Consider the following 57208-nt stretch of genomic DNA (forward strand, 5'->3'; position numbering starts at 1 on the left):
CGCATCCAGCGCCCCGCGAAGCAGATATTCCGCCACGCCGCGCGCCGTCGGCTGCTCCAGCGCGTCGCGGATATAGGCCAGCTTCTCGGCCTCATAGAGGTCCAGCGCTTTGTGAAAAAGGGATTCCTTGTTGCCGAACGCCGCATAAAGGCTGGGCTTGGTGATCCCCATCGCCTCGGTCAGGTCCGCCATTGAGGCGCCCTCATAGCCCTTGCTCCAGAATACACGGAGCGCTGCGGCCAAGGCCTGATCGGTGCAAAATTCGCGGGGGCGCCCTTTGCACGCGGGCGGGTGATTTTCCATAACGCTCAGTATAGAATTCGTCGGGCCGTTTGAAAACCCCTGCTGAAGCCGTCGCCGCGGCGCGGTCCGCCCGCGCCGATCGTAGATCGCGCCGTTTCCGATGGATTTGGCCGAGGGGGCTTAAGATCGGGTTGATCATGTCGTCCTATTCTTCGCAGATCGCGGGAAAATAGGCCGATCCATGTTCGATATCATCGGATGCATCACCAACGATCATGATCCATGGATGGTGGGCCTGGCGGCGACCATCTGCCTCCTCGGGCTGACCGCTTTGTATCTCCTGCTGGTCCGCGCCGAGGAATGCATCGAAAATCGGCGACGTAGCTGGACGGCGATCGCCGCGCTGACGGCGGGCCTCAGCATCTGGTCCACCCATTTCCTGGCAATGCTGGCCTATCGAGGACGCTTCCCTATCGATTTCGATCTTTGGCTGACCATGGTGTCGGCGGCGGTGCCGGTCGCCGGGATATGGGCGGCGCTCACCTTCGACCGACATCGGCAGACGCGGCCGGTCGTCATCGTCACCGGCCTGATCCTGTCATTCAGTGTCGCGGCGATGCATTTCGTCGGCATGAACGCACTGATCGTGCAGGCGCGCATCCACTATGACGGGATCGCCATCGCGCAGGCGCTGGCGATCGGTACGCTATTCCTGACCCTCTCCATCTGTACGCACCGGCGGCTGGGCGGCTGGGCCCGGATCATCGTGCCGGTGGCCCTGGGTGCGCTGGGCATCGTGACGCTGCATTTCGGAGCGATGGGCTCGACGACGTTGATCCCCGGCGGAGTCGAGGTCGGGGCGTCATCGCATCTGATCGAGCGCCACATCGTCTCACGCGCGGTGATCATCGCCATGGCGCTGATCGTCCTGACCATGATCGCCGCCGCCGTGATCGACCGGCTGCTGACCGACCTGCGTGGCCTCACCGGGGCGACACGCGAGGGCATCGCGATTCTGAAGAACGGCCGTATCATCGAGGCCAATCCGCGACTGGCCACGCTCTTGGGCACGACCACCGCGCAACTGATCCGAAGCCGCCCGGAGGATTGGCTCGAAGCTTCGGACGGCGCGCCATTGATGCTGATCCCCGACCGCCCGGCCGAGGCGCGCCCGCATGGCGTCACCGATTGCTGTCTGGAGATCGCCACCCATGAGATCGAATATCGCGGCCGCCGCGCCATCGTTCTGGCAATCCGCGACCTGACCGAGGAACGACGTGCCCAGAGACAGATCGCGTTCATGGCGGTCCATGACCCGCTGACCCGCCTGCCCAATCGCGCCTATTTCAGCCAGGCACTAGAAACCGCCATCACCCAGGCCGATCAAAAGGGTCCGTTCGCGCTGCTCGCGCTCGACCTGGACCGGTTCAAGGCGGTCAACGACCTGTTCGGCCATGCCGCCGGCGATTCGATCCTCTGCCGGGTCGCCAGCATTCTGACCGATGCCGTCGACGAGGCGAGCGTGGTCGCCCGGGTCGGCGGCGACGAATTCCTGATCCTTCAGCGCGGTATCGACGGGGCCGAAAAGGTCCAGCGATTGACCGAGACGATCCTGAGCAGTTTCGCCGCCGAGATGGACCTCAGCCGCGATCCCATGGCGGTTGGGGTCAGCATCGGCGTGTCGCTGTTTCCCAAGGATGCGGCCGACGCCGATACGCTACGCCAGAATGCCGATGTTGCGCTGTATCGAGCCAAGATGAGCGGACGGGGCACCGCGTCCTTCTTCGACCATGAACTGGATCAGACGGTGCGCAACCGCCGCGCGCTGGAGCATGATCTGCGCCATGCGCTGCTGCGCGATCAGATGCGGTTGGTCTATCAGCCTCTGGTCGCCACGGGGGGCGCCGCGATCATCGGCTATGAGGCGCTGCTGCGCTGGGAGCATCCCGAACGGGGTGAGGTTGTCCCCGACGATTTCGTCCCGATCGCCGAGGATACCGGCATCATCCTGCAACTGGGCGAATGGGTACTACGCGAGGCGTGCCGCACCGCCGCCTCATGGCCGGCGCCGATGACGCTGGCGGTCAATGTCTCGCCCATTCAGTTCCAGATCCCGAACCTCCCCGAAATCGTGTCCCGTGCACTGATCGATAGTGGGCTGGCGGCGGGTAGGCTGGAACTGGAGATCACCGAGAATGTCCTGCTCCATAACCGCGAATCGACGCTGAAGACGTTGCACGCGCTGAAGGCGATCGGCGTCGGCATCGTCATGGACGATTTCGGCACGGGCTATTCGTCGCTCAGCAACCTGCGCTGCTTTCCGTTCGACAAGATCAAGATCGATCGCAGCTTCATCTCCGGCGTGACCGATGACGAGGCCGCCCGGTCGATCGTCCGGGCGATCGTGGGCCTGGGCCGCAGCCTCAACCTGCCGGTCGTGGCCGAGGGGGTCGAGACAGTCGAACAGCATCGCATGGTGCTGGAGGAAGGATGCCCCCAGGCTCAAGGCTTTCTGTTCGGCTGTCCTGGCGAAGGCCCCGTTTATGCCGCGCCGAGCGCGCTGCGCCGACGCCCATAGACGAAGTAGAAGGCCAGCCCCGCCAGGTTCCAGATCACGAAGCGGACAATCGTCGTGCTGGGCAGGCTGAACAGCAGATAGAGACAGCCCAGAATGGCGAGCGTGCCGACCAGATAGGGCAACGGGCAGCGGAAAAGCCGCTTGGCATCGGGCGCCTTGCGCCGCAGCACCATCAGACACGCCCCCACCGCGATAAAGGCGAGCAGCGTGCCGGCATTGGCCAGCTCGGCGATCTCGTCCAGCCGGAAGATACCCGCAACGATCGCGATCGAAATGCCGGTGACCAGCGTGATCCGCGTCGGCGCACCGCTCCGCTTGCTGACGACGGCCAGCGACTGGGGCAACAGGCCGTCACGCGCCATGGTGAAGAAGATGCGGCTCTGGCCGTACATCATCACCAATATGACCGAAGGCAGCGCGACCACGGCGGCAAGCGCAATCAGATGCGCGGCGGTCGGCTGGCCCAGCGAGCGCAGGACCAGCGCAAGCGGCTCGGGCGAATTGGCCAGTTGCAGGAAGGGCAGCGCGCCGATCGCGGCCACGGCGACCGCCATGTAGATCAGCGTGCAGACCAGCATCGAACCGACGATGCCGATCGTCAGGTCGCGGCCTGGATTCTTGGCCTCCTCGGCCGAAGTCGCGACGGCATCGAACCCGTAAAAGGCGAAGAAGACGATGGCAGCGGCCGCCATCACCCCGCGTTTGGCCCCGTCGATCTCGGTCGCGACGAAGCCGTAGGGCATGAAGGGATGGAGATTGTCCGAATTGAAGGCCGGTAGAGCGAAGGCGACAAAAACGCCCAGCGCCACCAGCTTGACGATGACGAGAATGATGTTGAGCGTCGCGCTTTCGCGCGTGCCGGCAATCAGCATACCCATCACCGACAGTGCGACGACCACCGCCGGCAGGTTGATGATGCCACCACCATGCGGACCCGACAGCAGCGCCGGCGGCAAATGCACGCCCGCCGCCTGTATCCAGCCGACCAGATAGCCCGACCAGCCGACCGCCACGGTCGAGCAGGCCAGCGAATATTCGAGGATCAGGCTCCACCCCACGACCCAGGCGATGGTCTCACCCAGTGCGGTATAGCTGAAGGTATAGGCGCTGCCCGCAGCAGGGATCAGCGTGGCGAGTTCCGCATAAGCGAGCGCGGCACAGGCGCAGACCGCGCCGGCGATGGCAAAGGCCAGGATGACGGCCGGCCCGGCCCGCTCCGCGCCGACGCCGGTCAGCGTATAGATGCCCGTGCCGACGATCGCGCCGACACCCAGTGCGATCAGATGGGGCCAACTGAGCGTCTTGGCCAGCGTCTGCCCCTCGCCATGCTGGGCAGCGCTGCCCAGCGGTTTGAATGGTCCGAACATGAAAGGATAATCCCCCGCCCTAACGGTTATGATCTCTAGCTGACGGGCCCAAACCCGCCTTTCAGGTCCGACAGCGTGGACCGGATATGCCCATCAAGCAATGCCTGAAGCCGATCGGCGTCGCGCGCCAGAAAGGCATCGAGCTGTTCGCGATGCTCTAGATGCGCGCGCGCGTCACGTCCCGCCGGTTGCAGATGCGCGACCACGTAGCGCTCGGCCAGCACCGCCAGTTGTCGAATGATCTGGACCGTCAGGGGGCGACCGATCGGCCGGACCATCGCCATATGGAATTGGCGATTGCACAGCGCGACGCGCGGCAGATCGCTGGTCGCCGCCTGATCCAGCGCCTCGAATTTGGCGATCAGCGTGGCGCGGTCTTCCTCGCTGGCGACCACCGCCGCGCGCGCCGCCGCCCCCGGCTCGAGACGCAGGCGCAGTTCGTAGATTTCCTCGGCCTGTGCGGCGGTCATCGCGCCGACCATATAGCCGCGATTGGCCGCGCTCTGGAGCAGCCCCTCCTGCTCCAGCCGCGCCAGGGCCTCACGCAGCGGTATCTTGCTGACGCCGAGTTCGGCGGCCAGCGCATCCTGGCGAATTGGCCGGTCTCCGGGCAGCGTCCCCGCGACGATCCGTTCGCGGACGATGCCGAAGATGCGATCCGCCAGCGTCTGTACCACGATGACGCCCTCGCCCCGCCGCCGGCCATCGGCCGACGGAATGGCAGCGGGCGAGAGCGTCGTCGCCATTAGGCGGCCTTGCTGAGGCCCAGGGTCGGGCGGGTCGCGGCGGCCTTTTCGACCATCGCGATCACCTCGGCGCGGCGCGCGCCTTCCAAAACGTAACGCGGCGGCAGCACGCGCTCCGAACCACGACCCATGACCTGCTCGGCCAGCTTGATCGACTGGACTAGGTCATGCTCGGCATCGAGGTGAAGCAGCGGCATGAACCAGCGATAGATCTCCATCGCCTTGGCATGATCGCCGCGCTCGAACGCCGCGACCAGCTCGACCGACTCCTTGGGGAAGGCGTTGGTCAGGCCCGAGACCCAGCCCTGTGCGCCCAGATACAGACCTTCGAGCGCGACGTCGTCCAGACCGGCGAACAGGACATAGCGGTCGCCGAACGCGTTGCGGAAGTCGGTGAAGCGGCGGGTATCGGGGGCCGATTCCTTGACCGCGACGATGTTCTTCACGTCGATCAGCGCTTCCAGCACGGTCTGGTCGATGACCGTGCGGTACGCGGGCGGGTTATTGTAGAGCATGATCGGCAGGCCGGTCTGATCCGCCACGCCCTTGAAGTGGTTCACCAGCTCATGCGCCTTGGGCACATAGACCATCGGGGGCAGCAGCATCAGGCCGTCCGCACCGGCCTTTTCGGCCGCCTGCGCATAACGGACGGCGCGGCGGGTGTCATATTCCGAGCAGCCAGTGATGACCGGCACGCGGCCCGCCACCGCCTCGACGATCGCGGTCAGCACCGTGACCTTCTCGTCATAGTCGAGCGAGTTGTTCTCGCCCACCGTGCCCAGCGCGATGACGCCGGTCACGCCGTCCTTGACCAGATCGTCCACGACCCGCTGCGTATCGGCGAGATCGATCGACAGATCCTCCCGCACCTGGGTCGTCACCGCGGGAAATACGCCACGCCAGCCGATGCTCACAGTCTGTCTTCCTAGTCAGTTTTAGATACTGTATACTTTTTAGCGATGTTCTTACGCTAGGTCAATCGCGATCATTCTTCGTCGGGATAGGGGCCCTTGCCCCCTTCGGCGATGAAGCGATCGGTCCGCGCCTCGATCACCGGCAGCGGGACATAACCGAGTTGCAGCATCGCGTCGTGCCAAGCGCGGATGTTGAATTTTGGGCCCAAGGCCTTCTCCGCCTTGGCGCGTGCCCGCTGGAAGGCGAGCTGCCCCATATAATAGGACAGCGCTTGGCCGGGCCATGCGATGTAGCGATCGACCTCCGTCTCGATCTCGTGATCCGACAAAGCCGTGTTGTCGTGCAGATAGGCCTGAGCCTGTTCACGGGTCCATCCCAGCGCATGGATGCCGGTATCCACGACTAGCCGCGCTGCGCGCCAGGCCTGATAGGACAACATGCCGAACCGGTCATAGGGCGTCTTGTAGAAGCCCATATCCTCGCCCAGCGCCTCGCAATACAGCGCCCAGCCCTCGCCATAGGCCGACAGATAGCTGTCGCGACGGAAAGCCGGCAGATCCTTGTTCTCGGCAGCCAGCGGCATTTGGAAGGCATGACCCGGCGCGCTTTCATGCAGGGTCAGCGCCGGTAGCGCATAGAGCGAGCGCGACGGCAGGTCATAGGTATTGACCAGATAGATGCCCGTCCCCCCGCGTCCCGCCGTGTAGAAAGGCGCCAGGTCGGCCGGCACCGGCTTGATCGCGAAGCGGCTGCGCGGCAGGCGGCCAAACCAGTCCGAGGCAATCCCGTCAAAGCTCTTGGCAAACCATGCGGCACGGTCGAGCAGTTCCTGCGGTGTCTTGGCATAAAATTGCGGATCGGTGCGCAGGAAGGTCAGGAAGGCCGGAAAGTCGCCTTTGAACTTCACCTCCTTCATCACGCCGTCCATGCGCGCGCGGATACGCTTCATCTCGGACAGGCCGATCGCATGAACCTGCTCGGGCGTCATGTCGGCGGTGACATATTCGCGAATTTTGGAGCGGTAATAGGCCTTGCCGTCGGGCAGATCATAGGCGGCCGTGCTGAGTTGCGCATGCGGGATATAGTCAGTGCGCAGGAAGGTGAGCAGCTTGCGGTGCGCGGGCAGCACATTGTCGCGGATCGCCGCCTTTGCTTCGGCTCGCAGGGCAGCAGCGGTGGCGGCCGGGATGGTCGCAGGCATGGTGCGGAAGGGCGCATAGAAGGGCTGGTCCTCGCCCGTTCCGGCATCGACCACCTGCGCGACGCCAATATCGCGCCCCTTCAGCGTGATCGCGGGCGGGGTAAAGCCGCGCGCCACCCCGGCGCGCATGTTCGCGATCTGCTGATCATAATAGCGGGGCATCGCACGCAGCATCGCGAGATAGTCGCGATACTGGCTTTCGCGCGTGAAGCTGCCGCGTGCCCAACCTGCCAGATTGCCCCAGAAGCTGGTGTCGGCGTTCAGCGGCTTTTCATAGTCGCGAAACCGCTGCGCGGCGAGCAGCGCGTCGATCTGCCCCTTATAGACCATATAGTCGATACGGGCGTCGGGCGAGAGCGTGGCGGGATCGGTCGCGTCCAGCGCCTTGGCCGTCGCTTCCCACCGAGCGAGACGCGCGGCCTGCGCCGGCGGACCGACATCGGGCAATTGCCGCGAGCCGGCGCTGCCACTGTCCTCATCGGCCGCATTCTGGTTGATCCGCCACTTATATTCCGCCTCCGACAGGGCACGGAAACGCGCATCGGCCCCTTGCCCGGCCTTTGCCTTCGCCGGGGTGGCGCGCTTTTGCGCCGGATGGGGAACCGCGCCGACCAGGGCGGGCACCAAGAGCAACGATGCGCCAGCGAGCAGGCGCGTCATAATATTGGTCATGCTCATACCCCTTTGCTCAACCTTCCAGTGCTATGACGTCGCGGTGCAGATCGGCCGGGATCACCACCCCGTCCGCCAGCGATTGCGCACGCGCGGCGTAGCGGCGCGATGAGGGCAAACGTGCCCCCTGCCCCGTGATCGCACCGAACATCGCCTCCGCCCGCGCCTGATGCTCGGGCAGAAGATCGCCCAGGAACCCCTTGGGATCAATTGCGATGATGAGCTCGCCGCCCAGCGGCGAACCGCCTCGACCTTCATCCCAGTCGATCGATTCGCGGCTGGTCATATCGCCGATCAGCGGCCCTGCGAGCAGTTCGACCATCGCAGCGAGTGCCGATCCCTTATGCCCGCCAAAGGTCCGCATCGCGCCCGACAGGATCGCAGCCGGATCGGTGGTCGGATTACCTTGCGCATCGACGCCCCAATCGTCAGGGACCGTCTTGCCGGCGCGGCGATGCAGCTCGATCTCGCCGCGGGCGACCATGCTGGTGGCAAAGTCGAACACAAAGGGCGGCCCGTCCGGGCGCGGCCAGCCAAAGGCGATGGGATTGGTGCCGAACACCGGCTCCGCTCCGCCCGACGGCGCGACCCAGGCATGGCTTGGCGTGAACGCCAGGGCGACGAGCCCGGCCTCCGCCAGTTCTTCGACCTCGGGCCAGAGCGCCGCGAAATGAACGACATTGTTTAGCGCCAGCGCGGCGATGCCATGGGAACGCGCCTTTTCGATGAGCGCGGGCTTGCCGGTCTGAAAGGCAAGCTGCGCGAACCCGCCACCGCCCTCCACGCGAACCAGCGCCTTTGCGGGATGCGAGAGGACCGGCTCAGCGTCCGGCACGACCACACCCTTGCGGATACTGGCGACCGCGACGAGCAGCCGATAGATGCCGTGCGAGGCACATCCGTCGCGCTCGCCGGCCACCATCGTCTCCGCCACCGCCTCGGCATGTGCCGGCGCCAGCCCGGCGCCTAGCAGCTTGGCACGGGCGAGCGTTCGCAATTCATCCAACGTCATGGGAACACCGCTCATGCCGTCACACCCTTCTTGGCGGTGAACAGCCGCATGCCGAAGATCGGCCCCGCGCTGCTGCGATCATGCGGGACGACACGAACACGGACCGTCTGCTTACCCTGCGTCAGGGCCGCAGGAAGCGGATATTCGACGTCGAAAAACTCGCCTGGCTTATCGTTTTCAAGATGTTGGGTCGCGATCTTCACATTGTCGACTAGGATGTCGAAGTCGCGCTTGCGCTCATCGCCCCAATAGGTCGCCTGGAGCACCAGCGGGCCCGGCTTCACCGCCATAGTGAACTCGAAATAGCCGCCCGATCGGGCATCGCGCCCCTGCCGCCCACGATAGGATACCGGGTAGGAGATTTCCGAGGTAAGCTTATGATCGCGCTCGGGTTGCATCTCTCCCAGATGCATGACGTCGACCGACCGCGCGGCAATGTCGCGGGCGCGAGCTTGCTGTGCCAGGAACGCCGCCTCCTCGGCCTTCCAGCCGCCTTCGGTGAAACGCTTGAAATAGACGGCGCTGCGGCGATCATATTGGCTGAAGAAGGGCACGAAGGTCAGATCGGCTGGACGGAACACCCCGCTGGCCAGATAGCGTGCCGCCGCCGGATCCGTGGCACGGAACGCGGTCAGTGGATTGGCGCCGACCATCGCCGGATCGGGAGAGTCCCAGGGCGTGGTGGTCGGGCCCAGATCGGCGGCCATCACCATCGGCCCGCGCACCACCGCGACCACGCTGTCATCGCCCGGCGTCGGTTCGACCCGCAGGTCGAGTGGCAGGCGGATCGCCACCGTGTCACCCGTCTTCCACCGCCGATCGACGACCGCATAGCCGCGCTCGAACACCGGCGTCACCGGCTGGCCATTGACCTCGACCGCCGCCTGGCCATTCGCCCAGCCTGGGACGCGCAACGCAACCGGGAAGCGACCCGCGCGGTCCAGGCGGCTGAAGGCCAGCTTGGCGGCCCCGTCCATCGGATAGGCGGTGTCGAGGGTCACGACCGCCCCGCGCTTGTCCCAACGCGCCTCGGCGGGAATGTAGAGATTGACGAACAGCGTATCGCCACCCTGCCAGAAGATGGATTCGCCATGCTTGGCATGGCTCTCCATCCCCGATCCGACGCAGCACCAGAAGGCATCGTCCTTGTCGGTCGAAAACTCGCGCGCCATGCCGGTCATCAGCGGCGTCATGTACGTAAAGCCGGCATGCACCGGATGCTGCGCGGCCATGACGTGGTTCAGATGCGCGCGTTCATAATAGTCGAACAGTCGGCCATCCGGCTGCCAGCCATAAAGATGCCGGGTCAGCTTGAGCATGTTGTAGCTGTTGCAATGCTCGCAGGTCTGTTCGGTGATATGGCGCGCGATGGTATCGGGTTCGGAGAAATATTCGCGATCGGCATTGCCACCGATGACATAGCTGTGATGGCCGGTCACGTTTTCCCAGAAGAAGCGTGCCCCCGCCGCCGGGGCCGGCGCGGCGGTGATCTCATGGATCCGCGCCAGCCCGATCAGCTTGGGCACTTGGGTATTGGCATGGAGATTGGCGAGCTGGTCCTTGCCCGCGACGAGCGGATCGAGAACCTTGTTGTCATAGATGCGCTCGGCCAGCGCCAACCATTGGCGATCCCCGGTACGCTGATAGAGTTCGGCGAAACTCTCGTTCAGCCCGCCATATTCGCAGCCAAGCACGTCCTGCAGCCGGGCATCATCCAGCGCGGCGAAGACCCGCGCGAAATAGCCGCCGAGCTTGACCGCCACGTCCAGCGCCTGGGCATTGCCCCAACCGCCATGAATGTCGAGCAGCCCGGCGAACAGCTTGTGCACCGTATAGAGCGGCGACCAGCTACCGTTGAGATCGAAGCCCCCCGACTTGATCTTGCCGGCCATGATCTCGTGGAAGATTTCCTCGCCATCGACGATCGTGCCATCGGCCCGCTTGCGGCCCAGTGCGCCGACATAGCCGGTGCCGCGCTTGGCTTGGGCCTCGGCCAGTTCGGAGACGATATAGTCGGCCCGGCGGCGCATTTCCGTATCGCCGGTCTGCTGCCAGGTCAGCACCAGCGCCGACATGTAATGGCCCAGCGTATGCCCCGCGATCGTGTCGCTCTCCCACCCGCCATAGATGGGCGCCTTGGGCTTCAACCCGGCATAGAGACGGAAATTGTGGAGCAGCCGATCGGGGTCGAGACGGTAGAGATAACGCCGGTTGGTCTCCACCGCCGTCGCGTAGATGGAGGGACGCAACCGGACCGCCGAGAGCGGAAATGGTTCGGCCTTGTCGGGCAGGATCGCCCCCGCCGCCATCGCCTTTGCCGGTACCGCCCCCACCATCGCCATCGTCGCCGCACCGCGCATCCATTCGCGCCTGTTTGCCTGCCGCATCTTGATCTCCCCGAAATACTGTATACCGTATCGGCTCATTGGGAGGGGGTCAATCGTCAGCGCGTGACATGTCAATACCCCGAAAGATGAAGGACTTATCCATGCGCCGCCTGCCGTTTCGCTATGTGCCCCTGAGTCTCGCAACACTCGCGATCGGTGCGATCGGCCCCGGCGGCAATTCCTCGGCGGTCCCCAAGAAAGCAGCGGCGGCACGTTCGCCGTGGAAGACCATTCGGGTCGGCGGTTTCAACCTCAAACTCGATCCGGTCAGCCAGACGGCGCGTGGCCTGTCGCCGGCGACGGGCGCCGATTTCGATTTCCTGCCGATCGGCCGGGCACGCGAGCGGGCCGGCAATGGCTACAATCATCTGGGCGATATCCATGTGCGCCTGCGCAGCGGCGATGGGCCATGGCAGGATTTCTCCTCATCGCGTCAGCGCCGCCCCGTTCATATCCTGCCGGCGCGTGGCGACGTTATGGCCGCCGCCAACATCACCGCATCGATGGGAAGCGGCCTTCCGCTGCGTATCGTTCGCGAATGGGTGAAGGAGGGAAATGGCCCTGCCCTGCGCTTCACCCTGACCAATACCTCATCGCAAGCGGTGGAGATCGGTGCCCTCGGCATGCCGATGACGTTCGACAACATCATCACCGATCGCAATCTGGAACAGGCGCACGCCCAGGCGAGCTTCGCCGATCCCTATATCGGCCGCGATGCGGGCTATGTTCAGGTCACGCGGCTGAACGGCGCCGGCCCTGCCCTGCTGGTCCTGCCTGGGCGCGCCACGCCGCTAGAGGCCTATGTCCCCATCCCCACGCTTCGCGAGACCGGCGGCAAGGCGGTGATCGTCGAGGCCAGTCCCCGCGCCCAGACCTCGGAAGGCTTTTACGATTGGACGGTGGCCAGCGCCGCTTATGCCCAGACCGACTGGGCCAAGGCGGGCAAGCCCTGGAACGATCCGACCAGCATCCGCCTGGCACCGGGCGAGAGCCGTCAGATCGGCCTGCGCTTCGTCACCTCGCCCAGCATCCGGGCGATCGAACCCACTTTGATGGCCGAACAGCGTCCCGTGGTCGTCGGCGTGCCCGGCTATGTCGTGCCGACCGATATCGACGCCTCGCTGTTCGTGCGCGCGCCCTCGGCCATCACCGGCATCGAGAGCTATCCGGTTGGCGCGCTGGCCGTCGAAAAGCAGGAGGGCAAACCCGGCTGGACCCGCCTGGCGGTGCGCGGGCAGCAATGGGGCCGGGCGCGGCTGACCCTACGCTACGCGGATGGCACCGCGCAGACGGTGCATTATTTCGTCACCAAACCGCTCGAACAGACCATGGCCGATCTCGGCCGCTTTTCGACCACGCGACAGTGGTTCGAGAAGAAGGGCGATCCCTTTGGGCGTTCACCCGGCATCCTGACCTATGATCGCGAGGCGAATCGGATCGTCACCGCCGATCCTCGTGTGTGGATTTCGGGGATGAGTGACGAGGGCGGCGCCGGCAGTTGGCTCGCCCCGATCATGAAGCAGCTCGACAATCCCGATGCGGGCGAGATCGCCAGGATCGAGCATATGGTCGACGAAACCATCGTCGGCCGCCTTCAGGTCGCCGACGGCCCTCATGCCGGCGGCGTCAAGAAGAGCCTGTTCTACTACGACCCTGCCGCCTTCCCGAACCTGTATCAGCCGGCCAAGGACTGGCAGAGCTGGACCTCCTGGAAAAAGGATCAGGCCGACGATCTGGGTCGCGCCTATAACTACCCCCATGTCGCGGCCGCGCACTGGGCGCTGTATCGCATTGCGCGCAATCATCCCGGCCTGACGCGGGTGCATGACTGGCAATGGTATCTGGACCATGCCTATCAGACGATCGTCGCGATGATGCGCGACGCACCGCATTATGCGCAATTCGGTCTGATGGAGGGCGATGTCTTCGTCGACATCCTGACCGACCTGAAGCGCGAAGGCTGGACGCAGCAGGCCGCGACGGTCGAAGGATTGATGAAGGGCCGCGCCGATCATTGGCGCACGCTGCGCTATCCCTTTGGCAGCGAGATGGCGTGGGACTCGACCGGTCAGGCGGAGGTCTATGCCTGGATGCGCTATTTCGGCTATGGCCCGCAGGCCGACGTCACCCGCGAAGTGATCCTGGGCTATGATCCGTCGATCCCGCATTGGGGCTATAACGGCAATGCGCGCCGTTACTGGGATTTCCTGTACGGCGGCAAATATCCGCGGCTGGAACGACAGATCCATCATTACGGATCGACCCTGAACGCCGTGCCTTTGTTCGATTCCTTCCGGCGCAATCCCGGCGACATGCATCTTCTGCGCGTCGCCTATGGCGGCCTGATGGGCGGCATTACCAATATCGACCAGGACGGTGCGTCGTCGGCCGCCTTCCATAGCTGGCCAGACCGGATGCAGTGGGACCCGTATAGCGGCGATTATGGCATGGGCTTTTTCGGCCATGCCTATGCGGCGGCGACCTATCTGGTGAATGATCCGGCCCTGAGCTGGCTGGCCTATGGCGGCAACCTGCTCGGCACGGGCGACACGATCCGGATCGCGCCCAAGGACGGCGCCCGCAGCCGGCTGTTCATCGCACCCGCCGGACTCTGGCTGACGCTGGAGGCCGGCAAGATCGCCGAGGCGCGCTATACCCCGGCGACCGGAGAAGTGCGGCTGGTCTTCGATCCCGCCAATCCGCAAACGCCGACCGCGCGCCTGTTCGTCGAAACCACGACGCCGGGCGGCCGGACCTATCGCCCGGACGGGGGCACGTTCGAACGGGGCGGTTACAGCATTCCGCTTTCGCCCGGCGCGTCGGTCATCGCGCTGAAGCCGAGATAAGCGCGCAACTGACGGACGAGCGGACCATCGGCCGGGGGCATGGGCCATGCCTCCATCTCCTCCGGCCGACACCAGATCAGGCCGTCCGCCTCCAGGGCGCGCGGCGTTCCCGACCAGCCGCGAATGACATAGAGCAGCAGGAGCAGATGGCGGTCGGCCAGCGGCTCGCTGGCAAAGCCGGCGGCCTCCAGCGCGGCCGGCGGCACGGTGATATCCAGCTCCTCTTGCAGTTCGCGGATTAGCGCGCCCTCGGGTGTCTCGCCGGGCTCCAACTTGCCGCCGGGGAACTCCCACAAGCCGGCCAGCGCCTTGCCCTGGGGGCGCTGCTGTAACAGCACGCGGCCCGCATCATCCACCAGCGCGGCGGCCACGACGGGGAATAGCGGGTGTCCCTCCGCCCGCATTCGATCCTCGACAGTCATTATTAACCTTTATCTATTAGCATTCGCACCGATGAAGATGCCCTGGCCTCTGTTCAAGCTGGTTCGCGCTATCGGGACCGACCGTCGAGGCGCCACGGCCGTCGAATATGCCCTGATCATCGCGTGCATCATGCTGGTCATTTTCGCCACGCTGTCGCAAGTCGGCGTCAATGTGGCGGGCGTCCTCAGCCATCTGGGCGATCAGCTAAAGTCCGCGACGAATTAGGCTATTTGTTCCGGACCGGCCGAAAATTAAATATTCCTCAACCAGTGCGCGGCTACATCCATCGCTGCTGACCGGCGCTCCGGTTCAGCCGGGTGATCTGCAGATAGAGACGAACGGAGACCGGAATGAATACCCTTCGCAAGATGGTGAAGAACAACAAGGGCGCGACGGCCATCGAATACGGCCTGATCGCGGCTCTGGTCGCCGTTGCGGCCATCGCTGGGATGAGCAAGCTGGGCGGCAGCCTTGGCACCGCCTTCAATACCATCGGCGGCAAGCTCGACACCAACGTCAAGTAATGATGTCGGCCATGGGGGATCGATGACATGACACCGGCATCAGCCTCCATCGCCTGAATAAAAGGCGGATGCGTCTCCCGCGCATCCGCCTTTTTCACGTGTGCGTCACCCGCAAAGCGTTTCCGCCGCGGCCCTGCGGCCGGATCACCGTTTCAACAGGGGAGTGAAGAATATGGCTTCAATTCGGAAGATCATTCACAACCGTAAAGGTGCGACCGCCATCGAATATGGTCTGATCGCAGCCTTGATCGCCGTCGCGGCGATCGCCGGCATGAGCTCGCTCGGCGGCAGCCTCGGCACCGCTTTCAATACGATCGGTGGCAAGCTCGACACTCACGTCCAGTGAGCAGCTAATATCGAATGACGGGTGGCGGGCAACGCCACCCGTCATCAGACCTTACAAGCGGCCCATCGCCAGGAATTTGGCGGCGCGCCCACGCTTCAGTTCGTCGCGGCCAAGCCCCTTCAGCTCGCCCAGCGCCTTCTGGATCGCATCGCCCAGATTGGCGATCGCTCCCGCCGGATCGCGGTGCGCACCACCGACCGGCTCGGTCACGATCGTGTCGATCACACCGAAATGTTTCAGGTCCTGCGCCGTGACGCGCATCGCCTCGGCCGCGTCGGCCGCCTTGTCGGCGGTACGCCACAGGATCGAGGCGCAGCCTTCGGGGCTGATCACCGAATAGACGGCATGCTCGAACATCAGCACGCGGTTGCCCGCCGCCAGCGCCACCGCACCGCCCGATCCGCCCTCGCCGACGATCGCCGAGACGACCGGCACGCCGGCCGCCAGACACGCCTCGGTCGAGCGCGCGATCGCCTCGGCCTGGCCACGTTCTTCGGCCTGGATACCGGGGAAGGCGCCCGACGTATCGACGAGCGTCACGATCGGCAGGCCGAAGCGATCGGCCAGCTCGACCAGGCGAATCGCCTTGCGATAGCCCTCGGGCTTGCCCATGCCGAAATTGTGGCGGAGCCGGCTGGCGGTATCCTCGCCCTTTTCATGACCCAGCACCATGACGCGCTGCCCGCGAAACTGCGCGAAGCCGCCCATGATCGCCTGGTCGTCGCCAAAGGCGCGATCACCAGCCAGCGGCACGAACTCGTCGAACAGCCCGGCGACATAATGTTTGAAGTGCGGACGCTGCGGATGGCGGGCGACCTGCGTCTTCTGCCACGGGGTCAGCTTGGCGAAGGTATCGCGCAGCAGCTTGTCCGACTTGGCCTGAAGTTTGGCGATCTCCGCGCCGATATCCACCGCGCTGTCGGCGGTCGTGTCGCGCAGTTCGTCGATCCGGCTCTGCAGCTCGGCGATCGGTTTCTCGAAATCGAGGAAGCTCGTTGACATAATAGCGTAGCGCCTAGGGGTGCTTTGCCGGAAAATCAACGAGCGGGTGGCGGGCATTGACCAGTTCGACCAGTTGCGTCGCCTCGACATGGGTGTAGATTTCGGTCGTGGCGATGTCGGCATGGCCCAGCATCGCCTGCACCGCGCGTAGATCGGCGCCGCCGCCGAGCAGGTGCGTGGCAAAGGCATGGCGCAACACGTGTGGGCTCACCCGGTCGGGCGGAATGCCCGCTTCCGCCGCTAGCGCTTTCACCAGTTGATAGAGGCGGATGCGCGACAAATGCCGCTTGCCGCCGGGGAAAAGCCAAGCTTTGTCGGTAGGCACATGAACCCGCCACGCTGCAACGGCCGCACGCGCGCGGTCCGAGATCGGCACCATCCGCTCCGCTCCGCCCTTGCCCCGCAGGATCAGGAAAGGGCGATCGGGATGGATCGCGTTGCGCGGCAGGGCGACCAGTTCGCTGGCGCGCAACCCCGATCCGTAGAGAAGCTCTATGAGCGCCGCGAGCCGCAGGTCGTTGGGCGCCGGATGCGCCACCCCGATACGCTCGCCGATCGCGGCGAACAGGCGATCGATATCCGCATGGCTCAGCACCTTGGGCAGCGAACGGCGTTGGCCCGGACGCGGCAGGGCGCTGGCCGGGTCGTCGACGCGCAGCCCCTCTTCATGCAGAAAGGCATAGAAGCGCCGCAGCGCCGCCGCCTTGCGCGCCACGGTCGTGGTCGCCAGGCACGCCCAGCCCTCTGCCAGCCGACGCAGCGCCGCTTCGTCCGCCTCGGCCAACCCGCCCATCGCCTCGCCCGCCAGCGTCAGGTCGGAGCGATAGGCGGCGATGGTATTGGCCGCCGCACCCGCTTCCGCCGCCATCATCTCGAGGAAACGGTCGACGAGCGCGCGGTCGTCGCCGGTCATGCTCGCGCGATCGCCTCCGCCGCGATCATCCGGGCCTCCGCATCCAGTCCGACCGAGCGTAGCGCCTCGACGATGCGATAGAGCGCCTGGGGCGGCACGCCGCGCCACGCGCTGGTCTGCATCCCCACCGCGCTGAGCAGGACGACCATGCCGGTCCGGCCATCGGCCACCGCCTCGTCCATGGCCTCGGTCCAGGCGTTGCGCTGGCCTATCCGCACATCGAGTGCCTCGGCCCCGCGTTCGATATCAGTACGCGACAGCCGGCCGAGCCCCGCCATGCCGGCGAAGAACAGCCGCTGCTTCAGCTTCACATCACCCGACCCGGCATAGTTGGTGATCACATCATAGCCGACGCTGTCCTGATGATCGGGATCGGCCAGCGTGATCATGGCCCAGCCGTCGCTCGCCGGCTTGACCGCACCGGCCCACCGCGCCGCGCTGCGGTCCAGGCCGGCGGAGAGCATTGAGGCGACCAGTTGGTCCGCCTCGTCACGGTCCCATATCACCGGCAACCGCGCCGCCACGCGGGCGGTTAGGATCAGGCGGCCATAAGGCGTACGCTCGCCGCTGCCCCACAAAGACCGGATCGCGCTGAGCCGCGCGCTTTCGTCATTGCCGGCATAGGCATTGGCCAGATCATTGGCGATCGCGGACTGGGCGCGACTGGCCTGGTCATTGTCGGCCAGCCCCGCATAGAAATCGACCAATGCGGCATTGGAAAGAACGCCCAGGCTGGCCGCTTGGTCGACCATGGCCGCCCGGTCCGTTGCGGCAACCGCGGGCGAGGTCGACAGCCAGCCGCGCACCTGTGGCCCGGCATAGGAGATGTAATCCTCAGGGATCGTCACCCCGGTCGCGGTCGACAGGCCGAAACGCCAGGTCGTCAACCGATCGGCCCCGGCCCATTCGACCGTCACCGCACGCCGCCCATTGGCGCCCGAGCCCATCAGCTTCTCGGCGAGCTTCAGATCGAAATCGTCGGTGATCCGCTGGCGGCGCACTTGCCGCAGCAGCGTGCTCCCCCGCGACGCATCGCCGACCAGCGCGGCACACATCGCCTGCGCGACGCGGTAGCCGCCCAGCCCCGTCACCGCCGTGCCGCGATCGGCGAGCGGGCACAGCCCGGCCGGGTCGCTCGACGCGAGCAGCGCGTTTATCGCCACCTGATAGAGTTTGGGCGTGTAATTGCCGGCATCGACCGACTGGACCACGGCGCGCGCCACCTGTGCCTCGCCCATGCGCAGCAGCAGCCAGGCACGCTCGGCAGCGAAATCGGCCCCGTTCACGCCGCGCGGCGTCTCCATATGCGCGGCCAGCGTGCGGCGGAGCAGGATCGACATCCAGCGCGACGGCAAGGGCGCCGACAATCGGCGCATCAGGACTTCGGCGACGCGCCCGTCGGCGCCGGCGAAGACATCCGCCCCCAACGCCCCTTCACGCGGCCCCGCCGGCCCCACCACCGCCAGCGAACGGCGGGCCGAGGCGGGCAGTTCATATTCGGCCAGCGTCGCCGGATCGATCACCGGGGTGGGCGTCGGCGATGGCGTCGGCACCGGGCCCGGCACCGGCGTGGCGAGCGAATCCAGCAACGCCCCCACCGCATTGGCAGGGGTGGGACGCGGCGTGGGCGAAGTCGCGGGCACAGGCGCCGCCGCTCCGCTCGGTGCCGGCCGGGGCGTGGCACGCGGATTCGCAGGGGCCGGCGACTGGCCGAACCCGGGTGGTAATAGTGATTCGGGGCGGTCCTGCGCCGCGGCCAGTGCGGCCGCGCCCGCCATCAGGAGTGCGACGGCCCTGGGCAGATGGCGAAAAGCGCGACCGCGCTTATTGCAGGTTGCCAAGCGAGACCGCCTTTTCGACCTGGGTCGTCGGCCGCTCGCTCGCCCGGCCGGACAGGAAGAAAAGCCCTCCGACGATGATGACAAGCAGGATGATAAGCGAAACGACCGTACGGGACATGGAACGCAAAACCTTATAATGGACCCGTGAAAGCCCGGTCGGTGTTGCCGGGCGCGCGCCTGCTGTATAGCGCAGACGGCAATGTTGCAAAGCCACAACCCTGTTGATTCAAGCTGGACCGGTTCGCCGATCGTGCTTGTCGGCCTGATGGGCGTGGGCAAGTCGACCGTAGGGCGCCGACTGGCGAACCGGTTGCGCGTGCCCTTCGTCGATGCCGACCATGCGATCGAGGAAGCCGCCGGCATGAGCGTGACCGAAATCTTCGAACAATTCGGCGAACCCTATTTTCGCGACGGGGAGCGGCGCGTGATCGCGCGGCTGGTCGATGGCCGGCCCAAGGTGATCGCCACCGGCGGCGGCGCCTTCATCAATGACGAGACGCGCGCGCTGATCCTGGAACAGGCGACCGCCATCTGGCTCAACGCCTCGCCCGAGGTGCTGGCCGAGCGGGTGCGGCGGCGCGACACCCGCCCACTGCTGCGCGGCAAGGACCCGCTCAAGGTGCTGCGCGAACTCTCGGCGGTGCGCAATCCGATCTACGCGCTCGCCCCCATCCATGTCTCCAGCAAGCGGGGCCCGCATGAGGCCACCGTCAACGCCATATTGAAAGCCATAGGACGATGAAAACCGTCACCGTGTCGCTGGGCGACCGCAGCTATCCCATCCATATCGAGGCGGGCCTGCTGCCCCGTGCGGCCGAGCGTCTCGCGCCTTTGTCGCGTGGGCGGCGCATGGCGATCGTCACCGACGAGAATGTCCGCGGGCACCTCGCCACGCTTCAGGCGTCGCTGGAGGCGGCGGGCGTCGCCAGCGAAGCGATCGTGCTGCCGCCGGGTGAGAAGACCAAGAGCTGGGCGATGCTGGAGCGTGTCTGCGACCGGCTGCTCGAACTGGGCGTCGAGCGTTCGGATCATGTCATCGCGCTGGGTGGCGGCGTGATCGGCGATCTGGTCGGCTTTGCCTGTTCGATTATCAAGCGTGGGTGCCGGTTCGTCCAGATTCCCACGACGTTGCTGGCACAGGTCGATTCGTCGGTGGGCGGCAAGACCGCGATCAACACCGCCGCGGGCAAGAACCTGATCGGCGCGTTCCACCAGCCGGCAATGGTGCTGATCGACCCGGACGTGCTCGATTCGCTGCCCGCCCGACAGGTCCGCGCGGGCTATGCCGAGGTCGTGAAATATGGCCTGATCGACGACTTCGCCTTTTTCGAATGGTGCGAGGCGAATGGCCCGGCCCTGTTGGCGGGCGATCCGGCGGCGCGGGTTCATGCGATCGCGCATTCGGTGGCGGCCAAGGCGCGGATCGTGGCAGCCGACGAGCATGAGACCAACGGCATCCGCGCGCTGCTCAACCTCGGTCATACCTTCGGCCATGCGTTGGAAGCCGAAGCAGGCTTTTCCGATCGCCTCCTTCACGGTGAAGGCGTGGCGGCGGGTTGTGCGCTGGCGTTCCGCTATTCGATGCGCAAGGGGCTGTGCGAGCGACAGGATGCCGAGCGGGTGGCGGCGCATTTCCGAGCAATCGGCCTGCCCGATGGCCTCGCCGCCGCCGGGATCGATGCACCGTCGGCAACGTTGGTCGAGCATATGAAGCACGACAAGAAGATGGCGGCGGGCACCCTGCCCTTCCTGCTCGCGCGCGGGATCGGACAGACCTATCTCGACAAGACGGTCGATCTAGCGGACGTCACGGCGTTCCTCGACGGCGAGCCGCGCTGATGCCCAATGGCGTCCGCAAACAGGACCTGCCGAGCAAGACCTGCCCGGCCTGCGGACGCCCCTTCACCTGGCGCAAGAAATGGGCGCGGGATTGGGAGCAGGTGGTTTATTGTTCGGACGCGTGTCGGCGGAAGCGGTGAGGCCTCCGCCTGGCCTTCGACTGCGCTCAGGCTGAACGGGGCGGGTGTATTCTGGGCATAACTCGTAACGTCCGTTCAGCCTGAGCGCAGTCGAAGGCCACGCCCCCCTATCCCCGCACCGACTTCCCCGCCGCAAGTGCCCGCTCCCGCCCCTCACGGTGCCCGATGATCTTTGCCGGATAGTCCTTCGGCCGGCACCCGGCCTCGTCCGGATCGTGGATCGCCGCATCGGACAGGTCCTTCAATTCCGGCACCCACTCCCGAATATAGTCGCCTGCATCGAACTTCTCCGACTGGCTGAGCGGCGCCATGATTCGGCCGAACATGTTGGCGTCGATCCCGGTACCCGCCACCCATTGCCAATTGACCGAATTATTCCCGTAATCGGCATCGACCAGACAGTCCCAGAACCAACGCTCCCCCTCACGCCAGTCGATCAGCAGATGCTTGATGAGGAAGGACGCGGTGATCATCCGCACCCGGTTATGCATCCAGCCCGTCGTCCAGAGTTGCCGCATCCCGGCGTCGACGATCGGATAGCCGGTATGCCCGGTCCGCCAGGCCTTCAAATCCGCCTCGGCCTCCGCGCCTTTTCGCCAAGGCATCTTGTCGAACGCCTCCCGCCCGTTGCGATCGGCATAGTCCGGAATGGCCATCACCACGCCATCGGTAAAGTCCCGCCACGCCAGCTCCTTGCGGAACGTCTCGGTTTCGGCCTTGCGATCGAGCGCATGCCAGACCGCGCGCGGCGACACTTCGCCGAAATGGAGATGCGGCGACAGGCGCGAACTGCCCTCCTCCGACGGCATGTTGCGCGCGGTGTCATAGGCGGCGGCCTTGGCGACGAAATCGGCCATGCGTTCGCGCGCGGTCGCCTCGCCCGGCGTCCAGTCGGCATCGAACCCGGTCGACCAATCCGGCTTGGTGGGCAGCAAGTCCCAATCGGCGAGCTTATCGCTCGCGGGCCATCGATCCGGCGCGGTCAGCGCATCGGGTGCCTCCAGTGGATGCTCGGGCGGCATATGACCCTGTAGCCCTTTCCAAAAGGCGGAATAGATGCGGAAGGGCTTGCCGCTCCCCGTCGTCACCAGTTCGGGGCGTGCCAGATGATTGCCGTCGTAAAGGCATAGGCGGTCGCCCAGTTCATCCTCGGCCTTGCGCCACCAGGGTTCATAATGGCGGATCGCGTGGATCGCCTCTGCCCCCGCCTCCTTCGACAGCGCCTGAAGCACTTCGACGGCGCGTCCCCGCCGCAGGATCAGCCGACTGCCCAGCGCCTTCAAATCCTTGGCGAGCGCCTCCAAACTATGGTGCAACCACCACCGCTGCGCCCCGCCCATCTTCCAATCGCCCGGTGTCTCGTCATCGAGGATATAGACGGGCAGGACCGGCCCCGCCTCGGCCGCCGCCAAAAGAGCCGGTTGGTCGTGAAGGCGGAGATCCTGGCGAAACCAGACGATATGCGGCGATGTCATGCCCGCGTTACGCGCCGATAGGGGCGCGGTTCCGTCGTCCAAGTTTTTGACCCAGGGTAAGAATGGCCCGGACATGCCGCTCGGCGATCGCCATGACGTTGTCGCCATACCCTCCGCCGACCGTGCTCGCGAGCGGCAGGCTGCGCGCCAGCGCCAGATCGGCGATCAACCGATCGCGCGCGACCAGCCCTTCCTCGCTGACCGCCAAGCGCCCCAACCGATCGCCGGCAAAGGGATCGACACCCGCCTGATAGAGGATCAGCTCCGGTGTATGCTCTTCGAGAAAGGGGACCAGCGTCGTCTCCAGCCGCTCCAGATAGCCATCATCATCCACCCCGTCGGACAGACCCACATCCAGCGTCGAACGTGCCTTGCGCGCCGGGAAATTCTTCTCGGCATGAATGGAATAGGTGACGATATCGGCCCGCCCCGCCGTCAGCGCGGCCGTGCCGTCACCCTGATGCACGTCGCAATCGACGATCGCGATCCGGCTTACGATGCCCTCTTCGACCAGCCGTACGGCGGCGACCGCCAGATCGTTGAACACGCAATAGCCCGCACCCGTGTCGGCGAGCGCATGATGGCTGCCTCCTGCCGTATTGGCAGCGAAGCCGTGTTCGAGCGCCAGCATGGCGGCGGTCCAGGTGCCCCCGGGCACTGCGCGTGCGCGATAGGCGACCTGCTCGGTCACCGGAAAGCCGATCCGCCGCGTCTTCTCCGGCGGTACCCGCGCTTCCAGTACTTCGGCGACATAATCGGGGTCATGTACCGCCTCCAGCCAGGCCGGCGGGATCAGTTCGGGTTCGGTCCAGACGATATCCTCGCCCCGTGCCCGCAGGAGATCGCGGATCGCGCCATTCTTGCCCCAGCGATAGGTGGAGCGGGCGGGTGCCTCGGTGACATAGGCGGGGTGATGGACGATATGGATCATGACGCCTAGTTAGGAAGCCATGATCCGCGATAGGAGGCCCCCGGGGCCGCTGCCCGAACTGCGCGCCGATGTCGCGCGTTTTCTGGGCTACTACAACAATCTGCCCGATCCGCCGCATCAGGAGCTCGGTGCCGAGGCGGCCCGGCTGATGATGCGTCAGGCGCGCGACCTGACCGATCCGCCGGTGGGCGTTCTGGCGGTCGATCGGCGCTTCACCATCCCGGGTCTGGGCGGCCCCCTGCCCGTCCGGCTGTTCGACGCCGCGCCTGCCCGTCCGCCTGGGCCGATAGTGCTGTTCTTCCACGGTGGCGGCTTCGTCATGGGTGATATCAACACCCACGCCCCGCTCGCCGCCGAGATCGCGCGGCAACTCGATCTGCCCGTCCTGTCGGTCGGATATCGACTGGCGCCGGAACATCCCTGGCCCGCCGCTCCGCAAGATTGCGAGGCGGCGGCGCGCTGGCTTGCGGCGGAGGGGATGGCGACGGGCCTAGTCGTGATGGGTGACAGTGCAGGCGGTACGCTGGCCACCGTCACCGCGATGAGCCTCAGGGATCGACCCGCCGCCGCGCCGGTGATCGCGCAAGGCCTGCTCTATCCCGCCACCGATATGGGGCGCGCACATCCATCCTTGCGCGATTTCGCCGACGGCTATTTCCTGACCCGCGCGATGCTCGACTGGTTCGTCGCCTGCTACGCCGCCGACCTCGGCGACCTACGCGCCGCGCCTATGCGCGGTGATCTGGCCGCGATGCCCCCCGCCGTCATCGTCACCGCCGAATGCGATCCGATCCGCGATCAGGGACGCGCCTATGCCGCCGCGCTCGCCCGTGCCGGCGTTCCCGTTCATTTCCGGGAGGCGCGGGGTACGATCCACGGCTTTGCCACCCTGCGCAAGGCAATCCCCTCCGGGGCGAAAGACTTGGCCGCATTCCTGCTTGCTTTGCGCGCGATGATCGCCGAGGCGGAATCCGCCCGAGCGAATGGACAATAGTCATGACCGATCTTCCCTATCGCCCCTGTGCGGGCGTCATCCTGATGAACCGCGACGGCCGGGTTTTTGTCGGCCAGAGGATCGATTCGACGCTGGAGGCCTGGCAATTGCCCCAGGGCGGCATCGACCCCGGCGAGGATGCCGAGACCGCTGCGGTGCGCGAATTGTTCGAGGAAACCGGCGTCACCGCCGACAAAATCGAGTTGATCGCCCGCGCGCCGCGCGAGCTGACCTATGACCTGCCCGAGGACATGATCGGCAAGGTGTGGAAGGGCAAGTGGCGCGGCCAGCGCCAGACATGGTTCCTCTATCGCTTCCTGGGCCAGGATGGCGACATCCGGATCGAGACCGAGCGTCCCGAATTCCGCGCCTGGCGCTGGATCGAACCGGCGTCGCTGCCAGCGATGATCGTGCCGTTCAAAAAGGCGCTGTACGAGGAACTGCTGGTCGTCTTCGCGGACCATTTCGCCGCAGCGGGTGGCGATGCCGCCATTCCCGCCGGCGGGCAGAGCGCTTAAGGCCTTTGCCCATGACGACGCGTCTGTTGCTGCTCCCTCTGGCCTTCGGCCTGCTGGCCAATGCGGACCCGAGCGACCCCGACCCCGCGCTGATCCCGCCCCAGATCCGCGCGATGCTAGAGGCGGCGATCGCCAGCGGGAACGAGACCGATATCACCACGGTCGTCAAATATGCGCGCAACGCGGTGCCCGAGGCCGCCGACGCGATCGACGCCATGGCCGATGTGTGGCGCGACGAGAAGAGCGCCAGCCGCAGTCGTACCTTGCGCGAAGCGACCTTCTTCGACCTGTGGCATGGCCGGGTCGAGCTGGGCGGATTCGCGACGACGGGCAACAGCCAGAATATCGGCCTGACCGGCGTCGTCGACCTGACCCGCGAGGGGCTGCAATGGCGGCACAAGCTGCGCTTCCAGGGCGATTATCAGGAAAGCTTCAACGTCACGAGCCGCGAACATTATGTCGCGTCCTATGAACCCAACTTCAAGCTCAGTGCCAACAACTATGTGTACGGCGCGGCGCAATATGAAAGCGACCGGTTCCTCGGCTATTTCAACCGTTTCTCGGCTTCGGCCGGTGCGGGTTACAGCGCGATCCGTAAACCCCGAATGACGCTCGACGTCGAACTGGGTCCGGCGTTCCGGCACACCGAATTCACCGACGCCCGGATCGAAAGCGCGCTCGCCGCACGCGGCAATCTGAACTTCGTATGGAAGCTAACCCCGGCCATCTCGGTAAGCCAGAACGCCTCGGCCTATGTGCAGAAATTCAACAGCACGGTGAGCGCCAATTCCGCGCTCAACGCAAAGCTGTGGGGACCGCTGTCGGCGCAATTCTCCTACAATGTGCAGTATGAAAGCGAGCCCCCTGCCGGCCGCCAGACGACCGACACGATCAGCCGCGCCTCGCTCGTCTACAGTTTCTAATTTGCCCGCCGGGGTTCACCTGAACCCCTTCCATGGCCTAGGCTGGTGGCCATGGAGAGAATGACGACGATCGAGCGCGACGTGGTGGCGTCCGCTTCCGCCTATCCGATGCTGCCGTTGGTCGAGGCGTGGGCCGCGATCAACAGCGGCACCCGCAACCTGACCGGCCTTGCCATCATGGCGGACCGGCTGGCCGAGCAATTCGGGACTCTGCCGGGCACGTTGCGCTTCGTCGAGCCCGATCGGGTCGAGCGGGTTGGTGCCGATGGCCGGCTGGTCCAGATCGGCCATGGCCGCCACCTGCATCTGTCGGTACGCCCCGACGCGCCGGTGCAGATGCTGTTCACCGGCCATATGGATACGGTCTATCCGATCGATCACCCCTTTCAGGCGGTGACCCGGATCAATGCCGAACGGCTGGGCGGCCCCGGCGTTGCCGACATGAAGGGCGGGCTGGCGCTGCTGTTCGCCGCACTCCAGGCGGTGGAGCGGAGCCCGCTCGCCGATCGGCTGGGCTATGACGTCATGATCAATTCGGATGAGGAAACCGGCTCCGCCTCGTCGGCCTCGCTGATCGCACAATGCGCAGCGGGGAAAGTCGCCGCGCTCACCTATGAACCCGCCCTCCCCGACGGCACGCTGGCGGGTGCGCGCGGCGGCACGGGTAATTTCACCATCGTCGTGCGCGGGCGCAGCGCCCATGCGGGCCGCAATCCCGAGGAAGGCCGCAACGCCATCGTCGCGGCCGCGCGGATCACGCTGGAACTGGCCAAGCTCGGATCGGACGACATCACCGTCAACCCGGCGCGGATCGATGGAGGCGGCCCGAACAATGTCGTGCCGGACCTCGCGATGCTCCACGTCAATTTCCGCCCTCGCGCGCTGGCCGCGATCGAGCGGACCGGTCCGGCGATGAAAGCCATCGCGGAACGAATCGCCGCCGAGCATGATGTCGCGGTGGAGGTGCATGGCAGCTTCAACCGCCCTCCCAAACCGATCGACGACGGCGCGGCCCGGCTGTTCGAAACGGTCCGCGCGGCGGGGGCCGATCTGGGGCTGAGCATCGGCTGGCGCGCGACGGGCGGCGTGTGCGACGGCAACAACATCGCCGCCGCCGGCGTACCGGTGGTCGACACCATGGGGGTGCGTGGCGGGGCGATCCATTCGGCGGACGAATATATGCTGATCGACAGCTTGCCCGAGCGGGCGGGGTTGTCGGCGCTGACCATCCTACGCATCATCGGTGCCGCATGAACAGTTTTTGCATCCGCCCCGCGGTCGATAGCGACCTTCGTCACCTGTATGAAATGGCCAAGCTAACCGGCGGCGGCTTCACCAACCTGCCCCCCGACCGCCGCGCGCTGAACGCCAAATTGGCGCGCAGCCGCGAGGCCTTTGGCCGCGAGGCCGACGGCACGGTGCGCGACGAGCTTTTCGTCCTCGTGCTGGAAGACCGAACGACCGGCGACGTTCGCGGCACCTGTCAGATCTTCACCCATGTCGGACAGAAGCATCCCTTCTACAGCTATCGCATCGGCACGCTGACCCAGCATAGCCGCGAACTTGACCGCACCTTCCGCGCCGAGATGCTGTCGCTGACCACCGATCTGGAGGGGGCCAGCGAGGTCGGCGGCCTGTTCCTCCATCCCGGTGAGCGCGCGGGCGGGCTGGGCCTGTTGCTGGCGCGCAGCCGCTATCTCTTCATGCGCGCCAACCGCCCCCGCTTTGCCGACCGGGTGCTCGCCGAGTTGCGCGGCGTGATCGACGAGGCCGGCGGCTCGCCCTTCTGGGACGGGCTGGCGGGCCGCTTCTTCGGGATGAATTTCCAGGAGGCGGACCAGTTCAATGCGATCCACGGCCATCAGTTCATCGCCGACCTGATGCCCAAACACCCCATCTATACCGCGATGCTGACCGAGACGGCGCGGGCCGCGATCGGCCTGCCCCATCCCTCGGGCCGCGCCGCGATGCGGATGCTGGAGAATGAGGGCTTCGCCTTCGAACATTATATCGACATTTTCGATGGCGGCCCGACCATGACCGCGCGGACCGATCAGGTCCGCACCATCCGCGACTCCCGCGAGAGCAAGATCGTCGGGATCGATGGCGAGACGGGGCGCGAAGCCTTGGTGGCGGCAGGTCGGCTGGCCGACTTCCGTTGCGCGCTGGCGGAGATCCGCGACGGGGATGGTGGAATCATCCTGTCGGACGATACGGCACGTACGCTCGACCTGTCGGTTGGCGACACCGTGCTGCATATCGATCGGTGAGGGGGCCAATGCTGAGAGAGATAAACTTCGACGGGATCATCGGACCCAGCCATAATTATGCGGGGCTGAGCTATGGCAATCTGGCCGCAACCCGTAATGCCGGCCATGTCTCGCATCCCCGCGCTGCCGCGCTTCAGGGTATCGCCAAGATGCGGGCGAACCTGGATCTGGGCTTGGTACAAGGGATTTTCCTGCCCCATCCGCGCCCCGATCACCCTTGGTTGGCAAGCCTGGCGACCGATTACGCGGCTGCCTCACCCGTGCTGAAGGCATGCGCCCTGTCCGCCTCGGCGATGTGGGCCGCCAATGCCGCGACCGTATCGCCCGCACCCGATAGCGGCGACGGGCGGTGCCATCTGACGGTCGCCAATCTCGTCACCATGCCGCATCGCAGTCATGAATGGCCTGCGACCCTGGCGCAGTTGCGGCTGGCCTTTGCCGACCCGGCCTTCAGCGTCCATGCGCCGGTCCCCGCGCCCTTTGGCGACGAGGGTGCCGCCAACCACATGCGGCTCTGCACTGCGCATGATCGGCCGGGGGTCGAGGTCTTTGTCTATGGCGAAGGCGGCGGCCCTTTCCCAGCGCGCCAGCATCGCGAAGCCTGTGAGGCGGTGGCGCGCGCGCATCGCCTGTCGCCCGACCGCGTGCTCTTCGCCCGCCAGTCCGAGGCCGCGATCGCGGCCGGCGCTTTCCACAATGATGTGGTCGCGGTCGCCAATGAACGGGTGCTGTTCGCCCATGAACAAGCCTTTGCCGAGCCTGAGCCGCTCTTTGCCGACCTGCGCCGCCTCATGCCCGAGGTGGAAATCGTCGAGGTGCCCGCTGCGCAAGTCAGCCTGGCCGACGCCATTTCCTCCTATCTGTTCAACGCCCAGCTCGTCACCCCGCCCGGCGGCGAACCGACCCTGATCCTGCCGCAGGAGGCGCGCGACACGCCCAGCGTCTGGCGCTGGTTGCAGGACCATGTCGCAGGCAACGGCCCGATCCGGCGACTGGAGGTGGTCGATGTTCGCGAATCGATGGCCAATGGCGGGGGCCCCGCCTGTCTGCGGCTGCGCGTCGTCGCCGATCCCGCCACCATCGACCCGCGTTTCCTGGTCGATCATGCCAAGCTCGGCCGCATCGCCGCCATCGTCGAGCGGCATTGGCCCGAGGCGATCGACCCCGCCATGATCGGCGACCCCGACCTGATCGCGAAAATCGAAGCGGCGCGACTGGCCCTGCTCGAAGCGCTCGACTGTCTCATATTGGCCCAGGGTTGAGGCTTGGCGTGGCGGGCGTCATCTGGTCAGATGGCGTCCGTCATGTGGTCCCGCCTGGTCGCCCTGTTCACCATCAAAACCAAGTTCGAGGCCTTTCTCGTGATCTACGGGCTCGGTGTCGGCGCGGTGGAGCGTGGACAGCATTATCTCAGCCAATATCCCGGCTGGCCGGGCAAGCTGCTCTTCGCCGCCTGCCCGATCGCGGTGTTCATGGCGGGGGCAAAGATCCTCGACGCACTGGAGCGGGACTATCGCGATTGACAGGATAAGTTGGTCGCGCGGTTCGCTGGCGACATTATCTGACAATCCGATGACTGGCCTTACCCACCTGCAACGGCTCGAAGCCGAAAGCATCCACATCCTGCGCGAAGTCGTTGCCGAGACCGAAAAGCCGGTGATGCTCTATTCGGTCGGCAAGGATTCGGCCGTGATGCTCCACCTTGCCAAGAAGGCGTTCTTCCCGGCACGCCCGCCCTTTCCGCTGCTGCATGTCGATACGACATGGAAGTTCCGCGCGATGTACGAGTTGCGCAAACGTGCGGCCGAAGAGGCGGGCATGGAGCTGATCGTCCATCGCAATCCGGAGGCCGAGGCGCTGGGGATCAACCCCTTCGACCATGGTAGCCGCCACACCGACATGTGGAAGACCGAAGGGTTGAAGCAGGCGCTAACCGCCGGCGGGTTCGATGCCGCCTTCGGCGGTGCACGGCGCGACGAGGAAAAGAGCCGCGCCAAGGAGCGCGTCTTCTCCTTCCGCTCCGCCGCGCATGGCTGGGACCCCAAGGCGCAGCGGCCCGAGCTGTGGAACCTCTACAACAGTCGTATCCACAAGGGGGAGAGCATCCGCGTCTTCCCGCTGTCCAACTGGACCGAGCTCGATATCTGGCAATATATCCTGCAGGAAGGCATCGAGATCGTGCCGCTCTATTTCGCCGCACCCCGCCCGACGGTGGAGCGCGACGGGATGCTGCTGATGGTCGATGACGACCGTTTCCGCCTGAAACCCGGAGAAGTGCCGGTCGAACGCTCGATCCGCTTCCGCACGCTCGGCTGCTACCCCCTGACCGGCGCGGTCGAGAGCGAAGCGGCGACCCTGTCCGAGGTCATCCAGGAAATGCTGCTGACCACCACGTCGGAGCGACAGGGGCGTGCGATCGACCACGATCAGACGGCCAGCATGGAGAAGAAGAAGCGCGAGGGGTATTTCTGATGACCGCCTATCAACCCGATGCGCTGATCGCCGCCGATATCGACGCCTATCTCGCCACCCATGCCGCCAAGTCGATGCTGCGCTTCATCACCTGCGGCTCGGTCGATGACGGCAAGTCGACGCTGATCGGGCGGCTGCTCTACGACTCGAAGACGATCTTCGAGGACCAATTGGCCTCGCTGGAGGCCGATAGCCGCCGCGTCGGCACGCAAGGGCAGAATATCGATTTCGCCCTGCTGGTCGACGGCCTTGCCGCCGAGCGTGAGCAGGGCATCACCATCGATGTCGCCTATCGCTTTTTCGCGACGGAGAAGCGCAAGTTCATTGTCGCCGATACGCCGGGCCACGAACAATATACCCGCAACATGGTGACCGGCGCCTCGACTGCCGACCTGGCCGTGATCCTGATCGACGCGCGCAAGGGCGTCCTGACCCAGACACGGCGGCACAGCTATCTGGCGCATCTGGTCGGCATCAAGGAGATCGTGCTGGCGGTCAACAAGATGGACCTAGTCGGCCATGACCAGTCCGTCTTCGACGCCATCGTCGCCGACTATACTGCTTTCTCCAAGAGCATCGGGATCGAGCGGTTCACGCCCATCCCGCTGTCGGGGCTGACCGGCGCGAACGTCGCCACGCCCTCCGAAGACATGCCCTGGTATGAGGGGCCCGCTCTGCTGCCGCATCTGGAAACGGTGGCGATCGATGCCGACCGCGCGGTCAACGCGTCGTTCCGGATGCCGGTGCAATGGGTCAACCGACCCGATCTCGACTTTCGCGGCTTTGCGGGCCTGATCGCCGGCGGCCGGGTGTCGGTGGGCGACCGGGTACGGATCGCGCCTTCGGGGCGGACGACCAGCATCGCGCGGATCGTCACCTATGATGGCGACCGCGAAGAGGCCATTGCGGGCGAGGCGGTGACCCTGGTGCTGGCGGAAGAAGTCGATTGCTCGCGCGGCGACGTGATCGCGGCTGCCGAGGACCCGCCAGAGGTCGCTGATCAGTTCGTCGCGACCATCGTCTGGATGGCCGACGCGCCGCTCGTGCCGGGACGCAGCTATTCGCTCAAGCTCGGCACACAGTTGGTGAGCGCGACCGTCCAGCCGCCGCGCCATGTCGTCGACGTGAACAGTCAGGAGCAGCGCCCCGCCGACACGCTGGCGCTCAACGACATCGGCCTGGCCGAAGTCTATGCCGACCGCCCGATCGTCTTCGAGCCCTATGAGAAGGGCAGCGCACTGGGCGGCTTCATCCTGATCGACCGGGCGACCAACGCGACGGTCGCGGCTGGGATGATCGACCACGCCCTTCGCCGCGCGCAGAATGTCCATTGGCAATCGACCATCGTCACCCGCGAGGCGCATGCCCGGCAGAAGGGGCAATTGCCCCGCGTGCTGTGGTTCACCGGCCTGTCGGGTTCGGGCAAGTCGACCATCGCCAATCTGGTCGAGCAGAAACTGCACAGCATGGGCCGCCACAGCTTCCTGCTGGACGGCGACAATATCCGTCACGGCCTGAACCGCGATCTGGATTTTTCGGAAGCAGGCCGGGTCGAGAATATCCGCCGCGTCGGCGAAGTCGCCAAGCTGATGGCCGATGCCGGCCTGATCGTGCTGACCGCCTTCATCTCGCCCTTCAAGGCCGAACGCGACATGGTGCGCGCGCTGCTGTCCGAAGGCGAGTTCGTTGAGATCTTCATCGACACGCCGCTCGCGGTGGCGGAGGATCGTGACGTGAAGGGTCTCTATGCCAAGGCGCGCGCGGGCGAGATTGCCGAGTTCACCGGCATCTCCAGCCCCTATGAAGCGCCCGACCGGCCCGAGATCCGCATCGACACGACGAAGGAAACCGCGGAACAGGCCGCCTCGCGGATCGTCGAGCATGTGCTGGGCATCTGGAGTTACGATCTGTGACCGACGCCGAACTCGCCCGTGCCGTAGCCGAGGAGGCCGGAGCGCTGCTCAAAGAGTTGCGCGACCACGGCGGCTTCGAGGGTGCCGCACTCGGCCAGAAGGGGGACCGGGACGCCAATAGCCTGATCCTCGATCGCCTCCACGCCGCCCGGCCCGACGATTTCATCCTGTCGGAGGAGGCGCTCGACGATCGCGCGCGTTGCGCGGCACGGCGGGTCTGGATCGTCGATCCGCTGGACGGAACGCGCGAATATGCCATGGGCTCGGACGAATGGGCTGTGCACATCGGGCTGGCCATCGATGGTCGCCCTGCCCTGGGCGCCGTCGCCGTTCCGGCGCGCGACCAGGTTTTTGCCACCGACGATCTGCCGCCCGTCCTTCCACCCTGCCCCGCAGGCCTGCGCGTCGTCGTCAGTCGCAGCCGCGCACCGGACATCGCAAGGTGCGTCGGGGATCGGCTGGGCGCGACGATGATCCCGATGGGATCGGCCGGCGCGAAGGCGATGGCGGTGGTCGAGGGACGCGCCGACGTCTATCTGCATGACGGCGGCCAATATGAGTGGGACAATTGCGCCCCCGCTGCCGTGGCGCTCGCCGCCGGGTTCCATGCCTCGCGGATCGATGGCAGCCCGCTGGTCTATAATTGCGAAAATCCACTGCTGCCCGACCTGCTGATCTGCCGCAAGGAGGTTGCCGCGACCGTTCTGGATGCGATCGCGCGCGGCTGATCGATCCAGCTTGGTAAGAGGTGACCTTGTAACGTTACATGGGCTGGTCCATGGGCGGATGATGCTGCACCTGTCCTCCCCTTGCCCCAGGCCTCGGCCGCAGGTCGTCGCCCGATGACGTTGATCCCTCTCGCCTTCGGGCTAGCGGCCATGGTGGCGACGTTGGCAGGTGGATTGCTGGCGCTTCGGCTGCGCCATCGGATCGGATTGATCCTAGGGGTGACGGCCGGCATCGTGATCGGCGTGGCGCTATTCGATCTCGTTCCGGAGGCCATGGACCTGGCCGGCGATCGCTGGTCGGTGCGCAGCCTGATGATCTTCATGGCGATGGGACTGGGTGGCTATATGCTGCTCGACCGCGTCCTGGCCGGCATTCCCCGCGCGGAGCAATCCTGGCGCGGTCATCTGGGCCCGGCGATGCTGTGTCTGCATAGTCTGATGGATGGGCTCGGCATCGGGCTGGCGTTTCAGATCGATACGAGCGCCGGTTGGATGATTGCGCTCGCCGTGCTGACCCATGACGTCGCGGACGGCGTCAACACCGTCAGCCTCAGCCTGGCCGCACGGTCCGAGGCGGCGGCGCGGCGCTGGCTGGTGGTGAACGGCGTCGCCCCCATGCTGGGCGTGCTCCTGGGGCTGGCCATCGTTATTCCGGCGGCAATGCTCGCGCCGATGATGGGCGTGTTTGCGGGCATCTTCCTCTATATCGGCGCATGCGAACTGGTACCGCGCAGCCGGGCCCTTGATCCCAAGCTGCGTACCAGCCTGGCGAGCATCCTGGGCATCCTGTTGATGCTTGGCGTCACCCACTTCGCCCATTGATCGGGCTGGGATAAGGCACCGCCGCCGGGTAAGGGTGATCCGGCGACGGTGCCCTGGCGTCAGGCGTGTTCGGCAGTTTGCGCCGCTGCGTTCGCGCCACCTTCGGCCATGGTGGTCAGCTTCTCGTCGGTCGCCTTTTCCTCGGCCAGCGTCTCGTCCAGGATCGCCGCGCAGTCGCTCCGCCCCAATTGCCGTGCCCAGGCAACGAGCGTGCCATAGCGCGCGATCTCATAATGCTCGACCGCCTGCGCCGCCGCGATCAGCGCCGCGTCGAGCACCCGCTTGTCAGCGACCTCGCCCGCGACTTCATTGGCTTCCTTGATGATGCCATCGATCGCGGGACAGGTAACGGCCTTGGGCGTGTGCCCATGCATTGCGAAGACGCGCTCGAGCCGCTCGACCTGTCCTTCGGTCTCGCGCAGATGCTGCTCGAACCCGGCCTTCAAAGAGGGGGCGGTCGCCTTGTCGATCATCTTCGGCAGGGCCTTCAGGATTTGATGCTCGGCATAGTAGATGTCTTGCAATTGATGGACGAACAGATCGTCCAGCGTCGCGATATCCTTGGTGAACAAACCCATGATCCGTCTCCTCGATGGTTCAGCGATGGCCTGAGCCGGGCTCGGCGATCTTGCGGTGCGCTTCGGCCAGCACGGCCTGGGGGACGATCCCGGACCCGGCGACCTGCGCCTTGTTCTTCAGGCCCGGGACGATATGCCCCTCGCCCGCCATCATCGCGTCCCAGCCCTTACGGGCGACCTCGGCGGGGTCGTCCTTCTTGCTTTGACCGACATTGGTGTCGAGCATGTCGGCGCGGGCGAAGAACTCGGTCTCGGTCGGCCCCGGCATCAGGGTGGTCAGGGTGACCCTCTCCTCATCCTTCAACTCGTTGCGAAGCGCCTCGGTGAAGTTGTCGATGAACGCCTTGGTCGCATTATAGATCGCGTTGAAGGGGCCGGGGATGAAGCCGACGATCGATCCGGTCACCAGCACCTTGCCCTCGCCGTGCCGGACCATCGCCGACAACACGCGTTGCAGCAGATAAACGGTGCCGGTCACATTGGTGTCGATCGAGCGGCGCCAGTCCTCCACCGACTGGTCGAGGAAAGCCCCGCCCCTGCTGTTTCCCGCATTGGCGCACAGCACATCGATCCGCCGACCATCCGCCGTCGCCAGCAGCGTGTCCACGCCCTCCAGCGTCGCCAGATCGGCCTCGACCGCCTGAACCTGCGCACCTTCCGCCGCCAGCTTGCTCGCGGCGGCATGGATGGCGGGCTCGTCGGCGACGATCACCAGATCATAGCCCTCGCGCGCCGCACAGGCCGCCAGATGATAGCCGATGCCGGTCGATGCACCGGTCACGATTGCGAATTTCCCTGCCATGGCGTCGCTCCTCATTGACCGGGTTTGAGAACGACCTTGGTCACTTCATTCTGCTTGTCATGGAACATCCGGTAACCCTCCGGCGCCTGTTCCAACGGCAGGCGGTGCGAGATGAGGAAGGTCGTATCGATCTTCCCCTCCATGATCGCGTCGAGGAGTCCGGGTAGATAATGCTGCACATGCGTCTGGCCGGTCTTGAGCGTCAGCCCCTTCTGCATGAAGGCGCCCAGCGGGAATTTGTCGACGAAGCCGCCATAGACGGCGGGCATCGACACCCGGCCACCCTTGCGGCACGCGATGATCGCCTGACGAATGGCGTGGATTCGATCGGTGCCCAGGAAGGTCGACGCCTTGATCTGGTCGATCGCATTGTCGACGAACAGCCCGTGCGCCTCCAGCCCGACAGAGTCGATCACCGCGTCGGGTCCAATCCCTCCGGTCATCTGCATCAGCGCGTCATAGGTGTCGGTCTGCTCGAAATTGATCGTCTCCGCACCGAATTGACGCGCGAGTTCCAGACGATGCGGGAAATGGTCGATCGCGATCACCCGCTCCGCGCCCATCAGGAACGCCGACTGAACCGCGAACAGCCCCACCGGGCCACAGCCCCAGACCGCGACGATATCGCCCGGCTCGATCTGCGCATTCTCCGCCGCCATCCAGCCGGTGGGGAGAATGTCGGATAGGAACAGAACCTTCTCGTCCTCCACGCCGTCCGGGATGACGATCGGGCCGGTATCGCTGAACGGCACGCGGACATATTCCGCCTGACCGCCCGCATAGCCGCCGGTCATATGGCTATAGCCGAATAGCGCGGCCATCGGATGGCCATAGAGTTCGCGGGCAATGTCCTGATTGTCGGCCGGGTTGCCATTCTCGCATCCCGAATATTGGTGCTTGCCGCAATGATAGCAGGAGCCGCAGGCGATGGTGAACGGCACCACGACTTTCTGCCCCTTTTTGAGCGTCGAGGCGGAGCCCGTCTCGACCACCTCGCCCATGAACTCATGGCCGAGAATATCGCCCGAGTGCATGGTCGGGATATAGCCATCGTAGAGATGCAGGTCGGAACCGCAGATGGCGGTCGCCGTCACCTTGATGATCGCGTCACGTGGATTGACGATCTTGGGATCGTCGACATTGTCGATGCGGACATCGTGCTTGCCGTGCCAGGTCAGTGCCTTCATGCGCCCTGCTCCTCGCGCTGCTTGGGGTTCATGGCGTTGGTGGCCACCTCGCCGGTTTCCATCAGTTGCTTGAACCGGGCGAGATCGCGGCGGGCCTGAATGGCGGGTTCGCGCTGGAAGAGCTTGGCGACCAGCTTGCCGATCACGCCGGCGGGCGGGTCGTAAAGGATGGTCGCGGTCACGACCGTGCCGCGCGCGCCGGCCTCCTGAAAGGTCACGCGCCCGGAATTGGCGATATCGGCACCCTCGGCGGAGGCCCAGGCGATCCGCCGCCCTTCCTCTTCTTCGGTGACGACCGCATCCCATTCGACCGTCGCCCCGCCCGGCGCCTTCACCACCCAATGCGAGCGTTGGGCATCGATCACATCGATCCGCTCGACATTCTCCATGATGCTGGCCAGATTGGAAAAGTCGCGCCACCAGGCATAAAGCTCGCCCGCCGGACGGCGGATCGTGGTGGCGCAGGCGGTCAGGCTATGGCCGCGATCCTCGATCGCCTCATGCGTGGCGATCCGGACGGCCGCCCCCTGATCCTTCGCCGTGGTTAACGGCGCATCGTCAAAGGGTCGATCGGCGATGTCTGACATCGGGCTCTCCTTGCTCTTGACCCGACAGCGTCGGGCACAGCAGGATGTTCCTCGATTTAAGACGGTTTTTCAGTATCTTGATGCGCGTCAATGATGCGGATCATCACATGTTGCATCCGGACGACGAATGGCCGGTCAAGGAGCCACCACCTTGACTGCCGCCCGTCCCACCTTGCGTGCCAGTTGCTTGGGATCGGGGATCGTCATCGAACGCGTCGACCAGATCAGATCGCCGGCGCGCCGCGCGGCCTGAAGCATCCGGTTGACATGGACCGCCGTCAAACCGAGCGCATCGGCCAAGGTCTCCTGGGTGATCGGCAGTTCATAGCTGCGCCCCTGCGTCAACTCGCTGAGGCTCAACCGCTCATGCAGTTCGAGCATCAGGTCGCCGATCCGCTCCATGGCGTTCATCCGCCCGAGCCGTGCGATCTGCGCCAGCAGATGCGCTTCGTCCAAGGCGTGGCTGACCGCATAGGCCTCGTCCAGCATCGCATGGCTTCCCAAAGCGGGCGGCACGCAGACCGTCACCTCGGTCAGGGTAACGATGGTCGTCGGCGAGATCGGACGGCTGTGATGATAGAGGCCGACCAAATCGCCCGGCAGAAGGAAGTTGAGAAACTGCCGCCGTCCATCCGGGAGGATGCGGACGCGCGCCGCCCATCCGTTCAGGATCCATTGCGGCCCAGCGACATCCCGCCCCTCGACCAGCAGGTCGCGGCGCGGACGCAACACTTGCGGCCGGGCCATCGCCTCGGTCAGGGCCGCCAGGGCCGGCGCGTCCAAGGGGGCCAGTTTCGACAGCCGGTTCAGCGCCGGCGACGAGCGGGCGATGGGGCGCATCATGGTGCGGGTCATGCCGGACGCTCCCCGGTCTTGCGGCCGCCATCGCCCTGCCGCACGCTGTGGGATCGCGAGCATAGGGCATCGAGAAAGGAACAGGGGCTCGGCGATTGCTCGATGTTCATCACGGACTATCCTCATCGGGCCACCGACAGGCCCCGAGCGGACGCGCGGGTGCGATGACGCAGGGGAACGTCATTACCTGTCGTTGGAATTGGAGCGCGGCATAGACGGGACGTTGGGAAGCCTTCACTCCCCATATGGGAGCATGGCCTTGGCATACGACCATAACTTTCCAGTAACGTTGCCCGTCCGAAAAGATATAGGGAGAATTAAATCCCAAACTCCATAATACACATCAATCTAACGATTTTTTTGGAATTTGGGCACTTAAACGCGACGACTGGAGCCCATCGCCGGGTGGTCGGAGCCGATCCGGCCTCATTTTCGCCAAGCAGGTAAGATATGGGCCGCCAAACCTTTCGCTCGAGGAACAGGACAGCTCCGCATTCCATTTCGCGACCATGGCCCTATGGTGCCGGCCCTTATCTCTAAAAGGCCTTTCCATGCGTTTCGCGACTCTGATCCGCCAACCCGACGACCCCCTGCTGAAGATCATCGGCCAGCATGCCGCCGACCCGCGCCCCGGCAAGATCGACCTCGGCGTCGGCGTCTTCCGCGACGAAGAGGGTCGGACACCGGTGATGACGGCGGTCAAGGCGGCCGAAGCGCGACTGCTCGAAACCCAGGTCAGCAAATCCTATCTGGGACCGGAAGGTGATATCGGCTTCGTCCATGCGCTGGGTCGGATCGTGATCGGCGAGGCGGTGCCCAGCGATCGCTATGTCGGCTTGCAGACTCCCGGCGGCACGGGTGCACTTCGCCTCGCCGCCGAAGTGCTGGCGCGAGCGGGTGTCGCCCGCATCTGGATCGGCAGCCCGAGCTGGGCCAACCACGCCCCAATCTTCCGCCAGGCGGGTGTCGAGCCGGCGATGATCCCCTGCTATGACCTGACCAGCCAGACTTTCGATCTGGAAGGGTTCCTGGCCGGGCTGGATGGCGCGGCCGAGGGCGATGCCGTGCTGCTCCATGGTTGCTGTCATAATCCGATCGGCATCGATCCCGATGCCGCCGGCTGGACCGCTATCGCCGAGCGAATCGCCAAGCAGAAGATGATTCCCGTCGTCGATCTCGCCTATCAGGGACTGGGCGATGGCTTCGACGTCGATGCGGCGGGCGCTCGCGCGATCCTGGCGGCGGTGCCGGAGGCGCTGCTCGCCTATTCCTGCGACAAGAATTTCGGTCTGTATCGCGAACGCACCGGCGCGCTTTTCGCGATCGTACCCGATGCGGATGCGGGCACAGTGGTGTTGTCGAACCTGCTGGCGCTGGCGCGGGCCAACTGGTCGATGCCGCCCGATCATGGCGCGGCGATCGTCCGTATCATCCTGGAAGACGAAGCACTGACCCGCGAATGGCGTGACGAGTTGGAAGCGATGCGCGCGCGGCTCGCCGGTCTGCGGGCAAGGCTGGCCGAGGGCGGTCGGATCGGTGCGGTCGATCTGGCCGCGGTCGCGCATGGCAAGGGCATGTTCGCCACTCTGCCGCTATCGCCCGCCCAAGTTGAATGGCTGCGCGATCGGCATGGTATCTATATGGCCGGTTCGGGTCGTATCAACATTGCCGGGTTCAACACCGCCGCCATTGGCCGATTCCATGATGCGCTGCGGGATATGGCGGCGAATGGGGTGGTGTAAGCCGGCTTGGCGTCATCCGGCGCTCCTCCCCGGGCTTGGCTTGGGGAGGAAGTGAAGGGCGACATGATCGCCATGGCCTCCCTCGGCCTTCGACTTCGCTCAGGCTGAACGGAGGTAGGGATGCAGGCTGTGTGCGTCGAGCAGCACCGCTATGGGCCGGCAGAGTCGAACGCGATCGGCATCGGGTCCGCGGCGAATTATTCCCGACGCGCCGTTCAGCCTAAGCGAAGTCGAAGGCCAAGGGAATCCGCCAGCCAAAAAAAGGGGGGCGTATCCGAATAACGGACACGCCCCCCCCCCCCAAATCAGCCAGACCGGCTCACCCGGCCCGACCGCTTACTTGCCCGAATGAACGATGCGGTTGACGATATTCTCGATCCGCTCCTGACGGCCCGAACGGGGCTTGGGATCGATCGCATTTCGCTCCGCGAGGTCGGCGATCCCGGCCAGGTCGAGGCCACCAATCTGCTGACCGAAGTCGCCCTCCCAACCGGCATAGCGCTCGGCCTTGATCGCATCCAGACGGCCGTCCTCGATCAGCGCGGCGGCGTTGAGCAGGCCCTTGGCCACCACGTCGATGCCGCCGATATGACCGTGGAACAGGTCGACTGCGTCCATCGACTGGCGACGCACCTTGGCGTCGAAGTTGAAGCCGCCAGTGGTGAAGCCGCCCGCGCGGATGATCTCCAGCACGGCGAGCGTCAGTTCCTCGACGGAGTTCGGGAATTGGTCCGTGTCCCAGCCATTCTGGTGATCGCCACGATTGGCGTCGATCGACCCGAAGATGCCCAGCGCACCCGCCGTCGCGATCTCATGCTCGAAGGTATGGCCGGCCAGCGTGGCGTGGTTCGCCTCAATATTGACCTTCACTTCGTTCTCGAGGCCATAGGCTTTGAGGAAGCCGTATACGGTCGCCGTGTCGAAGTCATACTGGTGCTTGGTCGGCTCGTGCGGCTTCGGCTCGATCAGGATGGTGCCGTTGAAGCCAATCTTGTGCTTGTGCTCGACCACCAGGGTCAGGAAGCGGCCCAGATTGTCGAGCTCGCGCTTCATGTTGGTGTTGAGCAGCGTCTCGTAACCCTCGCGACCGCCCCACAGCACATAGTTCGAGCCGCCCAGACGGTGCGTCGCTTCCAGCGCGTCGCGGACCTGCATCGCGCCGAACGCATAGACTTCGGGGTCCGGGTTGGTCGCGCCACCGGCGGCGAAGCGCGGATGGCTGAAGAGATTGGCGGTGCCCCAAAGCAGCTTGCGGCCCGAGGAAGCCTGCAGCTTTTCGAGATGGTCGACCGCTTCGGCGAAATAGCGGCGATGCTCGGCAACGCCCTGGGCATCGGCCATCACGTCGACGTCGTGGAAACAGTAATAGGGGATGTCGAGCTTCGAGAAGAAGTCGAACGCCACTTCCCGCTTCTGCGCGGCGGCCGCACTGTCGTTCGCGCCGGCATGCCAGGGACGGTTGAAGGTGCCGCCACCGAACACGTCCGAACCCGGCCAGCAGAAGGTGTGCCAGAAGCAGGCCGCGAAACGGAGATGCTCCTCCATCGTCTTGCCCAGCACGACGCGGTTCTTGTCGTAGAAGCGGTAGGCCAGCTCATTGTCGCTGTCCGGCCCTTCATAAGCGATCGTCGGGATATCGGCGAAAAAGTCGGTAGCCATATTAGGAATTCCTCGGAGTGATGCGGGAATAGCTGTCGCGGAAATGCGCGATCTTGAGGGCGAAGCGCTCGGCGAGCGCGGGGTCGGGAGTGATAGTGTGGCTGACGGGTGGCGGCGCGCAGACCTCTTCCGGCGAGCCGCCGTCGACCGCCAGTTGGGCAAGCCGCGCGGCCCCCAGCGCCGGACCGACCTCGCCACCCTTCAGATAGACGAGCTCGACATTCAGCGCGGCGGCCAGGGTCTGGCCCCAATAGGAGGAGCGCGCCCCACCGCCGATGACCGACAGTTGCGACAGCTCGGTTCCGGCGTCACGCAACACCGACAGGCCATCGGCGAGCGCGAAGGCCACGCCCTCCAGCACCGCCTGCGCCAGCCGCTCGGGCGTGGTGTCATGGTCGAGCCCCAGGAACGCGCCGCGAACCTCGGCATCGTTATGTGGCGTCCGCTCGCCCGAGAGATAGGGCAGGAAGATTTCGGGGCCGCTCGCCGGGCCAACGCTTTCGGCACGGGCGAAGAGTTCGGCCGCCCCCGGCGTGCCGGTCAGCCGCGCGACCCAGTCGATACAGGCCGCCGCCGACAGATGCACCGACATCTGATGCCAGACGTCCGGCAGACAGTGGCAAAAGGCATGGACCGCGCCCGCCGGATTGGGTCGGAACGCCTTGGTCGCGGCGAAGATCACGCCTGACGTGCCCAGCGACAACAGCGCGTCGCCATCCTTGACCACGCCCACCCCCGCCGCGCCGGCGGCATTGTCGCCACCACCGCCAGCGACCGGTACCTGATCGATCCCCCAGGCCTCCGCGACATCGGCCCGAAGGCGCCCCGTCTGGTCCGTTCCCTCGACCGCCTGCGGCATCTGGTCACGGGTCAGGCCGGTGGCGGCGAGGATCTCGTCACTCCACTGGCGCGCGGCGACATCGAGCCACAAGGTGCCCGCCGCATCCGACACGTCGGACGCCTTCTCGCCGGTCATGCGCAGCCGGACATAATCCTTGGGCAGCAGCACGGTGCGAATCGCCGAAAACGTTTCTGGTTCGTGATGCGCCACCCAGAGCAGCTTGGGCGCGGTGAAGCCCGGCATGGCGAGATTGCCCGCGATGCGGTGAAGATCGGGGGCCCTAGCCTCCAGCTCCGTGCATTCGGCATGGCTGCGCCCGTCATTCCACAGGATACCGGGGCGCAGCGGCTGGTCGTCCGCCCCCAGCAACGTGGCGCCGTGCATCTGCCCGGCCAGACCGATGCCGCGCACCGCCCGACGGACCGCCGGATCGATCGCCCGAACGGCGGCCGTCGTCGCCTGCCACCACGCTTCCGGGTCCTGTTCGGACCAGAGCGGGTGGGGCCGCTGGACGGTCAGCGCTGCCGTCCCCTGCCCCACCACGGCACCAAGTTCATCCAGCACGACGGCCTTCACGCCCGACGTACCGATATCAATGCCCAAGAACATCCGCGTCCTTTACTTCACGAACGGATCGATGGTCGGAATCGTGCCGTCCAGGTTGAACCTCAACTCTGTCATCTTGACGTTACGCAGATGGTTCTTGTTGGACAATTGGGTATCGGCGTAGAAAAGCCACCACTTGCCCTTCCATTCGACGATCGAATGATGGCTGGTCCAGCCTTGCACGGGTTTCAGGATATGCCCCTTATAGGTGAACGGGCCATACGGACTGGTGCCGATCGCATAGTTCAGGAAATGCGTGTCGCCGGTCGAATAGGTGTAATAATATTTGCCGTCGCGCTTGAAGACCCAGGACGCCTCGAAGAAGCGGCGGTCATGGTCGCCGCCGAGCACCGGCTTGCCCTTCTCATCGAGAATAACGACGTCGCGCGGGGTTTCCGCGAAGGTCTTCATGTCCGGGTTCATCTTGGCGATCTTGCCCGAAATGGCGGGCTGGTCGTCCTGCTTCAGGTCGGTGTCGCTGCCGTTCGGGTCATATTTGCCGTCCTTCCAGCGTTGAAGCTGGCCGCCCCAGATACCACCGAAATACATATAGGCCGTGCCGTCGGCGTCCTGGAAGACGGCCGGGTCCATCGAGAAGCTGCCGGGGATCGCCTCGGGCTCGGCCTTGAACGGGCCCATTGGATTCTTCGAGGTCGCGACGCCGATGCGGAACGCGCCCAGGCCGTTCTTGTCCTTCGACTTATCGCGCGCTGGGAAATAGAGATAATAGGTGCCGTCCTTATAGGCGGCATCGGGCGCCCACATTTGCTGCGACGCCCAAGGTACATCCTTCACGTCGAGCGCGACGGGGCCAATGGTAACCGGACCGCCCGGTTCATCCATGCGCAACACCCGGTAATCGCGCATCGCATATTGGTTGCCGAGATCGTCATCCTTGGTCTCGGTCGGGATGTCGTGGCTCGGGTAGATGTACATCTTCCCGTCGTTCCAGACATGCGCGGACGGGTCGGCGGTAAAGATGTCCCGCACCAGCGGCTGCGAGAGATAGTGACGGCCATCGGGCGCGGTCGGGTTGCTGTCGTTCGATGCAGTGGTGGCATTGGCTTGCGCCGTATTACCGGCCTCGTTCGACGTTCCGCAGCCCGCCGTGCACAGACCCAGCACGGCCACGCTGGCCATCATCAAGCGCTTCATCGCTTACCTCTCCCATCGCCCCATCTTTGGAGCTGTCAAATAACGATAGCGCTATCACATGAAAGGATGCAAGATCGGTTTGGCGTTTTCGCGACGCAGTCGGTTGGTAAGACCCTCGACCCGATCATGCGCCACGGCAATGCTTGACATCGATCGGCACGCATTGTTGGTAACGATATCTGAGACAGACCGACCCCGTCAGGTCGGCACGAATCCAGGACAGAGGATGACACGCATGGCCCTACGCTCTTCCCGCGCCCGGTGGATGCTGGCCGCCGCTTTGACGCTGATGCCGCTGGCCGCCGCCCCCGCTCAGATGGCGACCCAGGCACCCGCCACGGTGCCCGGTGCCAAGCCGGTGACGGTCGAGCGGATCAAGGTCCATTCCGCCGCCATCGAAACCAATCTGGAGGGCAACAGCGCCGACCGCGACGTCATCGTCGTGCTGCCGCCGCGCTATGCCGCCGAGAAGAACCGCCGCTATCCGGTCGTCTACGCGCTCCATGGCTATTCGATCGGGGCGGAGCAGTGGACCAGCGAAATCCATGTCCCCGCCTCGATCGAGGGCGCGTTCGCGCGCGGGGTGGCGCCGATGATCATCGTCTTTCCCGACAGCAAGACGATGCACAACGGGTCGATGTATTCCTCGTCGCAGACGGTCGGCGATTTCGAGCGGTTCATCAGCCATGACCTGATCGCCGCGATCGATGCCCGATATCGCACCATCCCCCGGCGCGAGGCGCGCGGGCTGATCGGCCATTCCATGGGCGGCTATGGCACCGCGCGGATCGGAATGAAGCATGCCGATATGTATGGCGCCATCTATATGATGAGCCCCTGTTGCCTGTCGCCGCGCGCCATGGCGCGTCCAGATGCGCAGAATGAGGCGGCGCTGACCAGCCTGACCTCGCCGAAGGACTCCGCCAAGTTGAACTGGGGGCAGCGCGCGATGCTCGCCGCCTCGGCCGCCTGGTCGCCCAACCCTAAGAACCCGCCGCTCTATCTCGACCTGCCGATCAAGGACGGCAAGCTGCGCGACGACATCATGGCGAAGTGGCTGGCCAATACGCCGTTGGCCTTTGTCGACCAATATATCGCGCCCCTGCGCAGCTACCGGGCGATAGGGCTGGATGTCGGATCGCAGGACGGTCTGAAGCCGGATGCCGAGGCGCTGCATGAAACGCTCGATCGCTATGGCATCGCCCATCAGTTCGAGGTTTACGACGGGGATCACGTCAACCGGATCGGCGTGCGCTTCCAGGACAAGGTCCTGCCCTTTTTCGGCAAGACGCTGGTCGGCCAGCCGGTGGGCCGTCGCTGATGCGGGCGTCGCGGCGCGGCGTCCTGCATGGATTGGCGGCGGGTGCTTTGAGTGGTGCCCTGGTCAAGCCGGTGGGCGCAGCGTCCATCGCCACGCCCGATCCAACCCATATATTATGGTACCGCGCACCGGCCAAGGCGTGGACCGAGGCCCTGCCGATCGGCAATGGCCGGATGGGCGCGATGGTCTTCGGCGGCATCGCGCGTGAGCGGCTGCAACTCAACGAGGACAGCCTCTGGGCGGGTGGGCCCTATGATCCGATCAACCCCGCCGCCCGTACCGCCTTGCCGGAAGTACGGCGGCTGATCGCGGCAGGCCGGCTGAAGGAGGCTCAGGCGCTTGCGGATAAGACACTGATCGGCACGCCGCGCACGCAAATGCCCTATCAGCCGCTGGGCGACCTGATCCTGACTTGGCCGGGGCTGAACGAGGGCGATGCACGCGACTATCAGCGCCAGCTCGACCTCGACACGGCGACCGCAACCACGCATTTCACCGCGAATGGCGTGACCCATCGGCGAACGGTGATCGCCTCGCCGGTCGATCAAGTGCTGATGATACGGATTGAGGCGGACCGCCCTTTCGATCTGGACGTCGCTTTATCGTCACCGCAGCAGGATGTTCGTGTCGATGCGTCCGGTGGGCGGCTGACCATCACGGGCCGCAATGCCGACCATGCCGGGGTCAAGGCGGCACTCCGCTTCGCCGCACAACTGAAGCTGGTGACGGCCGGCGGCACGGTGACGCTGGGCGAAGGGCTGGCCGTGCGGGGAGCGCGGCAAGTGACCCTGTTCCTGGCCATGGCGACCAACTATCGCCGTTTCGGCGACCTCGGCGGCGATCCGCTGGCGGCCGTGTCCGCCACCCTCGACCGAGCCGCCGCGAAGGGCGCCGCAAAACTTGCGGCCGACGCGCTCGCGGAACATCGCCGTCTCTACCATCGTGTCACGCTCGACCTCGGCACCAGTCCGCAGGCCCTCCGCCCCACCGATGAACGTGTCCGCGCGGACCGGGCGGTCGACGATCCGGCGCTCGCGACGCTCTATTTCAACTATGGCCGCTATCTGCTGATCGCCTCCTCCCGCGCGGGTGGGCAACCGGCCAATCTGCAAGGACTGTGGAACGAGAGCACCAATCCGCCATGGGGCTCCAAATACACCGTCAACATCAACACCGAGATGAACTATTGGCCCGCCGAGCCGACCGGCCTGGGCGAGTGCGTCGCGCCGCTGATGCAGATGGTCCGCGAACTGGCCATCAGCGGCGAGCGGACCGCGCGGGACATGTATGGCGCACGCGGCTGGGTGTGCCATCACAATAGTGATCTGTGGCGCGCGACCGCGCCGATCGACGGCGCGCCCTGGGGCATGTGGCCGACCGGCGGCGCATGGCTGTGCACCCATTTATGGGAGCATTACGACTATCACCGCGACCCGGCCTTCCTCGCCTCGGTCTATCCGCTGATGCGCGGGGCGGCGCTGTTCTTCCTCGACACGCTGCAGAGCGATCCCAAGACCGGGCAGTTGGTCACCAGCCCGTCGCTGTCGCCCGAAAACGAACATTCCCCCGGCGTCTCGATCTGCGCGGGGCCGGCGATGGACCAGCAGATCCTGCGCGATCTGTTCGACCAGGTCGCTAGAGCCGCCGCGATCCTGAACACCGATGCCGATTTCGCACGCCAGGTCACCGCCACCCGTGCGCGCCTCGCCCCCGATAAAATCGGTCGCGACGGCCAATTGCAGGAATGGCAGGAGGATTGGGACGCCCGCGCCCCCGATCCGCATCACCGCCACGTCTCGCATCTCTATGCGCTGTTCCCCAGCGACCAGATTTCGCCCGACCTAACCCCGGCGCTAGCGCAAGCGGCGCGCACCTCGCTCGAGACGCGTGGCGATCAGTCGACCGGCTGGGCGACCGCCTGGCGCGCCAATCTCTGGGCGCGGCTGCACGATGGCGAGCATGCGCACAAGATCATCGCCTATCTGCTGGGGCCGCAGCGTACCTATCCCAATCTCTTCGACTCGCACCCGCCCTTTCAGATCGACGGCAATTTCGGCGGCACGCGCGCGGTGGTCGAGATGCTGATGCAGAGCCGTGATGACGAACTGCTGCTGCTCCCCGCCCTGCCCCGTGCCTGGCCCACCGGGTCGGTCCGCGGGCTGTGCGCGCGGGGGCGATGCCGGGTCGATCTGCGCTGGCGGGATGGCCGACTGGTATCAGCGGTGCTGACCGGCGATGTGGCGGGCGAGCGGGTGGTGCGGCTTGGGAACCGGCAAAAGCGGATCATGCTATCGCCGGGGCGTCCGGTCCGTCTGCGCGAACCGGACTTCGCCTGAGGCCTTAATCCGCAATCGGGCGGGGTGTGGCGACGGCAAAGGTCGCGCTGCGTCCCGCCACGCCCGTATCCGGTTGGCCCGAGCCGACCGAGACGCGGTAATCGCCCTTCATCACCAATCGGTGACCATCCGCATCGACTGCGCTCAGGTCGCGAGGGTCGAGGGTGAAGCGCAACATCCGCCGCTCGCCGGGTGCGAGATGCACGCGCTGGAACCCACGCAGCGCCACGCGAGGCGCGCCATCGACCTTGGGGAAGTTCAGATAGAGCTGCGCCACCTCGTCCCCGGCGCGCCGGCCGGTATTGCGGACCTCGGTCGTGACGGTCAGTCCATCCTGTACTCCGGTCACGGCAGGCGTCAGTTTCACCGGCGCATAGGCAAAACTCGTATAGCTGAGCCCATAGCCGAAGGGATACACCGGCGTGCCGGTGAAATAGCGATAGGTGCGCCCCTTCATGGCATAGTCGCCAAAGGCCGGCAGATCCTCGACCGAGCGATAGAAGGTCAGCGGCAGGCGCCCGGCTGGATTGGTCTTGCCGGACAGGACGTTGCCCACCGCCAGGCCGCCCGCCTGCCCAGGATACCAGGCCTCGACGATCGCATCGGCATTCGCCTTCGCCCAGGCGAGGTTCACCGGGCTGCCGTTCATCAGCACGACGATCAGCGGCTTGCCGGTCGCCTTGGCCTGTTCGAGCAGCGCCTGTTGGTCGGCGGGCAGGTCGAGCGTGGTCTTGTCGCCGCCCTTGAAGCCAGGGACCGAAATCGGTGCCTCCTCCGCCTCCAGGTCGGAGGTCAGGCCGACCACCGCGACCAAGGCGTCGCTGTCCTTGGCCGCCGTGCGCAGTTCGGCCGCCGGATCGTCGGACACGCGTTTCCAAACGAGGTTGATGCCGGTCAGGATGCGCGCCTCGGTCGTGACGCTGATCGGATAGCGCCGACCTTTCTCCAGCGTCACGGTACGCATGGTCGGCAGGCTGTTCCACGACGCCTTGGAAAGATCGACGAAAGGCTGCCCCTCAAAGGTCATCGCGCCGTTGAACCCGGCGATGCCCAGCCGGTAGCGGCCCGTCTCCGGCGGCACGAGAAAGCCGGTCCAGATCGCCCGGTGGACGTCGCGGACCGAAGAGAGATCCAGGCTGCGCGAGGCGGCATTGGCCTCGACCCGGGTGACGACCGGGCGATCCTCGAACTTGGCCGCCTTGATCCATGCATCGAGCGCACCGGGCGCGAAATGCTCGGGGATGCGCCCCTCGACATTGTAATAGCGGGCGAGCAGGCCCGGTCGACCATCCGGGGTCTGTAGCGCGCTGGTCGGGATGAGATCGCCATCGGTATAGGTTTCGGTGAACGGGACGTAGCGGACTTGCGCCTCCGGCATGGCACGGCGCAAACCCTCCATGACCGAGAATGAGGGGCCGGACAGCGACGACGAATAATTACCGCGCAGTACGCGGGTCGCATCGCCCAAAGGCCCGATCACAGCAATCCGCGCCTGGGCCTTCAGCGGCAGGATGCCCTTGTTCTTGAGAAGCACGAGGCTCTTTTCGGCCGTTTCCAGTGCCAGCGCCTGATGCGCGGGCGTGCCGATATCGGCCGGGCTGCTGCTCTGCATCGACAGGGGCCGGACGCCCGGCAGATCGCCGGTGCGATAGCGCGCCGCGAACAAGCGGGTCAGCGAACGGTCGATATCGGCAACCGAGATGAGCCCCCGCGCCAGCGCATCGCGATAGGGATTGGTCAGCCCGTCGGTATCGGTCAGCGTCGCGTTGTTGCACTCATTATCGACCCCGGCGCGCATCGCGGCGGCGACCGCCGTGGCCGGATCGGGGGCATAATGGTGATTGGCGTCGATATCCTTCACCGCGTCGCAGTCGGAGACGACATAGCCCCGAAAGCCCCATCTCCCGCGCAGATAGTCTTTCAGCAGCAGGTCGCTAGCACAGGCCGGCTGACCATCGATCCGGTTATAGGCGCACATGATCGACCCCGCGCCCCCCTCGACGATCGCCGCGCGAAAGGCGGGGAGATAGGTGTCGACCAGATCATGTTGCGAGACATAAACATTGGCCTCGTGCCGTGTCGATTCCGGGCCGCTATGGACGGCATAATGTTTGGGGGTCGCGACGACGTCGATGCGGTTCGGATCGGTCCCCTGCATGCCACGCACGAAGGCGACGCCCATGCGCGCGGTCAGGAACGGGTCTTCGCCATAGGTTTCCTGCCCCCGCCCCCAGCGGGGATCGCGAAAGATATTGATGTTGGGCGACCAGCTATCCAGCCCCGTACCGATCCGCCCCAGCCGGCCCGTCTGCCGGGCCAGCGCGTGAAGCCCCCTCACCTCCCGGCTGATCGCCTGCGCCGCGCGGCCGACCAGCGCATCGTCGAAGGTCGCGGCCAGCCCCACAGGCTCGGGGAAGTTGGTGGTCGGCACCGGCCCCAGCGCGCCATGCAGCGACTCCGTCCACCAATTATAGGCGGGTACGCCCAGCCGGGGGATGGCCGGCGCGGTGTTCAGCAACTGATAGAGCTTTTCGTCGGTGGTCATCTTGCCGACCAGCGTGGCGGCCAAGGCGTTCGCCTCCTGCTCCGCCCGCACTGCCGGCTCGGCGCCCTGCTGCGCCATCACCTGCGGCGACGCCGACAGCATCAGCGCCAGCACCGACATCTGCCATGCCTTCATGCTTATCCCACTCCCAGACCAGCTTATTTTTGGTAACGGTACCAGTTGAGACGGCCATGTCCAGCCTCGGCGGGAAAAACAGGCTGGCTCAAATGCTTGACTGGACAGCCATGGATTAGTCCGACAAGATAACGCCAAACGACAATAAGACGGGTGAGGGAATGCGCGGGATCAAAAAGGCCTATCTGGCAGGCGCGGCCGCGCTTGTGTGTCTGTCCGCCGCCGGGGTCGCACAGACGGTGCCGGCCAAACCCGATCCGCTTGCCCCGACCGGACGCTGGACCGCGAACCAGGACGGCCAGGCCGCGCTACCGCCAATGGGTTGGAATAGCTGGAACGCGTTCAACAGCGATGTCGACGAGGAAAAGGTCATGGCCTCGGCCAGGTTGATCGTCGACAAGGGGCTGGCCGCCGCCGGCTATCGCTATATCAATATCGATGACGGCTGGTGGCTGCGCCGTCGCCAGCCTGACGGCCGGCTGGTGATCCGCGCCGACAAATTTCCCTCTGCCGCTGCGGGACCGAACCAGCAGACCAGCTTTCGCCCGCTGACCGATCGCCTCCATGCCATGGGGTTCAAGGCCGGGATCTATTCCGACATCGGGCGCAACAGTTGCGGCCAGGTCTATACCCCCAACTTCGCCAATCAGCCGGAGGGCACGATCGCCGAGCGCGAAGTGGGGCTGTACGGTCATATCGACCAGGATATCGCGCTGTATTTCCGCGAATGGGGGTTCGATTACATCAAGGTCGATGGCTGCGGCATTCGCGGGCTGGGCCGGGATTCCGAGCATGTCCGTAAGGGCGATTATCGCGAACTCGCGCCGCTGATCGACATGAACTCGCTGGCGCGCACCGACATCCCGGCGGTCCGTGCGCTGTACGACCATGTGGCGATGGCGTTGAAGCGCGAGAATCCGGACGGCGATTATCTCTTCTCGATCTGCCTCTGGGGCTCTGCCGATGTACGCAGTTGGGCCAAGCAGCTCGGCAATGTGTCGCGCACCAGCGACGACATCACCGCCCATTGGTCGCGGATGCTGACCAATTTTGATACCAGCGCGACCCGCGCCCTCTATGCCCATCCGCATAGCTGGAACGACCCGGACATGCTGTTCATCGGATCGGGTGACTTCGACGCGAACCATATGACCGAGGCACGGTCGCATTTTGCGCTCTGGGCGATGATGAACGCGCCGCTGCTGATCGGCTTCGACCTGCGCAAGGCCAATGCCGAGCAACTGGCCCTGCTGGGCAACCGGGCGATCATCGCGCTGAACCAGGATCCCGCCGGCCATCAGGCGGTGCCGGCCTATCTCTCGCACGATGTCCAGATCTTCGTGAAGACCCTGGCCAATGGCGACAAGGCGGTGGCGATCTTCAACCGTACCGCCGCCCCCGTCCAGCCGGTGCTGACCGCCGATCACCTGAAGATGCTCGGCAACCAGCCGGTCGCGATGACCGATCTATGGACCGGGCAGAAGACCAGCTTCACCGGAGAGACCAAGCTGACCGTCGCTCCGCATCAGACGCTGATCTACCGCGTCAAGGGCAAACGGCGGCTGGCGACCGGTCATTATCTGTCGGAGACGCCCGGCGATGTGAACCCGGCCGCGGACGGCGTCGTCACGCCCGAAGGCGACCCGACCATCCATCACGAGCTCAGTCCGTGGGGCGGGTCCAAGGGCCCCGGCGACTATCCCCAATATGGCGGCTGGGGCGGTGCGCAGGCGGACCGCACGCCGTTCGGACGGCCGCTGCGGATCGCGGGCAAAGTCTATGACACCGGGCTGGGTGTGCTCGCCAATTCCCGGCTGGAAGTACGCAATCCTGGCCAGTCGCGTTTTGTCGCCACGGTCGGGATCAACGATTCCACCACGGCACGAACGCAACGCGTGGTGTTCGAGGTCTATGGCGACGGCCGCCTGCTGACCCGCTCGCAGCCCATGGCCTTGAACCATCCGCCCGCCATGATCGAGGCGGATGTGCGCGGCCGCAAGCTGATCGAACTGGTCGCTCGCGCCGATAGCGCTCCCGATGCGGCGCTGCCCGTGACCTGGGGCGACGCGCGCCTGCTCGACTGACCGAATTCTCCCGCTTCGCCATGGCCTTGCCGTTTGCGCGGCGCCATGCAAATGTCGTTGCAAAGCACAAGGAGAGGGTGATGAAACCCAAGGGGCAAGGCCCGACGATGACCCGTCGGCAACAGCTTGTCGGGATGACCGGCGGCCTGATGATGGGAGCGCTCCCGTCGCGATTGGTGGCGCAAAGTGATGTTCCGCTGCGCGATCTGGCGGCGGCCAAGGGCATCTTGTTCGGAACCGCGATCAATGCCGGTCGGTCCTCGCCGATCCACGATCCGGCCTATGGCGCGATCGTCGCGCGCGAATGCGCCGTCGTGGTGCCTGAGAACGAGATGAAGGTCTATGTGCTCGGCAACGACCCGAACGCCCTGAATTTCGGGCCTGCCGACGCGATCGCCGCCTATGCCCGCGACCACAAGATGAAGCTGCGCGGGCATACGTTGCTGTGGAACTACGGCAAATATATCTCGCCCGCGCTGGCCGAGCGCGTGCGCGCGACCGGCGCCGAAAAATGGCTGCGCGCCTACATCGCCAGCGTGGCCGGGCATTTCGGCGATCAAATCTATTCCTGGGACGTGGTCAACGAGACGATCGATCCCAAGACGGGCGAGATCCGCGACACCGTCTTCACCCAGGCGCTGGGCTTCGACGCGCTGAAGATCGCCTATGAGGCGGCGCGCGAGCATGCCCCGCATGCCCAGCGAGTCTACAACGACTATATGTCGTGGGAGATCGGCAACGAGAAACACCGCGCCGGCGTCCTCCGCCTGCTGGAGCGGTTCCGGCGCGAGAAGGTGCCGGTCGATGCGCTCGGTATCCAGAGTCATCTGGGCAATGACGGCAGCCATTCGCGTGCCCAGCGCGCCGAGTGGAAGCAGTTCCTCGATGCGGTGGTGGCGATGGGCTATCGCCTGCTGATCACCGAGTTCGACATCAACGATCGTGAACTCCCGGCCGATCCCGTACGCCGCGACGCGCAGGTCGCCGCCGTCGCGCGCGACTATCTCGACCGCATGTTCGCCTATCCGCAGCTAGACCAGTTCCTGTGCTGGGGCCTGTGGGACAAGCATAGCTGGTTGCAGGGTTTCGCCCCCCGCACGGACGGCGCCCCCCAGCGCCCCCTGCCCTATGACGACGATCTGCATCCCAAGCCACTGCGCGCCGCCATCGCCGACGCCCTGCGTGCGGCCCCAGTCCGAAAGGGTATCGCATGATCCGCCGTCGCTTCACGCTGCTTGCCCTGGCGCTGGGCCTGGCGGGGCCCGCCGCCGCCCAGGTCGCGCAGTTCGACGATTTCCGCTATCAGGGGCGCTCGCTGGAGCAGGTCAAGCCGGGTCCGGGCGAATATCTGAACCCGATCGTCTCGGGCTATTATCCCGATCCGTCGGTCACGCGGGTCGGCAAGGACTATTATCTCGTCAACTCGTCCTTCGCCCATTTTCCGGGCCTGCCGATCTTCCACTCGACCGATCTCGTGAACTGGACCCAGATCGGCAACGCGATCGACCGGCCGGGGCAGCTCGACTTCAGCGGTCGCGCGATCTCGGAGGCGGTGTTCGCGCCCGATATCAGCTATCACGACGGCACCTTCTACATCGTCAACACCTGCGTCCAGTGCCGGGGCAATTTCGTCATCACCGCCAAGAACCCGGCGGGCCCCTGGTCCGACCCGATCTGGCTGCCCTTCGAAGGGATCGATCCCTCCATCTATTGGGAGGGCGACCGCGCCTATATCGTCAACAACCGCGCCCCCGCCGAGCCGCCGCGCTATGATGGCCACCGCGCCATCTGGGTCCAGGAATATGACTGGCGCGCCGGCAAGATGGTCGGCGAGAGCACGCAGCTGATCAATGGCGGCGTCGATCTGTCGAAGAAGCCCGTCTGGATCGAGGGGCCGCATATCTTCAAGAAGGATGGCTGGTATTATCTGACGGCCGCTGAGGGCGGGACCAGCGTCGACCATTCGCAGGTCGTCTTTCGCTCCAAGGCGCTGCGGGGGCCGTTCGTGCCCTTTGCCGGCAATCCGATCCTGACCCAGCGCGATCTCGATGCGAACCGCCCGCATCCGATCAGCGCGGCGGGCCATGCCGAGCTGATCCAGACGCAGAATGGCGACTGGTGGGCGACCTTCCTGGCGACGCGCCCCTATGCCGAGGATTTCTACAATATCGGGCGTGAGACCTTCCTGCTGCCCGTGACATGGAAGGATGGCTGGCTGATGATCCTGGAGCGCGGCAAGACCGTGCCCTGGACCCATGCCAAGCCGAACCTGCCCGCGAGCCCGGCGCCCAAGCTGCCGACCAGCGGCGATTTCGGCTATGTCGACCCGTTCGACGGCAACCGGCTCGCGATGCAATGGATCGGCATCCGCACGCCCAAGACCCCCTTCTACCGCGTGGCGAACGGCCGCCTGTCGCTGGATGGTGGCGCGGCGCTGGGCGATCGGAATGGTGTGCCGGCCTTTGTCGGGCGGCGGCAACAACATGCGGTGGCGGATGTCTCGACGACGGTGGACTTCACCCCCGCCAAGGATGGCGCGCGGGCCGGACTTGCCGCGATCCAGAACGACTATGCTTATCTGTTCTTCGGGCTGACCCGCATCGATGGCCAGCCGCGGATCGCGCTCCACGTCCGCGAGGGCAAGAACACGCGCGACGAAGCCGCGCTTGAAACGCTCATCGCCTCCGCACCGGTCACGGCGAAGGGCCCGGTCACGCTGACCATCCATGCCAAGGGCGGCGCGATGACGTTCGACTATCGGGCGGGCGGCAAGAGCGCGACGCTGAAGTCCGATCTGGACGTGCGGTTCCTCAGCACGGCAAGGGCGGGCGGCTTCGTCGGCACGGTCATCGGCCCCTATGCATATACCCCGCAATGAGGTGGCGGTCCTTCTCGTTCGCGCTGCTCGCCCTCATCCCCGCGATCGCAGGCGCGCAGGCCTGGCAGTCGGATCGCGGTGACGGCACCTATGCCAACCCGCCGCTCTATGCCGACTATCCCGACCCCGACATCATCCGGGTGGGTCGCGATTTCTATTTCATCACTACGACCTTCGCCAATGTGCCGGGTCTGACGATCATGACCTCGCGCGATCTGGTGAACTGGCGCTTCGTCGGCCATGTCATCGATCGGCTGGAAGGGCTGCCGGAATATGATCTGAAAAACGGTGGCGCCTACCGTAAAGGCATTTTCGCCCCCAGCCTGCGCTACCGCGATGGCACCTTCTACATCGCCGTCACGCCGGTGGGCGAGAACACGCGCATCTATCGCTCGAAGGATATTCGCGGCCCTTGGGCGATGAACCGGATCAGCGAGGAAGCCTTCGACCCGGGCCTGTTCTTCGACACCGACGGCAGCGCCTATATCATGACCTCGGTCGGGTCGGACGGCACCAACACGCTGCTCAGCCTGGACCGCGACCTGCGCACCGTGACGGACAAGCGCGTCGTCTATTACAACAAGGGCGCGGAAGGCTCGAAGCTCGTCAAGCGCGGCTACTATTATTACATGTTCAACGCCATCCCTCGGCGGCTGGGCATGACCGTCTCGCGCGCCAAGAGCCTGTTCGGCCCATGGGAAACGCACGACCAGATCGACGACAAGACCGGCGGCCATCAGGGCGCGATCGTCGATCTGCCCGATGGACGCGACTATAGCTTCGTGATGATCGATGCCGGCGCGGTCGGACGGATGACCAATATCAGCCCGGTCTTCTGGAAGGATGGCTGGCCCGTCTGGGGCACGCCCGACGCGCCGGGCCGCGTGCCCGCCAGTGCGACCAAACCGATCCAGGGCCAACCGGCCAGCCTGCTCCCCGCCTCGGACGATTTCGCCAAGCCCGAGCTCGGCCTCCAATGGCAATGGAACCACAATCCGCTGGACGATCGCTGGTCGCTGACCGAGCGGCCGGGCTGGATGCGACTGCGCGCGGGCGAGGCCCCCGCCCTTTGGAGCGCGCGCAACACCCTGCTGCAAAAGGGGCAGGGACCGTTCAGCCGGGGGATCGTGGCGATCGACCCATCGCATATCGCCGTCGGCGACCAGTGCGGCTTCGGCACCTTCGGCAAATATAACGGCCATATCGCGGTCGGCCGGGGACGCGATGGTCGACTGACGCTCACCATGCGCGTAGTCGAGGATATGGCCGACACCCAGAAGACCGAAGTCCGCGTCGATGCCCAGCCGATCACCGCCAAGCGGCTGTTTCTGCGCACCGACATGGATTTCAAGACCGATCGGGGCAGCGTCGCCTATAGCGTCGACGGGCGCGACTGGCGGACGCTGGGCGGCGATTTCCCGCTCGCCTTCGACTGGCGGACGGGCACGTTCCAGGGGCAGCAATATGCGCTGTTCTGCTACAATCCCGGCGCCAAGGGTGGGTGGATGGATATTGACAGCTTCACGCTGTCAGGGCGGTAAGCCCGCCGGGCGAAGTCGACGCTCTTCCCTTGGCCTTCGACTTCGCTCAGGCTGAACGGAGCGGAGTAATGAAGGCCAAAGATCCCAACCTCCGTTCAGCCTGAGCGAAGTCGAAGGCCACGCGCCGCCCTCAGCGCCTAGATCGTCGGCAACCCCCGCTCGACGATCTTGCGGATCAGATCACGGTGGCGCGGCAGGCCGGCAAGCATCCGCCCGGTCTGCACGTCGTTCTCACGGCGCGCACGCTCGGCGACGATGGCTTCCGCCTCCAGGCTGCCGGGGGCGATCTCGGTGCGCTGGCCCATGCCGTAGAGG

At 65.4% G+C, this 57208-nt stretch carries 50 protein-coding genes (2 of these 50 running past the window's edge); 26 read left to right on the plus strand and 24 right to left on the minus strand.

Annotation, left to right across the window (positions count from 1 at the left end; genetic code table 11):
- A protein-coding gene (locus SP6_RS05720) for a TetR/AcrR family transcriptional regulator (protein WP_082052430.1) crosses the window boundary here: on the minus strand, positions 1 to 303 show its beginning. 306 nt of this gene lie to the left of the window's left edge; 303 of the gene's 609 nt are visible here — the first part of the coding sequence; the start codon lies at positions 301 to 303; its stop codon lies off the left edge, out of view.
- A 181-nt stretch (positions 304 to 484) separates the two neighbouring features.
- Here SP6_RS05720 and SP6_RS05725 point away from each other — a divergent pair, with 181 nt between their 5' ends.
- Entirely contained in the window at positions 485 to 2821 is a 2337-nt protein-coding gene (locus SP6_RS05725; protein ID WP_007403361.1) for a bifunctional diguanylate cyclase/phosphodiesterase, read from the plus strand.
- On the opposite strand, the gene SP6_RS05730 is transcribed toward SP6_RS05725, so the two are convergent.
- From SP6_RS05730 to SP6_RS05755, 6 genes are all read right to left on the minus strand, one after another.
- Positions 2785 to 4188, minus strand: a complete 1404-nt coding sequence (locus SP6_RS05730) for an amino acid permease (RefSeq protein ID WP_007403619.1) — start codon at positions 4186 to 4188, stop codon at positions 2785 to 2787. The two genes, SP6_RS05725 and SP6_RS05730, sit on opposite strands and share 37 nt — an antisense overlap.
- Positions 4189 to 4223: 35 nt before the next feature.
- Positions 4224 to 4934: a GntR family transcriptional regulator gene (locus SP6_RS05735; RefSeq protein WP_007403264.1), complete on the minus strand. Its 711-nt coding sequence runs from the start codon at positions 4932 to 4934 to the stop codon at positions 4224 to 4226.
- Entirely contained in the window at positions 4934 to 5848 is a 915-nt protein-coding gene (locus tag SP6_RS05740) for a dihydrodipicolinate synthase family protein (RefSeq protein ID WP_007403542.1), read from the minus strand. Before SP6_RS05740 ends, SP6_RS05735 begins: the two co-directional genes overlap by 1 nt.
- Positions 5849 to 5919: 71 nt before the next feature.
- On the minus strand, positions 5920 to 7728 hold the full coding sequence (locus SP6_RS05745) for a DUF885 domain-containing protein (RefSeq protein WP_007403567.1): 1809 nt from the start codon (positions 7726 to 7728) through the stop codon (positions 5920 to 5922).
- A gap of 10 nt (positions 7729 to 7738) precedes the next feature.
- Positions 7739 to 8749: an Ldh family oxidoreductase gene (locus tag SP6_RS05750; protein WP_007403399.1), complete on the minus strand. Its 1011-nt coding sequence runs from the start codon at positions 8747 to 8749 to the stop codon at positions 7739 to 7741.
- Positions 8746 to 11121, minus strand: a complete 2376-nt coding sequence (locus tag SP6_RS05755) for a glycoside hydrolase family 127 protein (protein WP_265415864.1) — start codon at positions 11119 to 11121, stop codon at positions 8746 to 8748. Before SP6_RS05755 ends, SP6_RS05750 begins: the two co-directional genes overlap by 4 nt.
- 101 nt (positions 11122 to 11222) lie before the next feature.
- Here SP6_RS05755 and SP6_RS05760 point away from each other — a divergent pair, with 101 nt between their 5' ends.
- A complete protein-coding gene (locus SP6_RS05760; protein WP_007403228.1) occupies positions 11223 to 13967 on the plus strand; it encodes a DUF5695 domain-containing protein in 2745 nt (914 codons plus the stop codon).
- Here SP6_RS05760 and SP6_RS05765 read toward each other — a convergent pair.
- The gene (locus tag SP6_RS05765; RefSeq protein WP_082052431.1) at positions 13913 to 14389 is read right to left on the minus strand and encodes a (deoxy)nucleoside triphosphate pyrophosphohydrolase; all 477 of its coding nucleotides are present in this window, start codon (positions 14387 to 14389) and stop codon (positions 13913 to 13915) included. The genes SP6_RS05760 and SP6_RS05765 overlap by 55 nt on opposite strands.
- Before the next feature lie 31 nt (positions 14390 to 14420).
- Here SP6_RS05765 and SP6_RS05770 point away from each other — a divergent pair, with 31 nt between their 5' ends.
- From SP6_RS05770 to SP6_RS05780, 3 genes are all read left to right on the plus strand, one after another.
- Positions 14421 to 14615 carry a Flp family type IVb pilin gene (locus tag SP6_RS05770; protein ID WP_007403580.1) on the plus strand — a complete coding sequence of 65 codons (195 nt, stop codon included), beginning with the start codon at positions 14421 to 14423 and terminating at the stop codon, positions 14613 to 14615.
- A 125-nt stretch (positions 14616 to 14740) separates the two neighbouring features.
- Entirely contained in the window at positions 14741 to 14914 is a 174-nt protein-coding gene (locus SP6_RS05775) for a Flp family type IVb pilin (RefSeq protein ID WP_007403557.1), read from the plus strand.
- 172 nt (positions 14915 to 15086) lie between these two features.
- The gene (locus tag SP6_RS05780) at positions 15087 to 15260 is read left to right on the plus strand and encodes a Flp family type IVb pilin (protein WP_007403416.1); all 174 of its coding nucleotides are present in this window, start codon (positions 15087 to 15089) and stop codon (positions 15258 to 15260) included.
- A 51-nt stretch (positions 15261 to 15311) separates the two neighbouring features.
- On the opposite strand, the gene SP6_RS05785 is transcribed toward SP6_RS05780, so the two are convergent.
- Genes SP6_RS05785 through SP6_RS21605 form a run of 4 tightly spaced genes read right to left on the minus strand, consistent with a single transcriptional unit; the run spans position 15312 to position 19134 of the window.
- A complete protein-coding gene (locus tag SP6_RS05785) occupies positions 15312 to 16262 on the minus strand; it encodes an acetyl-CoA carboxylase carboxyltransferase subunit alpha (protein ID WP_007403457.1) in 951 nt (316 codons plus the stop codon).
- A gap of 13 nt (positions 16263 to 16275) precedes the next feature.
- A complete protein-coding gene (locus SP6_RS05790; protein ID WP_007403543.1) occupies positions 16276 to 17175 on the minus strand; it encodes a tyrosine-type recombinase/integrase in 900 nt (299 codons plus the stop codon).
- Entirely contained in the window at positions 17172 to 19016 is a 1845-nt protein-coding gene (locus SP6_RS05795; protein ID WP_267884185.1) for a hypothetical protein, read from the minus strand. Before SP6_RS05795 ends, SP6_RS05790 begins: the two co-directional genes overlap by 4 nt.
- A complete protein-coding gene (locus tag SP6_RS21605) occupies positions 19000 to 19134 on the minus strand; it encodes a hypothetical protein (RefSeq protein WP_265415862.1) in 135 nt (44 codons plus the stop codon). The genes SP6_RS05795 and SP6_RS21605 overlap by 17 nt, the downstream gene beginning before the upstream one ends.
- An 81-nt stretch (positions 19135 to 19215) precedes the next feature.
- Here SP6_RS21605 and SP6_RS05800 point away from each other — a divergent pair, with 81 nt between their 5' ends.
- Genes SP6_RS05800 through SP6_RS20270 form a run of 3 tightly spaced genes read left to right on the plus strand, consistent with a single transcriptional unit; the run spans position 19216 to position 20995 of the window.
- On the plus strand, positions 19216 to 19758 hold the full coding sequence (locus SP6_RS05800; protein WP_007403613.1) for a shikimate kinase: 543 nt from the start codon (positions 19216 to 19218) through the stop codon (positions 19756 to 19758).
- Positions 19755 to 20855, plus strand: a complete 1101-nt coding sequence (gene aroB / locus SP6_RS05805; protein ID WP_007403626.1) for a 3-dehydroquinate synthase — start codon at positions 19755 to 19757, stop codon at positions 20853 to 20855. Before SP6_RS05800 ends, aroB begins: the two co-directional genes overlap by 4 nt.
- Positions 20855 to 20995 (plus strand): DUF2256 domain-containing protein, encoded by a 141-nt coding sequence (locus SP6_RS20270; RefSeq protein WP_082052432.1) that lies wholly within the window; start codon positions 20855 to 20857, stop codon positions 20993 to 20995. The genes aroB and SP6_RS20270 overlap by 1 nt, the downstream gene beginning before the upstream one ends.
- Before the next feature lie 107 nt (positions 20996 to 21102).
- Here the strand turns inward: SP6_RS20270 and SP6_RS05810 are convergent, their stop codons facing one another.
- Together SP6_RS05810 and SP6_RS05815 are read right to left on the minus strand one after the other, a co-directional pair.
- Entirely contained in the window at positions 21103 to 22470 is a 1368-nt protein-coding gene (locus SP6_RS05810) for a cryptochrome/photolyase family protein (protein ID WP_007403630.1), read from the minus strand.
- A 7-nt stretch (positions 22471 to 22477) separates the two neighbouring features.
- Positions 22478 to 23401: a histone deacetylase family protein gene (locus SP6_RS05815; protein ID WP_007403278.1), complete on the minus strand. Its 924-nt coding sequence runs from the start codon at positions 23399 to 23401 to the stop codon at positions 22478 to 22480.
- A 19-nt stretch (positions 23402 to 23420) separates the two neighbouring features.
- Between SP6_RS05815 and SP6_RS05820 the strand changes: the two genes are divergently transcribed.
- The 11 genes from SP6_RS05820 (at position 23421) to SP6_RS05870 (ending at position 34041) form a co-directional block, all read left to right on the plus strand.
- Entirely contained in the window at positions 23421 to 24395 is a 975-nt protein-coding gene (locus SP6_RS05820) for an alpha/beta hydrolase (protein WP_007403573.1), read from the plus strand.
- Positions 24396 to 24397: 2 nt separating this feature from the next.
- The gene (locus SP6_RS05825) at positions 24398 to 24913 is read left to right on the plus strand and encodes an RNA pyrophosphohydrolase (protein WP_007403272.1); all 516 of its coding nucleotides are present in this window, start codon (positions 24398 to 24400) and stop codon (positions 24911 to 24913) included.
- 11 nt (positions 24914 to 24924) lie between these two features.
- The gene (locus SP6_RS05830; RefSeq protein ID WP_007403329.1) at positions 24925 to 25836 is read left to right on the plus strand and encodes a DUF481 domain-containing protein; all 912 of its coding nucleotides are present in this window, start codon (positions 24925 to 24927) and stop codon (positions 25834 to 25836) included.
- A gap of 60 nt (positions 25837 to 25896) precedes the next feature.
- Positions 25897 to 27090 carry a hydrolase gene (locus SP6_RS05835; RefSeq protein ID WP_007403414.1) on the plus strand — a complete coding sequence of 398 codons (1194 nt, stop codon included), beginning with the start codon at positions 25897 to 25899 and terminating at the stop codon, positions 27088 to 27090.
- Positions 27087 to 28106 (plus strand): arginine N-succinyltransferase, encoded by a 1020-nt coding sequence (locus SP6_RS05840; protein ID WP_007403569.1) that lies wholly within the window; start codon positions 27087 to 27089, stop codon positions 28104 to 28106. The genes SP6_RS05835 and SP6_RS05840 overlap by 4 nt, the downstream gene beginning before the upstream one ends.
- Before the next feature lie 8 nt (positions 28107 to 28114).
- Positions 28115 to 29368, plus strand: a complete 1254-nt coding sequence (locus SP6_RS05845; protein WP_007403308.1) for an N-succinylarginine dihydrolase — start codon at positions 28115 to 28117, stop codon at positions 29366 to 29368.
- Positions 29369 to 29410: 42 nt separating this feature from the next.
- Complete coding sequence (locus SP6_RS05850; protein ID WP_007403525.1) at positions 29411 to 29629, plus strand: hypothetical protein; 219 nt, start codon at positions 29411 to 29413, stop codon at positions 29627 to 29629.
- A 49-nt stretch (positions 29630 to 29678) separates the two neighbouring features.
- Positions 29679 to 30578, plus strand: coding sequence for a sulfate adenylyltransferase subunit CysD (gene cysD, locus SP6_RS05855; RefSeq protein ID WP_007403316.1), 900 nt, complete (start codon positions 29679 to 29681; stop codon positions 30576 to 30578).
- A complete protein-coding gene (gene cysN / locus SP6_RS05860; RefSeq protein WP_007403463.1) occupies positions 30578 to 32491 on the plus strand; it encodes a sulfate adenylyltransferase subunit CysN in 1914 nt (637 codons plus the stop codon). The genes cysD and cysN overlap by 1 nt, the downstream gene beginning before the upstream one ends.
- Entirely contained in the window at positions 32488 to 33219 is a 732-nt protein-coding gene (locus tag SP6_RS05865; RefSeq protein ID WP_007403380.1) for a 3'(2'),5'-bisphosphate nucleotidase CysQ, read from the plus strand. The genes cysN and SP6_RS05865 overlap by 4 nt, the downstream gene beginning before the upstream one ends.
- 114 nt (positions 33220 to 33333) lie before the next feature.
- A complete protein-coding gene (locus SP6_RS05870; protein WP_007403321.1) occupies positions 33334 to 34041 on the plus strand; it encodes a ZIP family metal transporter in 708 nt (235 codons plus the stop codon).
- A gap of 59 nt (positions 34042 to 34100) precedes the next feature.
- On the opposite strand, the gene SP6_RS05875 is transcribed toward SP6_RS05870, so the two are convergent.
- The 5 genes from SP6_RS05875 to SP6_RS05895 form a co-directional block, all read right to left on the minus strand.
- A complete protein-coding gene (locus SP6_RS05875) occupies positions 34101 to 34619 on the minus strand; it encodes a YciE/YciF ferroxidase family protein (protein ID WP_007403508.1) in 519 nt (172 codons plus the stop codon).
- Positions 34620 to 34638: 19 nt separating this feature from the next.
- The gene (locus tag SP6_RS05880; protein ID WP_007403349.1) at positions 34639 to 35421 is read right to left on the minus strand and encodes an SDR family NAD(P)-dependent oxidoreductase; all 783 of its coding nucleotides are present in this window, start codon (positions 35419 to 35421) and stop codon (positions 34639 to 34641) included.
- An 11-nt stretch (positions 35422 to 35432) separates the two neighbouring features.
- Positions 35433 to 36608, minus strand: a complete 1176-nt coding sequence (locus SP6_RS05885) for a zinc-dependent alcohol dehydrogenase (protein WP_007403363.1) — start codon at positions 36606 to 36608, stop codon at positions 35433 to 35435.
- The gene (locus SP6_RS05890; protein WP_007403344.1) at positions 36605 to 37195 is read right to left on the minus strand and encodes an SRPBCC family protein; all 591 of its coding nucleotides are present in this window, start codon (positions 37193 to 37195) and stop codon (positions 36605 to 36607) included. The genes SP6_RS05885 and SP6_RS05890 overlap by 4 nt, the downstream gene beginning before the upstream one ends.
- Positions 37196 to 37330: 135 nt before the next feature.
- Positions 37331 to 38050, minus strand: coding sequence for a Crp/Fnr family transcriptional regulator (locus tag SP6_RS05895; protein WP_007403357.1), 720 nt, complete (start codon positions 38048 to 38050; stop codon positions 37331 to 37333).
- Positions 38051 to 38601: 551 nt separating this feature from the next.
- Between SP6_RS05895 and SP6_RS05900 the strand changes: the two genes are divergently transcribed.
- Positions 38602 to 39792, plus strand: a complete 1191-nt coding sequence (locus SP6_RS05900; RefSeq protein WP_007403227.1) for an amino acid aminotransferase — start codon at positions 38602 to 38604, stop codon at positions 39790 to 39792.
- A 336-nt stretch (positions 39793 to 40128) separates the two neighbouring features.
- On the opposite strand, the gene xylA is transcribed toward SP6_RS05900, so the two are convergent.
- The 3 genes from xylA to SP6_RS05915 are packed head-to-tail and all read right to left on the minus strand — an operon-like array spanning position 40129 to position 44053.
- Positions 40129 to 41451 (minus strand): xylose isomerase, encoded by a 1323-nt coding sequence (xylA, locus tag SP6_RS05905; RefSeq protein WP_007403470.1) that lies wholly within the window; start codon positions 41449 to 41451, stop codon positions 40129 to 40131.
- A gap of 1 nt (position 41452) precedes the next feature.
- Complete coding sequence (xylB, locus tag SP6_RS05910; protein ID WP_007403495.1) at positions 41453 to 42901, minus strand: xylulokinase; 1449 nt, start codon at positions 42899 to 42901, stop codon at positions 41453 to 41455.
- A gap of 9 nt (positions 42902 to 42910) precedes the next feature.
- Complete coding sequence (locus SP6_RS05915; RefSeq protein ID WP_037567487.1) at positions 42911 to 44053, minus strand: glycoside hydrolase family 43 protein; 1143 nt, start codon at positions 44051 to 44053, stop codon at positions 42911 to 42913.
- Between the two features lie 235 nt (positions 44054 to 44288).
- On the opposite strand from SP6_RS05915, the gene SP6_RS05920 reads away from it, so the two are divergent.
- Positions 44289 to 45374, plus strand: a complete 1086-nt coding sequence (locus SP6_RS05920; protein ID WP_037567486.1) for an alpha/beta hydrolase — start codon at positions 44289 to 44291, stop codon at positions 45372 to 45374.
- A complete protein-coding gene (locus tag SP6_RS05925) occupies positions 45374 to 47710 on the plus strand; it encodes a glycoside hydrolase family 95 protein (RefSeq protein ID WP_037567484.1) in 2337 nt (778 codons plus the stop codon). The genes SP6_RS05920 and SP6_RS05925 overlap by 1 nt, the downstream gene beginning before the upstream one ends.
- A gap of 4 nt (positions 47711 to 47714) precedes the next feature.
- On the opposite strand, the gene SP6_RS05930 is transcribed toward SP6_RS05925, so the two are convergent.
- Positions 47715 to 50390, minus strand: coding sequence for a glycoside hydrolase family 3 C-terminal domain-containing protein (locus SP6_RS05930; RefSeq protein ID WP_113667784.1), 2676 nt, complete (start codon positions 50388 to 50390; stop codon positions 47715 to 47717).
- Between the two features lie 161 nt (positions 50391 to 50551).
- On the opposite strand from SP6_RS05930, the gene SP6_RS05935 reads away from it, so the two are divergent.
- The 4 genes from SP6_RS05935 to SP6_RS05950 all read left to right on the plus strand — a co-directional run bounded on the left by SP6_RS05935 (position 50552) and on the right by SP6_RS05950 (position 56893).
- The gene (locus tag SP6_RS05935) at positions 50552 to 52474 is read left to right on the plus strand and encodes an NPCBM/NEW2 domain-containing protein (RefSeq protein ID WP_007403207.1); all 1923 of its coding nucleotides are present in this window, start codon (positions 50552 to 50554) and stop codon (positions 52472 to 52474) included.
- 80 nt (positions 52475 to 52554) lie between these two features.
- Positions 52555 to 53688: an endo-1,4-beta-xylanase gene (locus tag SP6_RS05940; RefSeq protein ID WP_007403621.1), complete on the plus strand. Its 1134-nt coding sequence runs from the start codon at positions 52555 to 52557 to the stop codon at positions 53686 to 53688.
- Positions 53685 to 55352: a glycoside hydrolase family 43 protein gene (locus SP6_RS05945; RefSeq protein WP_007403216.1), complete on the plus strand. Its 1668-nt coding sequence runs from the start codon at positions 53685 to 53687 to the stop codon at positions 55350 to 55352. The genes SP6_RS05940 and SP6_RS05945 overlap by 4 nt, the downstream gene beginning before the upstream one ends.
- Positions 55349 to 56893, plus strand: a complete 1545-nt coding sequence (locus SP6_RS05950; RefSeq protein ID WP_042468660.1) for a glycoside hydrolase family 43 protein — start codon at positions 55349 to 55351, stop codon at positions 56891 to 56893. Before SP6_RS05945 ends, SP6_RS05950 begins: the two co-directional genes overlap by 4 nt.
- Before the next feature lie 137 nt (positions 56894 to 57030).
- Here the strand turns inward: SP6_RS05950 and SP6_RS05955 are convergent, their stop codons facing one another.
- A protein-coding gene (locus tag SP6_RS05955; protein WP_007403285.1) for a tryptophan halogenase family protein crosses the window boundary here: on the minus strand, positions 57031 to 57208 show its end. 1367 nt of this gene lie beyond the right edge of the window; only the last 178 of its 1545 coding nucleotides appear in the window; its start codon lies off the right edge, out of view; it ends in the stop codon at positions 57031 to 57033.

This window comes from Sphingomonas paucimobilis NBRC 13935 (assembly GCF_000739895.2).
Classification (GTDB): Bacteria; Pseudomonadota; Alphaproteobacteria; order Sphingomonadales; family Sphingomonadaceae; genus Sphingomonas; species Sphingomonas paucimobilis.

Bases quoted from the DNA above. Each gene is read 5' to 3' on its own strand.
- SP6_RS05725 (WP_007403361.1), top strand. From the start codon at position 485: ATGTTCGATATCATCGGATGCATCACCAACGATCATGATCCATGGATG.
- SP6_RS05730 (WP_007403619.1), bottom strand. From the start codon at position 4,188: ATGTTCGGACCATTCAAACCGCTGGGCAGCGCTGCCCAGCATGGCGAG.
- SP6_RS05735 (WP_007403264.1), bottom strand. From the start codon at position 4,934: ATGGCGACGACGCTCTCGCCCGCTGCCATTCCGTCGGCCGATGGCCGG.
- SP6_RS05745 (WP_007403567.1), bottom strand. From the start codon at position 7,728: ATGAGCATGACCAATATTATGACGCGCCTGCTCGCTGGCGCATCGTTG.
- SP6_RS05750 (WP_007403399.1), bottom strand. From the start codon at position 8,749: ATGAGCGGTGTTCCCATGACGTTGGATGAATTGCGAACGCTCGCCCGT.
- SP6_RS05755 (WP_265415864.1), bottom strand. From the start codon at position 11,121: ATGCGGCAGGCAAACAGGCGCGAATGGATGCGCGGTGCGGCGACGATG.
- SP6_RS05760 (WP_007403228.1), top strand. From the start codon at position 11,223: ATGCGCCGCCTGCCGTTTCGCTATGTGCCCCTGAGTCTCGCAACACTC.
- SP6_RS05765 (WP_082052431.1), bottom strand. From the start codon at position 14,389: ATGACTGTCGAGGATCGAATGCGGGCGGAGGGACACCCGCTATTCCCC.
- SP6_RS05770 (WP_007403580.1), top strand. From the start codon at position 14,421: ATGAAGATGCCCTGGCCTCTGTTCAAGCTGGTTCGCGCTATCGGGACC.
- SP6_RS05775 (WP_007403557.1), top strand. From the start codon at position 14,741: ATGAATACCCTTCGCAAGATGGTGAAGAACAACAAGGGCGCGACGGCC.
- SP6_RS05780 (WP_007403416.1), top strand. From the start codon at position 15,087: ATGGCTTCAATTCGGAAGATCATTCACAACCGTAAAGGTGCGACCGCC.
- SP6_RS05785 (WP_007403457.1), bottom strand. From the start codon at position 16,262: ATGTCAACGAGCTTCCTCGATTTCGAGAAACCGATCGCCGAGCTGCAG.
- SP6_RS05790 (WP_007403543.1), bottom strand. From the start codon at position 17,175: ATGACCGGCGACGACCGCGCGCTCGTCGACCGTTTCCTCGAGATGATG.
- SP6_RS21605 (WP_265415862.1), bottom strand. From the start codon at position 19,134: ATGTCCCGTACGGTCGTTTCGCTTATCATCCTGCTTGTCATCATCGTC.
- SP6_RS05800 (WP_007403613.1), top strand. From the start codon at position 19,216: ATGTTGCAAAGCCACAACCCTGTTGATTCAAGCTGGACCGGTTCGCCG.
- aroB (WP_007403626.1), top strand. From the start codon at position 19,755: ATGAAAACCGTCACCGTGTCGCTGGGCGACCGCAGCTATCCCATCCAT.
- SP6_RS20270 (WP_082052432.1), top strand. From the start codon at position 20,855: ATGCCCAATGGCGTCCGCAAACAGGACCTGCCGAGCAAGACCTGCCCG.
- SP6_RS05810 (WP_007403630.1), bottom strand. From the start codon at position 22,470: ATGACATCGCCGCATATCGTCTGGTTTCGCCAGGATCTCCGCCTTCAC.
- SP6_RS05815 (WP_007403278.1), bottom strand. From the start codon at position 23,401: ATGATCCATATCGTCCATCACCCCGCCTATGTCACCGAGGCACCCGCC.
- SP6_RS05820 (WP_007403573.1), top strand. From the start codon at position 23,421: ATGATCCGCGATAGGAGGCCCCCGGGGCCGCTGCCCGAACTGCGCGCC.
- SP6_RS05825 (WP_007403272.1), top strand. From the start codon at position 24,398: ATGACCGATCTTCCCTATCGCCCCTGTGCGGGCGTCATCCTGATGAAC.
- SP6_RS05830 (WP_007403329.1), top strand. From the start codon at position 24,925: ATGACGACGCGTCTGTTGCTGCTCCCTCTGGCCTTCGGCCTGCTGGCC.
- SP6_RS05835 (WP_007403414.1), top strand. From the start codon at position 25,897: ATGACGACGATCGAGCGCGACGTGGTGGCGTCCGCTTCCGCCTATCCG.
- SP6_RS05840 (WP_007403569.1), top strand. From the start codon at position 27,087: ATGAACAGTTTTTGCATCCGCCCCGCGGTCGATAGCGACCTTCGTCAC.
- SP6_RS05845 (WP_007403308.1), top strand. From the start codon at position 28,115: ATGCTGAGAGAGATAAACTTCGACGGGATCATCGGACCCAGCCATAAT.
- SP6_RS05850 (WP_007403525.1), top strand. From the start codon at position 29,411: ATGTGGTCCCGCCTGGTCGCCCTGTTCACCATCAAAACCAAGTTCGAG.
- cysD (WP_007403316.1), top strand. From the start codon at position 29,679: ATGACTGGCCTTACCCACCTGCAACGGCTCGAAGCCGAAAGCATCCAC.
- cysN (WP_007403463.1), top strand. From the start codon at position 30,578: ATGACCGCCTATCAACCCGATGCGCTGATCGCCGCCGATATCGACGCC.
- SP6_RS05870 (WP_007403321.1), top strand. From the start codon at position 33,334: ATGACGTTGATCCCTCTCGCCTTCGGGCTAGCGGCCATGGTGGCGACG.
- SP6_RS05875 (WP_007403508.1), bottom strand. From the start codon at position 34,619: ATGGGTTTGTTCACCAAGGATATCGCGACGCTGGACGATCTGTTCGTC.
- SP6_RS05880 (WP_007403349.1), bottom strand. From the start codon at position 35,421: ATGGCAGGGAAATTCGCAATCGTGACCGGTGCATCGACCGGCATCGGC.
- SP6_RS05885 (WP_007403363.1), bottom strand. From the start codon at position 36,608: ATGAAGGCACTGACCTGGCACGGCAAGCACGATGTCCGCATCGACAAT.
- SP6_RS05890 (WP_007403344.1), bottom strand. From the start codon at position 37,195: ATGTCAGACATCGCCGATCGACCCTTTGACGATGCGCCGTTAACCACG.
- SP6_RS05895 (WP_007403357.1), bottom strand. From the start codon at position 38,050: ATGACCCGCACCATGATGCGCCCCATCGCCCGCTCGTCGCCGGCGCTG.
- SP6_RS05900 (WP_007403227.1), top strand. From the start codon at position 38,602: ATGCGTTTCGCGACTCTGATCCGCCAACCCGACGACCCCCTGCTGAAG.
- xylA (WP_007403470.1), bottom strand. From the start codon at position 41,451: ATGGCTACCGACTTTTTCGCCGATATCCCGACGATCGCTTATGAAGGG.
- xylB (WP_007403495.1), bottom strand. From the start codon at position 42,901: ATGTTCTTGGGCATTGATATCGGTACGTCGGGCGTGAAGGCCGTCGTG.
- SP6_RS05915 (WP_037567487.1), bottom strand. From the start codon at position 44,053: ATGAAGCGCTTGATGATGGCCAGCGTGGCCGTGCTGGGTCTGTGCACG.
- SP6_RS05920 (WP_037567486.1), top strand. From the start codon at position 44,289: ATGGCCCTACGCTCTTCCCGCGCCCGGTGGATGCTGGCCGCCGCTTTG.
- SP6_RS05925 (WP_037567484.1), top strand. From the start codon at position 45,374: ATGCGGGCGTCGCGGCGCGGCGTCCTGCATGGATTGGCGGCGGGTGCT.
- SP6_RS05930 (WP_113667784.1), bottom strand. From the start codon at position 50,390: ATGAAGGCATGGCAGATGTCGGTGCTGGCGCTGATGCTGTCGGCGTCG.
- SP6_RS05935 (WP_007403207.1), top strand. From the start codon at position 50,552: ATGCGCGGGATCAAAAAGGCCTATCTGGCAGGCGCGGCCGCGCTTGTG.
- SP6_RS05940 (WP_007403621.1), top strand. From the start codon at position 52,555: ATGAAACCCAAGGGGCAAGGCCCGACGATGACCCGTCGGCAACAGCTT.
- SP6_RS05945 (WP_007403216.1), top strand. From the start codon at position 53,685: ATGATCCGCCGTCGCTTCACGCTGCTTGCCCTGGCGCTGGGCCTGGCG.
- SP6_RS05950 (WP_042468660.1), top strand. From the start codon at position 55,349: ATGAGGTGGCGGTCCTTCTCGTTCGCGCTGCTCGCCCTCATCCCCGCG.